Source organism: Leptospiraceae bacterium, assembly GCA_024233835.1.
Classification (GTDB): Bacteria; Spirochaetota; Leptospiria; order Leptospirales; family Leptospiraceae; genus JACKPC01.
Genome location: JACKPC010000003.1, coordinates 436,201 through 493,871, shown reverse-complemented (window position 1 = coordinate 493,871; position 57,671 = coordinate 436,201). Strand labels below are relative to the sequence as shown.

The following is a 57,671-nucleotide window of genomic DNA, read 5'->3' as shown; positions in this document are numbered from 1 at the left end:
CGTATTCGCTCTCAATGTTCCTGCGATATAAGAACCTTTTTTTGTAACTCTGCGAAACTCTTTAATTAACTTTTTTGCATCCTCTCGACTGTTATAATGCAAAACACCCCAGTTCAGAAGAAAGGAAAAAGCTTCCTCTTTAAAAGGTAATTCGAGGCCATCTGCCAGTATTGTTTCTATTTCTGGCTCTAATTCCTGAATCTGTCGCAAGGAATTACTTGCATAGTCCATTGCGCTTACTTTAAACCCATAATTCATCATTAAAAGGCTATGCCTTCCGGAACCCGCTCCGAAATCAAGGGCCCTGTCCCCTCTTTGGATATTAAGCCCTGATAATATCCTGACCAGATTTTCATCGGGATAAATTAGGCGGGACTTGTTTCTTGTATAATGCTCATTCCATATTTTCTTTGTATTATAGTTTTCGATACTCAAGTTTTGCTCTCTCCCTGATTGTTTTATCTAAGTCATCCGCATTTAGCTTCGCATTCGACTTCAAACCTATTACCCTAAATCTGGCCTGATTTCCATTTGAAGTTTCAATTATACTTCCTTTTTCCTGAAGTTCTGTATCTAAAAATAACTTTTCATCCTTCGTTACATCTATTTTCTCAGAAGAAATATATTCATACTTACCGGGTTTATCGGGAGCTAAAAAACATAGTTGGGTTTGTATGCTTGATAATTTATATAACTCAGCCAAATTACGGCTTTTGATTTTTTTTCCGAGCATCAAACGAACATAATCCTGAAAGTAATCATAATCTTCATGTTCTTTTAGTAAATACTCAGCTAAATATTCTCCTCCGACTTCAGGGACTATTTCTATCAAATAGGCTTCATTTCTCGAATTTATCCTGAATTCAGCTACCACCGGACAAAATTTCATCCCAAGACGTAGCGCCATAAGTGCTGTTTGGTATTTTAACTCTCCTATCATTAAGGGAAAACTACTCGGAAGTCTATGAGATATTTCTAAAAAAGGAGAATATGTTGTTGTATATTTATCAATTACTGCTATTAGATGAAATTGCTTTTCGGAACAAAAGCCCATTACAGTAACTTCTTTCCCTGAAATATAATCCTCAACGATAAACGAATCAATATCTGTCATAAAAACCTGAACGTATTCTTTTAGCTCTTTCTTATTCCTCACTATAACCACACCTTTTTTGCCGCTTCCAGCTCTGGGTTTTATAATGCAGGGAAAACGCACTGAATTTAAAGAAAAGCTTCCATCTCTTGATTTTAAAGAATAAGATCGAGGTAATTTTATACCAGTACCTTTTAATTTTTCCTTTATCTTTTTTTTATCTAAAAAATCTTTTGCCAATTTATAAGAAAGACCGGGTAAATTTAATTTCTCAGATATATAGGCAGCACTCAGGCTGGCCTTTCCGTAAGAACGGCAGCCCACAGCAATAATAGGTTCATGTAAGGGTATTCGGGATAGTAAGGAATAAATTTTTCTGTATTCATGAGTAGATTCTATAATTTTGAACTCGGAATACTTAAAGCCCGGAGCCTCCTGGTTCTTATCAATAGTTATAACTTTCAAACCCAGTTGCCGGCAAGCCTGAATGAGAGGTAATTGATTCTTCCCTCCTCCTATCGAAACAAAATAACCTTCCTCTATAGCCATCCCGTTTATAATTCTTCCTCTTATATTTCCGTCAATTAAAATCAGGAAGCTTATTTTTTCTTATAAAGTTTCAAAAGGATAATTTCAGGGTAACAATTAAACCTTAGAGGTAAAATCGACCAGCCCAGACCCTTAGAAATTAAAATGGGAGTGGACTTTGGATTGTATTTCAAGCCAAAATTATATTTTTTATTTTTAACCGGAACCATCGGAGAATATTCAGTAAAAGGAAGAACTACCTGCCCTCCATGGGTGTGTCCGGATAAAAAGAGATCAACCCTTTCATGATACGGTAGATCTGCTGTATCCGGACTATGAGCCAGAACTATTCGAAAACTATCAGACTCCAAATTGTGAATCGGTTTTTCAAAGCCCGGCTCATCCTCCCAGTAGTCACCGGCTCCGATAAAACAAATACTATCTTCTCCCCTTTTTATACAGCTATGCTTATGCCGTACAGACATCCCACTATTTTCAAGCTTCTTCAAAGAGTCTTCGGCAGAAGCCCAATGATCGTGATTTCCTAAAATAAGAAACACTCCATCCCTGGCTTTTAATGTTTGTAAATGAGGCCATATTTTTTTGATTTCCTCCGTCGTATTTCTTTTCTTTACATAATCTCCGAGTCCCAGAATCACATCTGCATTCAATTGATTCAGTTTGTTTATAATCCTCAGTACAAACCATTCGGGCATCAAAGAACCATAGTGTAGATCAGAAAAAATAGCCAGACTATAGCCTTCGAAATTTTCAGGTAAATTCCGAAACTCAAGATTATATTCTTTTACAACTACAATGTAGCGCTCTATAAAAAAAGAATACACAAATAGGCCTGCTATCAAAGTGGGAATAGCTATCATAAATTTATGCAACATTCTATTACTTTAGAATACCCCTATATTCTAAACCTGTTCCAATATATTTGCGAAATTATTGGTTGCAAGACCTCCTATAGAATGAGTAAGTCCTAATGCTTTTCCCTGCTGCTGCATGAAATTACTCAATTCTACCAACTGGGCTATGCCGGAAGCAGCTATGGGATGTCCCCTGCTTTTCAAACCGCCTGAAGGATTAATCGGCCACTTAGCTGCCGGATGTGTATTTCCCTCTTTTACCTGCCGCAAAGCCTCTCCTCTTTTAAATATCCCCGCATCCTCCGCGCCGATTACTTCAAAAGTAGTAAAAGCATCATGAAGCTCCGCTACCTGTATTTCAGACGGCGAAATACCTGCTTCCTCAAAAGCTCTAGAAAAAGCTTTCACGGAAGCAGGAAAACTGGTCCCCAATGAATCATCATAAAAAGTAGAAGTTCCATGCCCCATTCCTTTTATTCGAATATTCGATTTTAGTTCAGAAGATAAGACTAAGGCTGCCGCTCCATCGGAAAGTGGAGAAATATCATACAGACCGAGAGGTGTGCAAATCTTTGGTGCTTTATTATATATTTCTAAATTAATTTCTTTTTGAATATGGGCATTTTTATTCTTAAGTCCATTATCATGTACCTTCTTGGCGATATAATACAGATCTCCTTCTTCATAGCCATACTCATATAAATAGCGCCGGGTTATCATGGCTCCTCCATGAGACATAAACATACAAAGTTGTTTTTGTCTGTCAGACAGCACAGAACCTAAAACCATATTACTTTCTTCTCTTCCGAGACGACTCATAATTTCAGCTCCAACAACAAGTCCCGTTTTAAATCGTCCTGAGTCTATGAGACTCACCGCTAATTGAAAAGCAGAAGCACCACTCGAAGATGCTGTCTCAGCTCGAATAGCAAATATATGATCCAGACGAAGACTCGAAGCTAATTTAGCAGCCAAATGAAACTCTGAAGTATAAGATTCGGGAGCAAAGGAGGCAAAAACAAGAAAGTCGATCCTATCCCTATCAAAGCCCTGCAAAGCTTCCGAAGCTGTTTTATACGCCAGACTCAAAACCGTTTCTTCAAGTCGACCGAATTTACTTAAAACGGGATTATGTATATATATATTAGAGTTCATAATTAAACCTCGTAAATCTTATCCATGTACATTTCCAATAGTTCTGAAACCATTGTCCTATCCGGAATACTCGCTGCCATACCATAAACTGGAGCCATATCTCCTTTGTCATCGGGATGAGCTTTCACTTCTTCCACCGCCTCTTTCATGTCATCTACAAAACGTTCTGCTACTCCCTCCTGTGCCTGTCTTAAAGTCAAGCAAATATGAATAGCCGCAGGTTTATGTAAACCATTTAAACTCCAACCTTTTTTAGAAAGCTCATCCATCACGCGATAGATGTTCAAGGTCTTAGAAGCAAAGGCCAGATTCCAGAGAGGTTCACCGATAATGTGTATATCTTGAATATCTTGCACTCCCTGCTTAATAGTATCGGCAGCTTTGAGAATTTTTGAAGAGGCTTCTAAATAACCATTTTCTCCCATGCTCAGCATAGTCGCCCAGGCAGCAGCACTCAAAGCACCCGGTCGACTGCCGGCAAAAGTCGGAGAAAAATACATTCCTCCCGGCCATTCCGTTGTCGTAAAATACTGATAACGCCTGAGCTCTTTTCCCCTGTAAAGAACCACAGAAGTTCCTTTAGCTGCATAACCGTACTTATGGGTATCGGCTGAGATAGATGTAACACCCGGTAGTTTGAAATCAAATTCGGGTACAGGATAAGCCAACTTTTTAGCCCAGGGAAGTAAAAATCCACCCAGACAGGCATCTGTATGAAAACCGATTCCTCTTTTTCTTGCATATTCAGAAAGCTCTTCAATAGGATCAATAATACCGTGGGGAAATGTGGGAGCAGAACCCACAATCACAATCGTATTGGAATTACAGCTTCTTTTAACAGTCTCTACATCGACTCTGCCATCTTCTGCTATAGGAATCCGAACCGGCTTTATCCCGAAATACAGACAGGCTTTTAAGAAAGCTGCATGGGCTGTCACGGGCAGTACCAACTCCGGCTCAGTAATCCCTTTCTTATCCCGATAATAATCTCTGTAAGTTTTCATAGCTAAAAGAATGCTCTCAGTTCCACCGGAAGAAATAGAACCGCAGATTTCCTCATTCTCATTTTTTACATATGTACTACCTAACATTTTTGCTGTCATGGAAATAATTTCAGCCTCATATTTAGTAACAGCCGGCCATAAGTCGGCATGTAAAGGATTGGCCTGGGAATGTAGAGCATAGACCTCATTTAGAAAAGCAATGTGCTCGGCTTCTCCGTGATAAACTGCACCGGAAACATAACCCTCTTTCCACCTGAGTTCTTCCTTTTCTGTCATTGCTTTCATTTTATCTAATATACTGTTTTTCTCAAGTCCTTCTTTCGGTAAAGCCTTATAGGTCTCCACCATATTTCTGTAGGGCTTTAGGGATGGTTCCATACCGGAAAGAATTCCGGCATATTCTTTTCGAATGGCTTCGTTCACTCCGGGTATTCTCTTTACAAGCTTCATGGCTTCGGAGATAAAATAATTCCTTGTCTCTTCAAATTTCAATTCTAATTGTCTTAGCAAATCCTGCATATATTTTCCTTTCAGTGAGTATTTATTCTCCGGTAAATTTTCTTATTGCTATGATATATCTGCAAAAACTCATGAAACATTCTATTATAAAGTTCCCGGTTTTTTTTATCCGGTATATATTCGGCTTGAATTTGAATTGCTTTTGATACATCTTCATAACTCATTTTTCCCAGAGCAACAAAAGCTATGAAGGCCGCCCCTCTAATGTTGGCCAGTATGGGTTGTTTCACCTGCCTTATTTTTCTTCCTAAAATATCTGCATAAATCTGGCACCAGATAGAAGAAGCCGCTCCACCACCTATAAAATTGATATACTCCATCTCCCTTCCGGCAAATTTTTCCAGGTATTGTAAAAGCCAGCGGGAATTATAGGCAACTCCTTCATAAACAGCACGCAACATGTGCTCTCTTGTTGTATCAAGAGAAATGTTGTAAAAGGCTGCTCGAACGCTATGGTCTTCAACCGGTGTTCTCTCCCCGTAAAGCCAGGGTGTAAAAATAATACCCTTGCTACCTTGTGGTGTTCTTTCTACTATCTTATCGAAAAGTTTGTATATATCCGGAACTTCTTCCTGTTGCAGTAGCTCATCTTTATGATATAAAACATTTTGCTTGAGAAACTTCAAACAGGCACCGGCGGTTTCTTGCTCATTCATGGCCAGGTAACGTCCCGGGATAGCAGAAGGAAGTGAAGCAATATTATGGAAGATATCGGTCTTCTTAAAAGGAACGTGGCAGGTAAGCCAGGAAGAAGTTCCGACATAAAGATGAGCTTCAAAATCGTTTACCGCTCCCGAACCAATAGCGGCTGCGTGAATATCCGGAGCCCCGGATACAATCAAGGTCTCTTCTGAAAGACCGAGTTCAAGAGCTACATCTTGCTTAACTTTTCCTAAAATAGAACCCGGCTTTACAAGTTGCGGAAGTTTCTCTTTATCAATTCCTGTATAAGATATGAGTGTATCACTATATTTTATATTATGAATGTTTCGATTATCAGTAAGCCAGTAGAGGGTAATTGCTTCATCTGAAGAACAAAATTTTCCGCTGAAACATAGATTAATAAAATCTCTCGGTTCTAAAAACTTATACGTAGCAGAGTAAATTTCGGGTAATTCATTTTTTATATAGAGAATATGTGAGATCGGGTCTTTTCCGGAAGCAGTAGGAATTCCTCCTGTCAAGCGAATCCAGCGATAGAGTTTCAGAGCAGCGTATCCTTCAATCGAAGGGAATCCGGAAGTTACTTTTTGTATATACTTCTTCCCCCTCGAATCCAACCAGATAAGAGAATTCATGAGAGCTTTTCCTTCTTTAGAAACAGCAACCGTACCCGACCACTGACAACTACAGGAAACTGCCAGTATCTGCTCCTTTGTTATCTCAGCTCTTTTTAAAAGTTTCTTAATACAATCCCGAATAGCAGTCCACCATTCCTCAGGATCCTGCTCGGCTCCTCCACCGGGTAGGAGTTGCAGGTCAATTTCTATAAACTCATCGACCAGAACATTGCCTCTGCTATCAACCAGGGCACACTTAGGACCGGAAGTGCCCAGGTCAACCGATAATACATATTCAGGTATTTTCATTTGCCTTCCTTGTGGAAAAATAGCGGTATAAGCTATAAAAGAATAAGTGAATCATTAGATAAATGATAAAAAGGAAAACATTATAATACACCATTGCAAGCAAGGATACAATCGCAATAGAAAGTGCAATGAAAGGAAAATATGGATAAAAAGGAACCTGAAAGGGACGTTCCAGTTCAGGTTTTTGTTTACGCAATTGCAATAAAGACAAGCATGATGTAATATATAGGCTAAGAGCACCAAAACAGGCCAGGGTGATGATTTCTGCGGTTTTGCCTGTAAACAAAGCGAGAATTCCAAAAATCATATTCACAAGCAAGGCCCTGGCAGGTGTATGAAAACGGGAGTGAATTAGTCCAAGAAAAGGTGGTGCAAAATTTTCCTTGCCAAGTTCATAGGTTGCACGTCCGGCTGCCAGAATAATTCCATGAAAAGAAGCTAAAAGTCCGAACAAGCCGATAGATACCAGCATATGATAAAGAAAATGTGACTTTCCTACCACCTTTCCTAAAGCGAGGGGTAAGGGCGAATCAGAAGGTAAAGAGCCTGGTTTTTCAAATACAATATCTTCCCAACCGGAAACCCCAACGGCAGCAATAAAAGTTAAGATAGCTAAAAATACAAGGCTTGCAATGGCAGAACCAAACCCGATCAAAATATTCTTTTGAGGATTTATGGTTTCTTCCGCCACATTGGCCACTCCTTCGATTGCCAAAAAAAACCAGATCGCAAAAGGAAGGGCAGCAAAAACTCCCGAATAACCATGCGGCAAAGGGTTCTTCTGTAAATTAGACATTTCAAATTCAGGCAGGCAGACAAAAGCAAAGACCAGAAGTTCAATCACAGCAAATATAGTTATAACTAATTCAAAAGAAGCGGCTGTTTTAACGCCATATATGTTTAAAGCAGTAAAAAGAAAATACACAACAATGGCTATACTCAGAACGGAAACAGAGGGAAGAAAAGTGTGGATATAGGCACCGATTGCATAGGCAATGGCAGGTGGTGCAAATACAAACTCTATTGCCTGTGAAAATCCTGCCACAAAACCCAGCCTCTCACCAAAAGCAAGTCTTGCATAATCAAAAGCCCCACCGGCCTTAGGAATGGAAACAGCAAGCTCCGCATAGCTGAATGTAAAAGTAATATACATAATAATTACAAAAAATGTGGCAATTGCCATTCCATAGGTTCCACCCTTTTCAAGACCGAGGTTCCAACCGAAGTACATCCCGGAAATCACATAGCCTACTCCAAGTCCCCAGAGCATCCAGGGACCCAGTTTCTTTTCTAAGTTCGCATTTTCTTCCGCCATTACACTCTCTTTTCTGCAAGATTTTTATGCCATTATAATTTTCTGCTTTGTATTTTGTAAACGATGATAAAAAATGGAAAGAGAAAAACTTATAGGAGTTGGAATGAGTCCCGAAGAAATCCAGAAAATCATCAAAGAATCAAAAGCCAATAAAGTCAAAGTTGCGGTAACCGACATAGACGGCATTCTCAGAGGGAAATATATACATCTTGATAAGTTTCTTTCAGCATTGGAGAGTGGTTTCGGCTTTTGTAATGTAATTTTTGGTTGGGACTGTAACGACCTGACTTATGATAATGTCGAATATACAGGTTGGCATACCGGCTATCCCGATGCTCTGGCGAGAATCGATCCAGACACCTATCGAAACATTCCCTGGGATAAACAAACTCCTTTTTTCCTGGCTGATTTCTATACGGAAGATGGGGAGCCGCTATATGTTTGTCCGAGACAGGTTTTAAAAAAAGTAATCCGGAAAGCAAAGTCTATGGGCTTTGAGCCTCTTTTCGGTCTTGAGTTTGAATTTTTTAATTTTCGAGAAACTTCTCAAAGCCTTCAAGAAAAAAGTTTTACAGATCTATCATCTCTCACGCCCGGTATGTTCGGTTACTCCCTCATTCGCTCTACCTTATCTCAGCCGTATTTTTCTTCTATTATAGATGAGTTGAATGAATTTAAAGTACCGGTAGAAGGTTTACACACAGAAACAGGACCCGGGGTTTATGAAGCCGGCATCCTCTATTCTGAGGCACTCGAAGCAGCTGACCGTGCTGTTTTATTCAAAACCGGAGTCAAAGAAATTGCTTCCCGCTTCGGAATCATTCCCACATTTATGGCGCGTTGGAATCAGTCCTTACCCGGTTCCAGCGGGCATATCCATCAGAGTTTGAAAAGCTTAGATAGCGGTGTAAATGTGTTTTATGATTCTGATAAGGAAAACAGGATGAGTGCAACTTTTCAGAATTATTTAGCAGGACAAATTCATTGTCTACCCGATCTTCTGCCATTCTTCGCTCCAACGGTTAATAGTTATAAGCGATTAGTCGAGGGTTTCTGGGCACCTACACGTGTAAACTGGGGAATTGACAATCGCACCACGGCTCTCAGGGTAGTACCCGGCTCAGCCAAATCAACCCGGCTTGAAACCAGGGTGGGAGGTGCTGATATAAATCCTTACCTTGCAGTAGCGGCTGCCTTAGCTGCCGGTTTATACGGAATAGAAAAGGGTTTAAAACCCGACAAAAAACCCGTACAGGGAAATGGATATGCGGATAAAGACTCCGTTCAACTTTCTCCCAACCTCTATGAATCAGCCATCAAAATGAATAATTCAGAATTAGCACGAGAATTATTTGGCAATGACTTTATTGAACATTTTGCTAATACAAGAATCTGGGAATGGAGAGAGTCTCAGAAAGCCGTAACTTCTTATGAATTAGAACGTTATTTTGAAATAATATAAAGGTTATATACAATGACAGAAATCCAACAATTTAACTTTCCGACTGTTATTCGCTATGGAATGGGCTCTGCTAATGAACTGGCAAATTTTGCAAAAGAAAAGGGTTTTAAAAGACCTCTTTTTGTTACTGATAAGGATCTGGTATCTATGAGCTTTACACAAAAATACATAGAATCTTTAAGTAACGAAGCCCTGCTTATAGATGTTTATTCCGAGATAGCCGGCAATCCAACCAAATCTCAGGTAGAACTTGGTGCCAGGCGTTACCGTGAGCACTACTCCGACTGCATCATTGCTTTTGGTGGAGGTGCCGCTATTGATGTGGCGAAATGTATTGCTGTTCTATCAGCACACCCGGAAGACCTTTTTGCCTATGAAGATGTAGAAGGTGCACGTCCGATTCATACTAACCTCCTACCCTTCATCTTCGCAATTCCTACTACAGCCGGAACCGGCTCTGAGGTAGGAAGAAGTGCGGTAATATCAGATGATCTCACAAAAGTAAAAAAAATTATCTTTTCTCCGGGCTTACTACCGGGTCGGGTTTATCTGGATCCATATTTTTGTTTAAATCTTCCTGCTTCCCTTACAGCCACTACAGGCTTTGATGCTCTTACCCACTTAGTAGAAGCCTATCTATCTAAACCTTTCCATCCGCTCTGCGATGGAATTGCTCTTGAGGGTATCAAGCTAATCGGTAAAAATTTAAGTTCGGCTACCAAATTTTCCAAGAAGAATGAAGGCGCAAGCGATACACATATAAAAGCAAGGGCCGAAATGCTTCTGGCTTCCAGTATGGGTGCTATAGCCTTTCAAAAAGGTCTGGGTGTAAATCATTCCTGTGCCCATGCTTTATCAACTGTATGCGACATGCACCACGGACTGGCCAATGCTATTATGCTTCCCTACTGCCTCGCTTTTAATTATACAGTCATCCCGGAAAAATTTGGTATCATAGCCAGAGCAGCCGGTCTTGAAGAAGGGAAGAACTTTATAGATTGGGTAAAGGAGCTAAAAAAAGAGCTGGGTATACCCGAATTTCTTTCCGATGCCGGAGTTAAAGAAGAACATCTTGATAAACTGGTGGAGATTGCATACAAGGATGTTTGTCATAGCTTAAATCCGAGAGTAGTTCGAGAAAGTGATTTCCGCCGTATTTTTACCGATGCTTTAAAACTAACATGAAAATCGGATTTTCCTCCTGCTTCTTTCATCCGGATCCGGAAAGGCCCATCTTCAAGGGCAAAAGGCTATTATACACTGAAGAATCCATGCTACAATGGTTCCTGGAAGCTTCCTGTTTTCCGATCCTACTCCCTTCGAAATTTGGAGCTTTTTCTGTTGAAAAAATTGTAAAAGAAATAGATGGGCTTCTTTTGCAGGGAGGTTCCGATGTATGCCCTGAATCCTATGGAGAAGAAGCCTTACAACCGGAATGGAGTGGAGATAGGTATAGAGATCTATATGAGATAGAACTAATACAGGAGTGTATCGCTAAGAATAAACCAATACTCGGAATATGCAGGGGACATCAGATTCTAAATGTGGCCCTTGGAGGGAGTCTTTATCAGGACATTCAGACACAATGTAAAGGAGCCCTAATTCATAGAAATTGGGAAATATACGATTCTTTAGAACATGAAATACACTTTACGAGAGGCTCTATTTTAACGAAAATCTTTCCGGGATATACGGGAGGAAAAATCATTTCCATCCACCACCAGGCTATTAAAGTTCCGGCAGCATCTTTATCCGTAGATGCACTCAGCACAGAAGATGGTATCATCGAAGCCGTACATTACAAAACCGAAAGACAACAGGAAGCAAATTCTTCTTTCGCCCTAGGATTACAATGGCACCCGGAATTTCAAACCCATTATAGAACTCATCTTTTATCCAGAAATAGCTTATTAGAATATTATATAAAACAAGTAGAACTCAGAAGGTAAAATATGTTACAGGTAATAAACCCCGCAACAGAAGAAGTTATAAGTGAATTAAAAACTGATACTGAAGAAAGTATACAGGAAAAATTTAAGAAGGCTAAAAAAGCTCAGATTCTTTGGGAACAAAAACCCTATAAAGAAAGAAAGAAAACGATTGAGCAGTTTAAGCAACTTTTAGAAACACAGATAGAGGAACTATCAAAAACCTTAAGTGAGGAAGTGGGAAAACCCCTGAGGCAGGCTCGTAATGAAATATTGGCAACGAGAGGAAGAATTGACTTCTTCTTAGAACATACAGAAAAACTTATGAATGAAGAGTCGGTATATAGAGACGAAAATATAGAAGAGAGAATCACTTATGAAGCCCTCGGAGTTATCGCAAATATTTCCGCCTGGAATTATCCCTACTTTGTAGGTTCCAACGTCTTTATTCCTGCACTACTCACCGGCAATGCAGTATTATATAAACCTTCCGAATATGCAAGCATGAGCGGCCTGAAAATTGCAGAGCTTCTTTTAGAATCCGGAGTACCGGATGATATTTTTACTCCGATTATAGGAGCAAAAAACGTGGGAGCCACTCTCTTGCAAAAAAAATTAGACGGAGTCTTTTTTACCGGTTCCTATGCCACCGGTTTAAAAATAGCCGAATCGTCTCCGGTTTTTGCTCGTCTTCAAATGGAACTTGGTGGGAAAGATCCTGTTTATGTTACAGATGATGTAGATGTAAAGAATTCGGCTATTTCCCTGGCAGATGGAGCTTTTTATAATACCGGGCAAAGTTGTTGTTCGGTTGAAAGAATTTATGTACACGAATCTATTTTTGAAGAGTTTATTGTAAACTTTGTCTCTGAAGTTAAATCATTCAAAGTGGGAAACCCGCTCGAAGAAGATACATATATCGGTCCGTTGGCCCGAAAAGAACAACTGGACTTTTTAGACAAACAGATAAAAGATGCCAGGTCAAAAGGCGCCAAACTACTACTCGGTGGAAAAAAAATAGAAGGAATCGGCTATTACTACGAACCTACTATTTTTGTCGAAGTAACCCACGAAATGCTTCTCATGAAAGAAGAATCTTTCGGACCTATCATCGGAATTCAAAAAGTACAGGATGACGAAAAAGCAATAAATCTAATGAATGATACCGAATACGGATTGACAGCAGGAGTCTACTGTCGAAACGAAGCGCGGGCGAAGTCTATCTTAAAAGGTATTAAAACAGGAACAGCCTACTGGAACTGTTGCGATAGAGTAAGTCCGCGTTTGCCCTGGTCAGGTAGAAAAAATTCGGGTGTTGGGATGACTCTATCTCATTTAGGTATTCGAGCCTTTTTAAATGCTCGAGGCTGGCATTTGCGAAAATCTTAATCTCTACAGGAGAAATTATGACAAGAATTATCTTCCTTCTTTTTTTCATCTTTTCCTTTTCCGGTCTGGGTGCAGAGAGTCTTATTGATTCTCTCAACCATTTTGTAGAAAAAGAACTATCCGCAGAAAGCAATAGCTTTTATTCGTTTCTTCTTCTATTCCTCGGAGGCTTTGCAGCAAGCCTTCTACCCTGTACCTATCCACTCTACCCGATTACTCTCGGTATCATTCGACAAAGAGCAGAAGGAAACTCGAACTATACCCATCCGAGCCTCTACTACATCGGTCTTGCGTTTATTTACATGATTTTCGGATTTATTGCCGGGATAAGTGGTGGTGCGTTCAATACCATTCTTCGATACCCACAAACGAATCTCCTCATTGCATTTTTAATTTTTTTAATGGGACTCAGTTCATTAGAACTATTATATATTCCATTTTTCACCCAGAGACAGGTCAATGCAGGAAACAAAGGCCTCGGAGGAACTTTCCTCTTAGGCATGGCAGCCGGACTACTTTCATCTCCCTGCGTAGGTCCTGTTGTAGTTACCGTATTACTGGCCATAACCACTTCCATAAAAACCTTCAGCATCGGTCTTATATTCCTCACTGCTTTTAAAATGCTCATCTTTGGTGCCGGTGTAGGTTTCATTTTCTTGCTGATTGGAATCTTCGGACTATCCCTTCCCCGTTCCGGAAACTGGCTAAAGTATATACAGATAATCTTAGGTCTGGTCGTAATTTTATTTTCTTATAGCTATTACGAAAAAGCCATAAAAGGTTTTGGCTTAGATGAAAAAACAGGAATACAGGTTTTGCTATCTTTTCTTATTATTTTGCTTTCAGCTTACAGTCTTCAATCAGAAGAAAAGCAAAAACATGAGAAAATGAGAGGAGCCCTGGCAGTTTCTACTTTAATTACAGCCAGTCTTATTCTATTTATAAGTTTTTTGCCGAGACAGTTAGTCAAAACAACCGAGAACTCCGGAATAAGTAAAACCCGGACCGAAACCGAAAAAGAAAATGTAGAGATGCACGGTAACTTAAAATGGTACCGGGATAAAGAACAGGCATACAGAGAAGCAAAACGCAGTGGAAAAAAACTCTTTATAGATTTCTATGCCGATTGGTGTACAAACTGTAAGGCCTTTCAAAAACTAAGCCTGTCTGATGAAACTTTGAATAAAGCTCTACAAACCGCTGTTCTCTATAAAGTGATGGATACAGATAAAATCTTTGACACTTATGCAGAAGATCCAAAGTTTCCGGAACTCCAAATAGGTCTTCCATTTTTTCTTATTTTTGACTCAGAAGGTAAAGAGCTGATTTATAAAACCACGAACTATCTCAATACAAAAGAGATGATTGAATCACTTCGCTAAGTTCCTGCTTCGGGTAATCCGTCAAAGGATGCCCGACTGTTTTATGCAAAATAAATAAACGGGCTCCGAGAGGAGTCCAATCACGAATAAACCTCGAACCCGCATCGCTCGTGCGAAGACAACCCAGACTGGCCGGCCTTCCAAGCTTTACTCTATCAGAAGGATAAGGATAACGATGTATACCATTCTGCGTTTCACCCAGCATTCCTTTAAGGGGAACAAAATGAAGAAAATTTGGCATAGGTATTTTGTTATTATACTTGAGGAGTCTCTCTCCAGAATTCCCGGGAGCTTTACCATTAAAGAATAAGTCTCTTAAATAATTACGATTTCTACCATCTCCGTTACGATGACGAATTTCCATAATCGGAGCATAATAGTCTCTATACGTCTCCTGAACTACTCCGGAAGAAGTTATAAATGTGGCGATTAACTTTGTTTTATTATCACTTAATTCACAGAGATTTAAACTTTGCCCCCTGCAATCTTCTTTAGAGGGTTCTATTTCTATAGGTTTATAACCGGAGTCCAACAATTCCTTCGGAAGTAATTCCGATACCCCTTTACATTTTCCTTCACTGTCCTGTAAGTCTAAATCTGCAACAATATAACGCCCTCTCAAATTATAATATTCACCTGCGAAAAAACCATTCGATACATAAGGATTTTCTAACTTATCAGGAGAAATATTATATTGAAGCAGAGGCTGTAAACAAATCTTATCGCCGGTATAAATCCCCCTATAACTAAAAGGAAAGTCCGTATCCTCCGGCAAAAAAAACTTATAGGTATCCAGTTTTGACTTTTCCAAATTCAGATGATTCCACAAACTTCTTCCGGCTAACTGAATAGAAAAAAGAAATAAAGATAAGCTAAATATCGAAATAATTTTTTTTACAAGAGGAGCATTTTTAAAAAATTGAAAAATAGACTTTTGCTTCCATATTTTTCTTGGAACTGTATACGCAGCATTGTTCTGAGCCTGTATATATATAACAAGTTCAGAATGACTTACACCAAATTCTTTTAAGAGTAGAGAAAAGAAATGTTTTTCTGCTTTTTTGGGATCAGTAAGAAGAATAGCCCTATATACCGTATATAAAAGAATCAGTTTTTCAGGCTCTGATAGCTCATCTTTTAAAGAAGCTACAGCTTCTTTCCATTTCATGCGAAGAATGTCTAACTGCTTTTCCGAAAACTGCTCGGAGTAATACTTTTCAAGACAATCAAAATCAAGAGGCAGTTTTTTTTCGGGAAATAAGGAAAGAAAATCACTGTCTTCTAACAGGGACCTTATAAAAATCGAATTATACTTCTTTTTAACACCCAGCCCGATGTAAAAAAGGCCTAAAATCGCATCTTCCCGGTTCAACATAAGCGGGAAGTAGTATATAATTTATTTCCAAGATAGCAAGCTCTTTTTTTTATTTATATGAGAAACAGAGAAATTTTATTATATGCCCTGTTATACGGGATAATCGAAAGAAGGAAGCTAAAGGCGAATAACCGGGATTTTCACCCCGGTTTAATTGAATCTTTTTAGATTTCGTATCCGCTGGGAATTGTAGAACGGCGTTTTACGACAATGATCCCATCTGTAATTTTTACATAGTTGTCTTCATAATTCTTATGGCCGGCTTTGTTGACCAGAACCACGTTATCACTGATATAGCAGTCCTTGTCAATAATGGCATTCTTGATAGTACAGTTCTTACCGATACCTACCGGAATACCCTTTCCATCTTTATCAAAACTTCCATAAGAGTCAGCTCCCATAACTACGGCATTTTCAATCGTGGTTCCGGAATCTACTACCTGCCGTACACCAATGATACTTCTGGTAATCTTGGAATCATTGATGATACAACCTTCCGATAAAAGAACCTTGGTCATGTCGGAACGGTTCACCTTGATCGGAGGTAAAAACCTTGGCCTGGTATAGAATGGGTTATCTTCGATGTATAAGTCAAACTTGGGAACATCGTCTGTTAACATCAAGTTGGCCTCAAAAAAGCTTTGTATAGTCCCTATATCTTCCCAGTATCCATCATAAATATAAGAGCGAACGTTATGGGTTTTTAAGGAATCCGGAATAATCTCTTTACCAAAATCAGTATGTGTAGGATCTTCCAAAAGTTCAATTAAGGTCTTTGTGTTGAATATGTAAATCCCCATCGATGCAAGATAATTACCATCCGGCATTTTAAAGGACTCCACATGACTCAAATCATCCGGCTTTTCATAAAAGTCCCTGATTTTACCATTTTCATCAGCAGAAAGAATACCGAGTGCATGAACCTGATCTGCCGGAACGGGTTTCGTAGCGATAGAAATCTGGGTTCCTTTATGCTCCAGGTGTTCTTCCAGGAACTGGTTCAGATCCATGTTGTATAACTGATCACCGGAAAGAATGATGATGTATTCGGGCCGCATATCTTCCAACCTCGGTAATACTTTCCTTACGGCATCGGCTGTTCCTTCAAACCATCGAACAGATGACATAGTTTGCTCAGCAGCAATGATCTCCACAAAACCCTGACGATATACGGAATTGAAATTATAAGTTCTGGATATATGTCGGTTCAGAGAATAAGAGTTATACTGGGTAAGAACGTAAATTTGTGTAAAGGCACTATTTAAGGCATTTGAAATAGGAATATCAATCAATCGATATTTACCCGCAAAACTTACTGCCGGCTTAGAACGCTTTTCTGTAAGAGGTAAAAGACGTGTTCCTTTTCCTCCTCCTAAAATAACTACTACTACTTTTTTTCTGAGTGCATTGGTCAATAACATAGGTTAGTCTCTCTTGTCCTGTCTTTAAACAATAAGAAAAAGCTAAAAGGCCCTCACCTTTCAACTCTCTTTACCCTATCTTTCAAGAAAGAAAGGGGTCAAGGATAAATTTTCCATCCGTGTTATGGATTATATCATCCATAGCTCTCTCCGGATGTGGCATTAATCCCGCGATAAGAAAATCTTTAGATGTAATTCCGGCAATATTTCTCACCGAACCATTCGGATTCTCTCCTGAATATTTCACAAAAATTCGATTCTCATCTTCAAGTGAATTCAATGTGTCTTCATCAGCAAAATAACGACCCTCTCCATGAGCAATCGGTATCTCAATTTCTTTATCGGCATTTATCCCTTTTGTCAGAGGATTATTTGCAGAACCTTTTTTCAATTTGACGGGTTTACAGATATACTTCATATTTAAGTTAATTGTAAGTGCTCCGGGAAGCAAACCACTCTCAGCTAAGATTTGAAAACCATTGCAGATTCCCAGTACTTTGCGACCGGTAGCGTGATGCCTCTTTAATGCCTGAACCGCCGGAGAAAAATGTGCCAGAGCGCCGGAACGTAGATAATCTCCATAGGAAAAACCGCCCGGCAAAACAACAAGGTCGTATATCGGTTCAAAACTATCCTTATGCCAGATATAATCAAGCTTTGCATGATATTTATTTTTTACTACAGCTCCAATATCATGATCGCAGTTAGAACCCGGAAAGGTAATGATGGCTACTTTCATCCCTGAACCTTTTCTATCTGAACTTTGTAGGTTTCAATCACCGGATTTACTAAAAGATTTTTGCAAAGTCTGTCTATGTCTTTTCTGGCTGTCTCTTCATCCGGAGTGTTCAGTTTTATTTCAATATACTTTCCAACTCGAAGGTCTTCCACTTCGTTTTCTCCAATCGATTGAAGAACTTTAATGGTCGCAGCACCCTGTGGATCGAGAACCGATTCTTTGAGCGTGATACTTATTTTTCCGATAAACATATTCTGATTTTCTCCTCAAGATTCAGGTATTGTTTTTGTAAGGTTTGAATGAGTTCTTCCGGTAAGGGAGGTGGGGGTGGATTTTTATCCCAGCTTAAAGTTTCGAGATAGTTTCTTAAAATTTGTTTATCATAACTCGGAGGTGAGATACCGGTTCTGTAACTGGAAACTTCCCAGTAGCGTGATGAATCGGGTGTCAGGGCCTCATCGATCAAAAGAACCTTATCTTCTAAAATTCCGAATTCAAATTTTGTATCACAGAGAATGAGCCCTGCCGTTTCGACTTTTTTAGCTGCTTCCGTATAAAGATAAATAGATTTCTGTTTCAATTCTTCGAATAACTTCTTACCCACAAGCTTTTCCATTTCCAATTCAGAAATGTTTTCATCGTGTCCGCTATCATTTTTAGTTGCAGGGGTAAAAATGGCTTCAGGAAGCTTTTCTGACTCCAGCATCCCCGCCGGGTATGACAGGCCGGCAATGGTTCCGGTCTTTTTGTATTCTTTGTAAGCGGAGCCGGAAACATAACCCCTCACCACGCACTCAAAATCGATTCTCTTACACTTATGGACTAAAACAGAACGTCCTTTAAAATAGGAATCGGAAGAAAAAGGTGCCGGAAAATTATTTTCATCGCCGGAAATAATATGCGAGGGAATCTGATTAAAAAAATCAAACCAGAGAAGAGAAATGGAATTTAAAACCCTTCCCTTACCCGGAACCTCTTCCCGAAAAACAACATCAAAAGCAGAGACTCTATCTGTAGAACAGAGGAGCAGCTTATCTCCAAGCTCGTACACATCCCGCACTTTACCTCTGTAAGAGGGATTCAAATTCATAATTGCACCCTAATCATAGCAATGTCATCGTGAGGCGCGTAAAGTCCACAGAATTTTTTTACTTCGAGCATGATATTATCTATGATGTCTCCTTCTTTAACACATTTCGGAATCAGCTTTTTTAGGCCTCCGGTACCCAGCATTTTCATATCCGGAGAAGTAGCCTCGCTGACTCCATCTGTATACAGAAAAAGAATAGAATCTTTTTGTAGCTGTATTTCTTTCACTTCCGTTTTCTGGGGAATATCCAGATCTATAATTAGAGGACTTTTACCCGGAAGTTCACTAACACTCCCATTTGCATATAATAAAGGAGGAGGATTGCCTCCATTTATATAGGAAAATTTCAGGTCATCGGAAAGGATTCCATAGAAAAACGTAATAGAATAATTCTCAGGAATAGCTTTTATGAGATTTTTTCTTAAAAGCTCAACTCTCTCCTTCAAAGGGAGTTCTTTTCCGAGCGAATATAACTGCATTTTAAACATAGCTCCCAGAAGGGCTCCGGAAGGACCATGGCCGATAGAATCAGCGATTACGATATGTAGTTTTCCACCGGTTTCCCAGACATCCACATAATCTCCGCCAATCTCAATCACAGGTTTGAAAAAAGTACGAATATTGCAACCATGCCATTGAAACTCCTTTTCGGGAATCATCTGAACCTGAACTTTTCTGGCTGTGGCCAGCTCCCTTTCATAATCCTGTTTTTGCTTTAAGAACAAATCCTGAAGAGCCTTAATTCTACAATAGGAACGAACTTTTGCCAGTAATTCCCTTGTATTCACCGGTTTAGAAATATAATCATCTCCTCCATAAGAAACAGCTTCTTCAAGGCCGGAAGTTTTATCTACAGTTGTAATAAAAATGATAGGTAATAACTCAAATTCGGGGTTGGTTCGTAAGGATTGGCAAAGACTATACCCGGATTCTCCCGGAATATTTACATCCAATAATAGAATATCGATTTTTTCTGAACTTAGAAGAATACGTGCTTCATTGGCATTAGAAGTAGTAAAAACCCTGTAACCCCTTTTTTCGAGGGTTCGCTTTAAAAAAAGAGTCATATTAATATCATCATCTACTACCAGGATAGTAAAATCCCGGTAGAGAACTTCCTGCCTAACGTTCATTTAAGTCAGACATCCTCGGTTTGCTTAATATATAGAAGTGCATTTTTTAAAACGTCATGACGGTGCATCACCCGAAATAATAAAATAAATAAAATATGGTAAGCAAAAACGCTTAACCAGAAAGCCAGTTTCATGTCCGAATCCATGCTACTTTTTCCGAGTACAGAACCCGGATGGTTACCCGGATTCTCAATCCAGCGAATTGCCCCCCAGGTTAATAAGGAGTTAAAGGCACAGAGAATACTCATAAAAGCGGATACCATAGCTTTTTGTTTCAAGTTCTGGATCATATTTCTGAGCACGAAATAGGAAACCAGGCTAATGACTAATACCAAGAAAGATTGTAAACGGGCATCCGTCCAATCCCAAGGAGTTCCCCAGGCACTATTGGCCCAAATCGGCCCTGAAAATAAGACAGAAATGGAAAATACAAAAGCTATTTTATTCATACTGTAGCCCAGTATATCCCAGTCCATTTGCTTTCGTATGAGATACATCAGACCAAAAAAAGAAGATAACACCGGGGCGTATAGGGCCACCCAGGCCACAGAAACATGCAAATAAAAAATTCTATGCGACAATCCCTGTTGGAGGATTACACTCGGATAATATAAACCGGTTATTACTGAAGCCGGGAAAACGAGAACAAAAGCTGCAAACAAAATATAATCCAGGAAGACATTGCTGAGTTTAAGTTTCATGTAGATTCCGTAGGTACAGGCTAAATCTATAGCCATTCATGAAAAGCTTTTTTAAGAAAAAACCAGAAAGACCCAACTATTTACACGGGAGATGAAAAAACTTCTTGACTATATTTACAAATAGTATACTATACCCTATATAGTATATAAAGGATTCATAAACATGAAACAAACTCTACCGACTTCATTTGAAGAGCTTCTTGCTACTCACGATAAACCCATTCTGGTTGATTTCTGGGCCGAATGGTGTCCTCCCTGCAAAATGCTTTCACCTGTTGTTGAAGAACTTTCTAAGGAATGGAAAGATAAACTGACTGTTATTAAAATTAATACAGATAATAAGCCGGCAATTGCCGGTAAATATGGAATCAGAAGTATCCCTACTTTAATATTATTTAAAGACGGAAAAGAAGTAAAAAGAGTTTCCGGAGCAATGCCCTTGCAGAAACTTAAAGCTACTTTTGGTTCCTTTGTTTAATATTTTATCTCACTACCCCTGCCAGCCCCTATTCCGGCCCGTTTAGCTGGCAGGCTTTTTTTTAAGAAACAAGTATCATACCCCGCTTTCAGGAACCCATTACCTCCGCTTCCTGACCCGTATTTGATTTTCGCCTTGAAATCGAGTCGGTAGTAGACCGTGAAGGAATATGCAGAACCGGTCTTTTCCTTTAGCTTCTCGGCTATGGATTCGGAGGTAAATTCGTTATAGTAAAAGTCTAAATCTTCGATATCTTCTCCGATGATGGAAGAGATGAGTAGCCTGGCTATCTTTTTATCTTCCAAAAGATAGCGAAACACTACATAATAGGTAGGATTGGCGATCTACATAATGGTCAATTTTACCATTCTATAGAGAAAAGAAAAGCAGAAAATCTTCTGATTGATTTTCTCTCTTATATCCTGTACCGGCTTTTCTTATTTCTCCCGGCTTTTTTGAGCGGATATGGTATATGCCTCCTTACATCATGAATGTATTATTCTCAAAGGCTAAGCAAGAAGATTTCATTTGAAAATTGGATTAAATACTTACATTCGGTAAGGAAAATTTAAAATTACTACCTTTTCCTAGTTCACTTTCTACCCAAATTTTTCCACCATGCTTTTCAATAAATTCCTTGCAAATTAACAATCCCAGCCCTGTTCCTTTCTCTTTGTTAGTACCTAATGTCGTATAGGGACTTGAAACGTCCCAAAGGTTTGTTATATTTTCTTTACTTATACCGATACCATTATCAGTTACCGTAATAACTATAAAGTTATCTTCTCGCTCAGCATAAATTTTTATATTTCCATTTGGATGTGAAAATTTTAATGCATTTGATACCAAATTTCTAAAGATTGTTTTTAACATATTCGTATCGGCAAATAAGACTATAGGCTCTGATTCGAAATAAGTCATGCTAATTTTTTTTTCAGATGCTTTGTACTCAAAATCCTTTACTATAGCACTTATCAATTGGATATAGTTTACAGGTTCCGGATTAAATGGTAATTTACCTACCTGTGCTTTTGACCATGTTAATAAATCTTCTAAAAGCTTGAAGGTAATTTTAGCCAATTCATCCATTATTTTTAATCTTCTCTTAGTCTGTTCTAAATTATCCTCCTCTAATAATAGCTCTATTAAACTTAATAATCCACTTAGAGGATTTTTTAAATCATGGGCTAAGATTGACATAAACCTATCTTTATCTGCATTTAATTTTACAAGTTCATGTTCCGCATTTTTCTGTTCAGTAATATCGGTAATAACAGCCAGATAACCATTTACCTTGTTTTGTGAATTTCTAAATTCAGAAATATTTACCAAACAATCGATTATATCACCTGATTTATGTATAAATTTTAGTTCGAAACCGTTTTCGGGTGCCTTACCTTCAAGAGTCATCTTAAATGCAGCTGTAATATTTTCTAAATCTTCTTCGTACCAGTAAATAAAGGGTGGATACTTTCCCAAAATTTCATTTTCAGAAAATCCAAACATCTTATAAAAGTAATGATTAGAGTAAATTTGCTTTCCTGAAAGGTCTGCAATAGCAACTCCGGAGTGCATGGAGTTTTCTATTGCATTTCTAAAATTATATTCTTCAGTAAGTTTGGCTTCAATCTGCTTCTTTTCAATTTTTGTCTGATGAATTTTATAAATTTTTTTAATTTTTTCATGAAGCTCATTTTCTAAATTACTTGATTTTACTATAAAATCTAATGCTCCGGCTTTCATTGCTTTCACAACAGTATCAATTGAACTATCTACACTCATGAATATTACACTATAAGTATTTTCAAATTCATTTAACTTTTCGAGAATTTGAAGGCCATTCATTTGTGGTAACTTATAATCGAGCAATATAATGTCCGGTTCGATTTTTGGTTTTAGTAAGTAATTGTATGCTTCTAAACCCGATTTTATTACTTCCAGATTATAACCCTGATTTGATAAAATATTTTCTATGAAAAATATAAAATCAGAATTATCTTCCACCAGTAGTATATTAATATTATTTAATGTTTTCATACTTGGTAATTTTCAAATCCAGTTTTATGAAAAAATCTTATTTACATCGCTTATTACACTCCAGTAAAAAGCGAGTTTGGAAACTTTTTCAGTAAAATCTGCAAATTTAAGTGGTTTTATGATATAATCATTAGCCCCCATACGCATTGCTTTTGATATGTCTTCAGTATTAGATGTTGTAGTAAACATAACAACCGGAATCTCACGCAACTTTTCATCAAATTTTATTTCTTCTAATACCTGAAAACCATTTTTAAGCGGTAGTTTAACATCTAAAAGAATGAGCATAGGTTTCTGAGTTATATCATCTTTATATTTTCCTTCTTTTTTTAAAAACTGGGTAGCATCTCTGCCATTTTTCATATGAATAATTTCATTCATAAAATTTCTGTTTTCTTTCAGAGAATTAATAATGATTAATGCATGGTCTGAATTATCTTCGACCACCAAAATCGGAGCAAATATATTTTTTATATTATCCATAAAACAGTGCCTTCAAATAATTTTTCAACTTATAGAAATTTTAAATGTTGTTCCCTTACCTTCACCTTCACTTTCAGCCCAAATTTTCCAATTGTGTTGTTCGATTACTTTTTTACAGAAGGTTAAGCCCATTCCAACTCCTACCGCTTCATTTAATTGTAAACGTTCCCCCGCTTTAAATATAGTTTCCAACTGATCAAGCGGAATACCAATACCATTGTCTTTTACAAAGATAATATTGTTATTGTAAGCAATTGTAATTTTTTTCCCTTCATAATTTATTGCATTACTTATCAAATTTCTAAAAACTATTTCAATCCTTTGTTTGTCAGCAAAAAGTTCGGGTAGCTTTTCTAATGTAATTTGAGCATTGTTTTTTTCAATAACAAGGGATAAATCAGTAAGAATTTTTTCTATCACTGAATTCAAATCAAATTTTTCATAGGGATTTTTCTTCGTATTTAATCTTGAAATATCTAAAAGGCTCAAAATTAATTTATGCATATTTTCCGCATTTGCAAGTAATCGAGTAAGGGCAAATTTTCCCTTTTCATCTAAATTATCACTATAATCTTTAAGCAGAATGGATGCGAAACTCTCCATAGAAATAATAGGTACCTGCAAGTCATGTGATGCAATATAAACCATTTCCTCTAAATTTTGATTCGTTTCACGTAGCTGGCTTTCCATTTTCTTGCGTGAAGTTAAATCAAAGAAAGTGGAAAGAAAAAAATCACCTATTGATATACCAGAAACTTCAAAAATCATTTTTCTTCCAGATTTTGTAGTTATATTATATTCTTGAGGCTCTACCGCCACATTGTTTTTTATTGCATCTATTACTAATTTTTTCCAGGTTTCAGAAACTTCTTCTCTATACTTTTCATCGGGATATGCTTTTAAAAACCAATCATCCAAATTAGGAATATCAGAATAATTATATTCAAGTATTTTAGTAAATGCTTTATTTACTAATTCAATTTTCATGGTTTTATTATTTGAATATCCCAAAGGAATAGGTATAAACTCAAATAACTGTCTGAATTTTTGCTCACTTTCTTTTAATTCAGTTTCCGCTTTTTTTATATCCGTAACATCCCTAACAATAGAAGTTGTTTCATCTTCACCGCTTTTTACCATTCGAGCTTCAAATTCACGCAAACCCTTACCCTGAATAAACATTTGAAAATCAAAAGTTTGTAATATGCCCGTTGTCAAAGTTAAAGAAATTTTTTCATCTATTAAATCAGCAAACTCAGGTGGTGTTATATCCCTATTTAAAACTCCAATAATCGAAGGTGCTGATTGTGCATACAAATCTTTAGTATCAGCTTTATAATCAAGATAGCGTCCATCTTTATCTAAGCGAAATACCAAATCAGGAATTGCATTAATCATAGTCTTTGCACGAAGCTCGCTTTCTTTCAACGCTTCTTCTATTTCAACCCTTTCTGTAATGTCGCGACTAATTCCGAAAATTCCAACTACTTCACTCTTATCATCGTTCCATACCGGCCACTTACTTGTGCTTACATAGCCTTTACTGCCGTCAGATTTATAATAAGGGTCAATCTTGTTTATTAAGGATTTACCATATTCAAATATAGGGAGTTCTTCTTCATAATAAATCTTAGCAGCATCGGGTGGAAATACTTCCAAATCGTGTTTCCCTATCATATCACGCCAACTTTTATGAAAAGTTATATTTGCTAAGGTTTGACTACAAAAACGAAAACGGCTTTCTTTATCTTTATAATAGATAAAATCTTGAGTATTTTCAAGAAACGTTACAAAATCTTTATTCAGCAATTGCAACTCTCTTTCATAATTAATTTTCTCGGTAACATCTTCAAAAATTGTTGCAAAATAACCAATTTCAGGACAATATGCTGTCACACTAAAATGCTTATTGAGTGCGGAAGCATAATTTTGAAATTTAATACTTTCGCCTGTTAATGCAACTTTTCCATAGATTTCAACCCAGTATTTATCATTCTCCGGTATAATTTCGTATATAGATTTTCCAATAATATCTTTGGCTTTTAATCCCGTAAGTCTTTCGAATGCAGGGTTAGCACTTAAAAAGATATAATTACAGGGGCTTCCCTGTTCATCACAAATAATTTTATGATAGGCAAAACCATTAATCATTTCGTTAAATAATGAGGTATAGCGTTTCTCGTTTTCCAAAATTTTATTTTCATTTTTTTTTCTCTTGGTTATATCTTGTATTACACCAATCATACCAACCAATTTACCCTGTTTATTATAACGAATTTTTCCAAATCCTTTCACCCAACGTTCCCGTCTGTCATTTATTCGGATAATTCTATATTCTTTTTCAAAGTTCTCACCTTTAGCAATAACATTATCATTTAAATAATTTTTCATTATTTCTCGGTCCGCCGGATGAACAATTTTTAACCAACCTTCAATTGATTTATCATAGTCATTGTCTATCCCAAATAATTCATTAAGTGTTTCTGATGATGTCCATGTTCCAGTGTTTATATCCAACACATACGAACCTACTCTCGCAATTTTTTGCGATTCCAGTAATAAAAATTCTCTCTCTTCGGCTCTTTCTTTGGCAATAAATAGGGTATCATTTATTTTTTTCTTTTCAATGATTTCCATAGCCAAATATGCCAATAGAGAAATATTTTCAATATCGTTTTCAGTATAATCAGTTTCTTTATTACCTACTCCAAAGATAGCTTTTACATTATCATTATAAATAATTGGAATAGTTAATTCTCTGATTAGTGAAGGGTGTTCGGGTAAGCCTTTTTTGTGAGTTAATGCATTATAATTATTATTTATGACCGGTTTACGCTCATAAAAACAATCTACCCAAGCACCGGTTTTATCAATTGGATAATGAGAACTCTTACCCTGTGCATTACAATAATTCTTTTTTGTAGCTGTTGACCAGTTTTGTAACTCTATATTCATCTGGCCTTCTTCTATAAAATGAAAAAAGCCTACTTTACTCTCACTAATAATTTCTGCAATATTAAGTGTTTCTTCGAGGATTTCATCGATTGTGTGGTTTTCCGAGAATTGAATTAGATTTAATCTTGCTTCATTGATTCTATTATTTATTTCTGTTGTTTCTTTAGTTTTTTCTAATTCTCCGGCTTTTTCTAGAATCTGAATATTTTTTATTCCTATATTTCCAATTGTTTCTACTAATTTCACTAAAAAAGTAATTGATTTTTTTATTTGCACTTCAGTGAAAATAGGTACATTATTAATTGCTTCGAGATATGTCTTCTCATCAAATCCAAACTCGTTTGCTTGCTTCCTGAAATATTCAATATCAGGTTCTTCAGTTAAGAATTGTCCTGTAAAGAAATTACCAACATGCCTGTCTCCAACAATTATAGGCATGGCAATATCATTTAATCCATTTTTACATTTATAAAAGTTATATTTATTTCCTTCTTTAATTTGTCCAGCAAGGTTGGTATCGCTTTCTTTGCATCTTATACTCGTATTTTGATTGATACGGTGAAACTGAGTACATGAAGGTTGCCAGCCGCATGCAACATATATATTCCCTTCTAAATCAAGAATAGCTGTTGTTGTTCCATTAATTTCCGTATAACTTTCGCAAAGTTCTCTTAACTCTTCTATATCAAATAATTCTGTTAAATGGTAATTCATTTATATTGTTAATAATAGGTCCAGCAAATAAAGCATACAAGTACTGTCGAGCTCTTCATGGTTAATATCCTTTATCTCAGGATATACTGGCCAATAAGATGTCTAAGATTTCCTTAATTTTCTTACGGGCTTTTTGATTATATAACTCTCTACTCTTATTCTTTTCCCCCTGAAGGGAAAGTTGCAAAGACTCTTCGCAATGCATCAGAAATGCTTTCCAGTATTGTAAGAACTTCTCAAGATCCAGTTGCTCTTTTTTAATCAAGTCTATGTTTTCCGGAACCTCAAGGTAGTTTTGCATATCCATTTCAAGTTCTTTTAATTTATTATAAGAAACTTTTGTAAATAAAGCATCATCAGAAAAAACAGCCATTACAACCAGACCTCTTGCATTTAATGCTTTCTCCAAAACTGTCTCGAAAAAGATCTGCTTCTGGCTAGAATTTTTAAAATTTGGAATATTAAACTGGGAAACCAATGAATTTAAAATCCTACTCACATCAAAAGTAGAAGAAACAACAGAGTTGATATTTTGAATACATTCTTCCTGGGAATCAAGAGAAGAGAAAACATCCTTGGAGCGATTAATAAAACGTTGTATCATCTCTTTTGTATCTTTCACCAGTTCATTCATCATGGTTATACTAATTTCCAGGTTCTTTAAAGAAATGGAAAATTCACTTGAGTCATTAATCACATTTCCAATGGCTGCATCTATCTCCTTATAATTTTTATTAGCGATATTAATTTCATTTTCAGCTCCTAAGGCAAACTCTACCGAAGACTCCACGTTTAACTCTGATAGCTTGGCCTGTTCTTTCATCCCCTTAGCTGATTTGGCGATAATCCTGGCTACTTCCATATTTCTTCTGGAAAGATTCCCCATCTCTCTCGCAACTATTGCAAAGCCGCTCCCCTCTTCTCCGGCGTGGGAAGATTCGATTTCTGCATTCAAAGCAATTAATTCGGTGCGTTGGGCAAGTTTCACTAATTCTTCAGCTACTTTGCTGATAGAACCATAATTATCCCAGAGTTCTTTAATGGTTTTTTGGAGTTCTCGATTCTGCTCGGTTAGTTCCCCCATGAGATAAACACCGTTTGACATTACCTCAACTCCATTTTTCACCTTTTCGTGTATTTCTTTTGAGGATTGCATGATCCCGGTATTATTATGCACCATATTTTTAGTCTGATAATGGATTTCTCCTATTTCAGAAGCCAAATTTTGAAATTCCAAATGTAGATTCTCGATACTCTTTTTAAAATCATCCGTTATTTTATGGATACTATCCGCTTCTTCCTTCAAGGAACTGGAAAATTGAAGAATTTCTTTCATATTCTGATTAATAGAAGTTGAAGAACGTCCTATTAACCTGAGAATAGCAGTAAAATCCGTAATAAAACGGCTGAAGGAATTAAATAAGGAAAATTTCTTAAATCGTTTTCTGGCCTCTTCCAGATCAATAGAAAAATCTCTCTTTTCCATCTTCAGAAGCCATTTTTCAAAATTTCTTTTTAATTCCAGATCTTTAAAGATATTTCTCAAATGTATTCCTTCACTTTATAACTTATTTTCATACAGGTTTTGTCATTTCCCGACTTTTTTAGGGGATTGCCCTTTCCTTAAATTAAAAAGTTTATACTATTCCTTCGTAAAACTTGAAAGCAAAAAATTAAAAATTATTTATTTATCTTATTTATAAATTTAAAAAACAGTTTACTTTTTCAAAAACTACTATGAACTTATTATCCAAAAGGATTCTAATTACAAGGAAAATATTGTGATTTATGAGCATAACGGCCTCGAAGGGGATTTAGAAGCTACAGAAGATACCATTTTATTTTTGGAGGAATTGGATAAAATTCTCGAATCCTACGAAAATCGTACTAAGGATACCGAAGAAGACTAGATTTTCCATTTACGAAAAAACCTTTTCTCATATAATGAACCAAATGAAGCTATTACTGAATGTTTTTTTTCTTTTCATCATTTCAATTTCTCTTTTTGATTGTTCCTCGGCCTCCAAAAAAAAGAAAACCACGCTCATAACAGCCAATGCCGAAGGGGAGAACAACCAACAACGTGCAGAAAGTCTGGATAAAATCCGTGTGCAGGTGGTGCAAAAACAGGCGAACATTCAAGCTTTGCAGCAGCAAAAAGAAGAAATAGACAAGGTGATTGATACCGAACAGAAAGAGTTGGAGAAAGTAAGCCTGCTCTACAAAGAAATGCTGGAATTGGAACTACAAAGCATCCAACCGGAAGAGAATCAACCGGAAGGAAAGCCGGAATCAAAAGAACCCGAAAAAAAAGAGACAGAAGAAAAACCTACCGAGAAGAAAAAAGAAGAAACCGTTCAAAAGGTCGTACCGGAAAAACCCCAGATCCAAGAAAAACCGGCTATACCGGAGAAGAAGGAAGAAAAACCTCAAAGTCAGGAAACCAAAACCACGGAAAAAACTTCCGATCCGTTTGACCTGGACCTTCCTGAATCCGGAATGAAAGGAAAAAAGATTATTTTTAAACCTATTGAACCAAAAACTGAATTACCTAAAAAGGAAGAAAGGCAAATAAAAGTTGTCCCGGCAGATAAGGTAAACCCGAGGAAATTCTGTATAGATGCCTGCCAGTCCCGCTTTACCGCCTGTGAAGCTACCTGTGAGGATACCGATGTTTCCTGCCTTCAGGACTGTGGAAAACAGGCAAAAGATTGTGTAAAAGCCTGTAATTTTTAGTTAAACCCTCTTTTCTTCCAGTTGTTGAGCGAACCATCGGTGGTTCGCGTACGACATTTCACGACTTTTTATTTTTGTAAAAATCATCAGAAACCAATCAGGCGCTTTACAATTAAACCGTAGAAGCTCACTCCTGAAAGATAAAACCAGCCCAAATGAATCTGGCAGGAAGCACAGTGGCAGTACTGCCAGCTAAATCCGGGAAACCAGCTATATTGAAATTCCCTGTCTCCCTGGATGGTTGTTCCTGGAGCATCTTTGAAACAGGTGATTTCAAACGTTATATTCATAGGATTTTGAAACTGAAGATAATATTGTCCATTAATAGTGATTTGCAGGGAAAGACTTGTAATAATATGTCCGCAATTCCGACAGAGAATCGGAATTTCTTCTAAAGCCTGAACTTCTTCTGCTACCTCTGCTTTTTCTTCTCCTTTTCCCTTTACATCGAGGGGAAGAAAAGGTTCATCTGATAGGCTAAAGTCAGCTAGAATTAACTGTCTTTGCTGCGACACCTCTATTTTACTTCTTTCGAAATAGTATTAAAAGATTATTCGGGTCATTAAATCCAAATTTCTCAGGTCTTTTTTTTGCAACTCCCTTGCTATATATCAGGAGTCGATTTGGGTCGATTAGCTTGACAATAGCCCTGACCATTGACTTTTTCTTGCCCTTTTTTAATTCCATGTCCATGGTGTTTGGCTTCTCATCAAAATTAAAACTATACCGAATAGAAGACCTTTCCCCACTACTTACAAAATTCTGACCGCCAGCAATGTATTCTCCGGATATAATGGTTAAATAGCCATTCTCTTCAAATAGGAAAGCTACCTTTTTACCATTCTTGTCCATTCCTTCCCACATGCCCGCAACAGGCTGTAAGGGCAATGCTTCGATCCCGGACAGCAGCATTATAAAAAATAAAATTCCAAAGAAAAACTTATTCATACATTCCTCCAAGTATAAATTCCAGTATAGCTTTTACTGCTTCAAGTGTTAAAATTTTTTCTTTTATAAATCGATTCAATTATTTTAAAAATTTCTATGTTATCAGAAAGAGGACCACTTATCTCCTTAGACTTTCCTTTACAAACTTCGTAGATTTCTCTGTACAGGTTTATCCAGGGATTTTGATACCCTTCTTCTATCGAGGGTAAAGCCTCCTCTTTCAAACTACTCATTCCGGTATATAAGGTAGAAGGTGCAGAACGAAAAATTTTGTGACCATCATTACTCAGAATAATCCTTCCCTTTCGAGTCTGAATATCTAATTCAAACTGAAAATAGGAACGGTATCCTCCTGCTTCCAAAAAAACATGTACATTATCCGGATATTGTAAAATAGCCAGGGCCTGATCTTCCGGAAAAACATTCTCTCCATGAGGTAAATAAATATGAGAAAATACCTTTTTCGGTTTCCCCAAAAGCCATTGAATAAAGTCAATAGCATGGGTTCCATCATGCAGTAGAGGTCCGTATTCTCGGTTTTTCTTTGTTTTCCTGTATGCCTGACCCGGATTTTGTCTGCCGGTTAAAACGGAGGCACGAATCGTTATCACTTCACCCAGTTCCCCTTTCTCCAAAAGTCTCTTTGCGTAAATATATACAGGATGATATCTTCGTTCATGATTAACCCAGATTCTAACTTTAAATTTTTCCTGTAATGCTTTCAATTTTTTAATCTCTTTGCGACTTACACAAACCGGTTTCTCAATGAGCAAATTTTGAATGCCATTTCTGATAGCCCATTCGGCATTTTCAAAATGAGCCTCTGAAGAGCTGGCAATAACGCAGAGTTCGGGTTTCTCTTTTTTAATTTTTCCTAATGTAGTTTTTACCTGTGATTCCTTCAAGTTCCAATCTTCAAGAAATTGTTCCTGTTTACTTGTAGAGGGATCGTATATACCCAGAACTTCGAATTTTTCTCTTCCAAATTGACTAAATAAAGTTCCCGCATGGGTGCAGGGATGATAGCGTAATTTGTCTTTTTCCAAAATACTCGCGATTCGTCCCAGACCTAAAATAGCTACTTTTATCATATTTATCCAGAATGAAAAGGTTTGAAAAAGAGAAAATGAATAATTAACTATCTAATAAATTATCTTTTTTATCCAATTTATTAGATAATTTCTTGACGTATTCCAGATAATATTCAATATAGGAGAAAAGAACTTAATTTTTTGGAGCAAATCAACTATGAAAGCAGATAACATTTTACAGACTATCGGGAATACACCTCATGTAAGACTCAACCGGCTTTATAATACAAAAGCTGAAGTTTATGCTAAACTGGAAAAAGCAAATCCAGGTGGTAGTATCAAAGATAGAATAGCCCTCGCCATGATTGAAGATGCAGAAAAAAAAGGGATATTAAAGAAAGACAGCATCATTATTGAACCCACCTCAGGTAATACAGGTGTAGGTCTTGCTATGGTCTGTGCTGTAAAAGGCTATTCTCTCACACTGGTTATGCCGGAATCAATGAGTATAGAGAGAAGAAGATTAATGTCTGCATATGGAGCCAAATTTGAGCTAACTCCCAAGGAAAAGGGAATGAAAGGTGCTATCAGTCGTGCAGAAGAAATGGTAGCAGAAAATCCAAATGCCTGGATGCCGCAACAATTCAACAACCCGGCCAACGTTCAAATTCATATTCAAACAACTGCAGAAGAAATTCTAAAAGATTTCCCGGATGGAATTGATTATCTGATTACAGGAGTTGGAACCGGAGGACACATCACCGGTGTTTCCAAAGTCCTAAAAAGTAAATTTCCCAAATTGAAAGTTTTCGCTGTAGAACCGGAAGCCTCTCCTGTGTTAAGTGGTGGCAATGCAGGTCCTCATCCAATTCAGGGTATTGGAGCCGGATTTATCCCACAAATTATGGATACCTCTCTATTAGATGGAATCATACAGATATCCAAAGAAGAAGCCTTCGATTTTGCAACCCGCATAGCCAGAGAAGAAGCCATCTTTGTTGGACTTTCTTCCGGTGCTTCCCTGGCTGCTGTAAACAAGAAGTTAAGCGATATTCCTGATGGAGCCAAAGTACTTACGTTTTGCTATGACACAGGTGAGCGTTACCTCTCTGTTGATGGCCTTTTTACCTGACCAAAGTTCTGCTTTCGCGGGGAGTTCCCCGCTTTTTTTCGCAAGGAGACACCATGAAAATGGATACTAAATTTGTTCACGGGGCTAAAAGTTTTGAATCGGTAACCGGTTCCATCAGCACTCCCATTTATCAGAGTGCAACTTTTAAACACCCTGCCCTTTACGAATCAACCGGATACGATTATTCCAGGACTTTAAACCCAACCAGGGAAAAGTTAGAAGAAACGTATGCACTTTTAGAATCCGGAACTCATGGTTCTGCTTTTTCCTGTGGTATGGCCGCTATAACAGCTATATTTGAATTATTTCAATTCGGAGACCATATCCTTGTTGGTGATGATATCTACGGAGGAACTTATAGGTTTTTTCAAGATATTTCATCTAAAAGAAATTTAGAATTTTCCTATATTAACACTACAAGTTTAAAGGAAATTGAGAAAAACATCAAACCCAATACCAAAGCAATCTTTTTAGAAACTCCCACAAACCCTATGATGAAAGTTTCTGATATTCAATCCATTCAAAAACTTGTTAAACCCAAAAACATTCTTCTTATAGTTGATAATACCTTTCTAAGCCCGTATTTTCAAAGACCTATAGAACTAGGAGCAGATATCGTTGTTAGCAGTGGTACCAAATATTTAGCCGGTCATAACGATACGCTCAGCGGATTAGTTGCGAGTGCCAACTCTGAATTAGGAGAAAAAATTCAGTTTATTCAAAATAACACGGGTGCTGTACTCTCTCCTTTTGATAGCTGGCTTACGCTCAGAGGTATTAAAACTCTAGGAATCCGCATGAGAAAACAAGAAGAAAATTCAATTGAACTTGCAAACTTTTTAAAAGAGCATCCAGCTATAGCGAAAGTATACTACATTGGTTTACCGGAACACCCTTCCTATGAACTTTCCAGGAGACAGGCAAGTGGTTTTGGTGCAATGTTGTCTTTTGAGGTTAAAGATCCAAATTTAGTTCCGAATCTTCTAAAACGAATTATGATCATCAGTTTCGCGGAAAGTTTAGGAGGTGTTGAAAGTTTATTAACCTATCCTATAGTTCAAACTCATAATGCACTTCCGGAAGCAACATTACATAAACTCGGCATCAACGATAGACTACTCCGATTTTCAGTAGGAATTGAAGATGTAGAAGACTTAAAAAAAGATTTAGAGCAGGCTTTGTCGGATAAGGTTTTGAGTGTATGAGAAGTTTCCACAGCATCATAATTTGGCGGAAATTTTTCATACGCTCATGTTGGAATGTGTTGCCAGCGTGTATTACTCAAAAATCTTACTTTACTAACAAGCTATAAGTTTTCGATTTCTTCTATACTTAGCCCTGTAGCAGTAGAAATGGTTTTATTATCTATACCAGCTAATTTAAAATTTTTAGCTATTTCTAATGTATTCGTTTTTTTTGCTTTTTCTTCAGCAAGTTTTTCTGCTCGCTGAACAGCCAACTCCACCCTTCCTCTTTCATCCTGTTCTCGCATCAGAAAATAGTCATAGCTATTCAGTTCTTCTTTCGTCCAATTGTGCCTGTCTGAAAGAATATAAGCTTCTTTTAAACCTTCATCTTCAACATTATCCGGAATTACTTCTAAGTTCTCGGCATTCTTTATGAAGTAAATCCATTTATCAGTCAGGCTTTTACAGTCTTCTAATTCTTTTTTGAACTTGGGCAACTCTATAAAATTAAAGTTAATATCTTTTAATTCATTCTTCCTGGTTTTCGTATTGATAATCAAATGCTCGGTGAGATAATTATCTCCTTCAAAATACTCAAACTCTAAGATGCCAACAAAAACAACCGCTGTGAGTTTGGAATAGTCATCACCTTTTTCTATCTGGGAGGCATATTCTTTAGATACATAATACTGCACCCGTTTATCAAAACCGGAAACTTCGCTAAGTTGCATTTCAACAATATAAGTAGTCCCGGATTGGTCTTTGACATTTACATCAATGATAGAAGATTTCAGTCCGACAATTCTCGGAAGCTGAAATGTATTGCGAAATTCGAGATCTATGATCTTTCTATCCCCTTTTAGGCTCAAAATTGAGTTTAGGAAGGAGATAAGGATTACTTTTTTGCCTTCATTTCCAAAAATTTTCCGAAAAGCAACATCATTTTTAGGATCAGCGAATTTCATAAGAAAATATTGAAACCCGAATAGAAAAAGTCAATGAAAAGACCGGAAAATTATAAGGAATCACAAAATTTTCTGTCTAATTTCCTGGCCCGGATTCTCTTTCGTTTCATAACAGCTATCTGCCGAACTCTGCCTGTTCTTTCGCCTGCAACTCTGGCTCTTCTGTGGCTTTGAGTAGTTCATGGATAGTATTGTGTCTCCATAATAAGCAGGTGTTTAGTCTGGAAGGTTCGATAAAGTTTGTAAGGGAAAATTTAAATTATTTGTAGATGAAATATTTTTATTTGATTTACAAAAGCACTTGACAGCCATATAGTTTTAAACTTTTCTTGAAGTTTGCGGTAATCAGTATGGACGAAGAACCAGAAAAAAGAGCTATTTCATTACATAGCTTAATAAAACATTTATTTACACGAAACAAAAATACAACTGCTGTTTTGAATACAAAAGAAAAAATTTCGATTGTTGGCTCAAGTGAAAAGAGGTTGAGACCGGAAGTCAGAGCAGGATTAAAAGAAAATGAAATAGAAGCAACCGGCCCCGGACATGCAGAAGAAAAGGTTATCAAAAAAGCAGAAATCGAAAAACTGCATCCAACAGAAATAGGAGTCAGTAGGCCAATCTGTCTGGATTGCAAAAGCTTAATTTTGCAAAAAGATATTCAGACGAAAACAAATTTTTCAGGTAAAAAGTCTAAAAACAGAGAAAATGAGAATGACTGAAGTTATAGAAAAAAGATTAGAATCACTGTCTTACTACCAAATTTTGGCTTTTTACGTTTTAGTCATCAAAAGACAAATACCAAACTATTATTCTTTTTTTCAAAAAGAAAACTGGGGAAATCCTGAAATCTTAGAGCTGGGAATCCGACTTTTAGAAAACATTGCATTAGAAAGAAGTGTTTTGGAATATGATGAAAGTCTTATCGATGATATTTCAAATATAACGCCTGATTCTGAAGAGTTTGATTCTATCCTGGCGACCTCCGCACAGGATGTATGTGTCATGCTTATAGAAGCATTAGAGTCCGTAAGCTCACAGGATACAGAAAGATTAACTGGCCTTACTTCTCTTGCTTTCAATTCTATTCAGATGTATATCGAAGAAAAACATAGCCTTGATTATAATCAAAAGAATCACGATGAATTTGTGAATAACCATCCTCTAATCAAGCAACAAACAGTTTATTTTGAAAAATTAGTCCACGATATTGAGGTTGAGAAGAATGTTCATCCGGAATTGTTTCAAAATGTAGAAGCGTTTCACCTGCCAACGGATTTGTAAGAAATCCTTTTGTATTCCAGTGCTTACGCCAGCATACTCATAACCCTACTCCACATAGCTGCTGGTGCTCAGGCTGTACCAGCAGAGTTTATGAGCTTCGCTCTACTCAGTGTCCACAAACTAACACTTCGGTTGGTGAGTAAAGTTTATGAAGTTCATAAATTTTGTATCGAACCACCGAAGTTAGGTTATTGTTGTAAATTTATCGCATTAATAAAAGCGGACTTTCTATATAGTCCCTAAATACAGAAAGGAACTTTGCACCCAAAGCCCCATCCACTACACGATGATCACAGGATAGAGTGACCGTCATTGTCTTTCCGGCAATAATACTTCCATTTTTCACTACCGGTTTTTCAATAACTCCTCCCACCGCTAAAATCGCTGCTTCCGGTTCATTGATTACAGCCGTAAAATGAGAAATGCCGAACATTCCCAAATTAGATACCGTAAATGTTCCATCGGTATATTCATCCGGTTTTAGTTTCTTTTCACGAGCCAGGTTAGAGAGCTTCTTAACCTCGGTTCCTATATCATAGACAGTCTTTCTATCAGCATTTCGAATATAAGGAGTAATTAAACCTCCCTCCAAAGCCACTGCCACACCTATATCAATTCTTCCATGTTGTAGAATATAATTTCCTCTCCAGGAAGCATTCACAGAAGGAACTTCTCGCAAAGAAAATGCACAGGCTTTCAAAATGAAATCATTCAGACTCAATTTATCTGCATTTTCAATATTCCTTTTCTGAGCAAATGATACAAGAGAAGAATTTAGCTCTGTTCGTAGTTTCACCAGGGGTTCTGCATCAAATTCCAGGTTTAAATAAAAATGTGGGAGTTCCTGTTTGGAATGAGTTAACCTTTTTGCAATTACTTCTCTCATGGAATTTATCGGAATTTCTTCATCTTTTCGAATACTACTTCTTCCGCTGGATAGCGAAGAAGATTTAGCTCCCTGCATATAAGCTTCAATATCTTTCTTAACGATTCTGCCTTCCGGTCCACTTCCCTCCACATTTCTCAGGTCAATACCGTATTGCAGAGCCATCGATTTAGCCAGGGGAGAAGCTAAAAGCCTTCCATCGGTACGCTTTCTATCTACAAATACCGGAGCTTTATGGGCAATCGCAGGAATAACTTTGGGAACCTGGGGTTCCTCTTTTACTTCCACAGGTTTTTCAACTTTTTTGGATTCCGAAACTTCCATTTTTACAGGTGTCGGTAGGGTTTCTTCTTTTTTAGTTTCAGAAGTGGAAGGAGAATGTAGTCTGGATTTCGCAGTCTCAATAAGAACTGCTACATCTTCTCCTTCTTTTCCGACAATAGCTACAGGAAGTCCTACACGAACTTTAGAATTTTCCTCTGCAATGATAGCGAGTAGCTTCCCTCTTTCAAAAGATTCCATTTCCATTACAGCTTTATCAGTTTCCACCTCAGCAATAATTTCACCGGGACCCACTTCATCTCCGATCTTTTTTGTCCATTTTACAATAGTCCCTTCACTCATAGTAGGAGATAATTGCGTCATTTCAATAATTTTGGCCATCCTCTTCTCCTTTAATTTAAAAGTCGTAAAGCTGCCTGAACTATCTTTTCAGGACTCGGTAAACTTGCTTTTTCCAGATTCGCCGCATAAGGCATCGGCACATCTTCCTGACAAACTCTTTCTACAGGAGCATCCAGATAATCAAAAGCATTTTTTTGAATCAAATAAGCCACATAAGAACCGACTCCTGCCTGCGGCCATCCTTCTTCTACAATAAGCGCACGATTGGTTTTCTTCACGGTCTTATAAATGGCTTCCTCATCCAGTGGTCGCAAAGTTCTTAAATCTAAAACTTCCGGATATATTCCTTCTTTTTCTAATAGAGAAACCGCTTCTGTTACTGTATGATAGGCCCTTGACCAGGTTATAATACTTAGATCCGTTCCCTCTTTTTTTATCTCCGCTTTCCCTATGGGAATATAAAACTCTTCTTCCGGAACTTCTCCCTGGACTCCGTATAAAACTTCACTTTCTATAAATACAACAGGATTATTATCTAATATAGAAGTTTTTAATAGACCGCAGGCATCTTTAGGTGTAGCCGGTGCTACGACTTTTAAACCCGGAATATGAGTATAATAACTTTCTAATGCCTGTGAATGCTGGGCTGCTAAGCGACCGCCGGCACCTCCTGCACCTCGAAACACAATCGGCATGGGAAATTGTCCACCACTCATATATAACATTTTTGCTGCTGAATTTACAACCTGATCAATTGCAACCAGAGAAAAGTTCCAGGTCATGAATTCAATAATCGGTCTCATCCCTCTCATGGCGGCTCCGACTCCGATACCGGCAAATCCATTTTCAGATATAGGTGTATCAATTACTCGTTTATCACCATATTTATCCAGCATTCCCTGTGTAACCTTGTAGGCTCCCTGGTAGGCGGCAACTTCTTCACCCATTATGAATATATTCGGATCCTTATCCATTTCCTCGCACATGGCACGATTTAAGGCTTCCCTGTATGACATCATTTTTAAACCCATTGTCTCTCCTCCTCAATCCACATAAACATGTTGATGCAACCAGGAAAGAGGTGGTTCCTCACTGGTTTGTGCAAACTCTACAGATTCATCCACAATTGAATTTACTCTCTCTTCAATTGCCTCTAAATCTTTTTTATCCAGACCATAAGCGAGTAGCTCGTTTTCGGCTCGAACCAAAGGATCCCTGCGTTTATACTCATCCACTTCTTCCTTGGTTCGATACTTTGCCGGGTCTGACATAGAATGACCTCGGAACCTGTAAGTTGAAATTTCAATTAATGTAGGCCCTTCCCCTCTTCTTGCCCTATCGACTGCAACTTTCACATGATTTCGTATTTTACGAACTTCATCGGCTTCGATGTGGTCTCTGGCTATGTTATAGGCTGTTGCACGAATAGACACATCTTTAACCGAAATAGCACGGTATTCGTGAGTTCCCATCGCATAATGGTTGTTCTCGCAAATAAAAACCACCGGTAACTTCCAGATAGCAGCAAGATTTAAACCTTCATGAAACGAACCAATATTGGCAGCTCCATCACCAAAAAAACAGAGGGTTACCGCCTGGTTTCCCTGGTATTTATCAGCAAAAGCGACACCGGCTGCAAGAGAAATATGACCTCCTACAATTCCATGTCCACCCAGAAAGTTTTTTTCTTTATCAAAAAAATGCATAGAACCTCCGTAACCTTTTGAGATCCCTGTCTTTTTTCCAAACAATTCTGCCATCAGGGCCTTAGCCGAAAGTCCTCTGGCCAGAGCATGCCCGTGATCCCTATACGTAGAAACTACGGAGTCTTTCTCTTCCAGGGTTGCTATAGAACCCACGGCTACCGCTTCTTGCCCTATATAAAGATGACAGAAACCGCCAATTTTCCCGGATGCATAGGCTTTTGCCGCTGCTTCTTCAAACCTGCGAATTAAAAGCATGTCTTCATAGAATTTTTTTAATTCGAGAGCCTGTTCTTGAGCTTTAATCTTTTCAGGCACGCAATCCTCCCTAAAAATCTTTTTTTTATAAAATAGAGTTCTTTGGAAAGTTTGACAAGAAAATAATTAAATGAGAATTAGAATCATAATATTTTTTTAATCCGGATTATCTTTCCAGGAACGTTTGAGATTTATTTTTTCTTTTTCGATAAAAGCTTTTTGGAGATCGATCCCAAAGGTATTGGAGAGTTGTAGAAGATAGGATAATACATCAGCAAATTCTGATTCTAAATCAAAGCTTTGATCTTTTCCTTCTTCTACATAGATTTTTTCTTTGTAACGTATAGCTTTTGCCAGTTCTCCAACTTCTTCCATCCACAGTAAAAAAGTTTCTTGATAGGAGCTTTTGTCCCAGCCATTAAGTGCACAGCTTTCTTTCATGTATTTCTGAACTTCGCTGAGAGTTGATTTTTCTGAAATAGTATTTAGTAAATCTTTTTGTTCCTGGTTCATGAGTTTTCCTTATCTTTCCTCGTCTGTGCTATGTTTGTCTTCAGATAATACTTTGTCAGCATTTATCTGGCTTATTAAAGTAAACCCTCATTCCCTTGGTTTAATATTCCAGGTTAAGCCTAATAAAATAATTCCTAATATAGTGGCAAATAAGATAGAATACAAGACATACGGCCAGCCATATTCCGAGTGAGAAGCCAGCCAGCCAAGACCTTTTGCCTGAACTGTCCTACCAATGTAACCAAATAGCCCTACGAAACCCGCAGCCGTTCCCACCGCTTTCTTAGAAGTTACATCTAAAGAAGCTACTCCCAGTAACATAACAGGTGGATACACAAAAAAACCAATGACCGCGAGCATTGTCATATCGAGCCAGAGCCGTCCGGGTGGATTTAAAAGAATCATGAGAAAGGCAAAGAAAATGGGAATCATACAAAGAAGACTTACCATCCCCCTTCTACCACCTAATTTATCTGAGAGCCAACCCATAAGAATAGTACTTCCGATTCCACCAAATTCAATGATTAAAACACTAAAGCCCCCGCTTTCCAGGCTTGCCCCCTTTGTCTCCTTCAAATAGGTAGGTCCCCAATCCAGCATACTATAGCGAACGATATAAACAAAAAAATTAGCAAAAGCAAATAACCACAGAGTTTTGTTATTTAGAATATACTTAACTAATAACTCTTTTGTTTCGAGTTCCCTTTCTGGATCTTCTGTATTCACCTTGCTTACATCTTTTTTAGAATCTTTATATTCTTCAATAGGAGGTAAACCAAGCGACTGAGGTGTATCTTCCAGACGGAAGTAAAGATAGACAGAACCTATGAGGGCTAAAACACCCGGCACATAAAAAGCAGACTTCCAACCAAGCTGGCTCGCCGAATAGGCAGCAATTACTCCGATTAGACCTCCGCCTATATTATGAGCAATATTCCAGACTGCAAATACACTACCCCTTTCTTTCAAACTAAACCAGTGACCGATAGACCTACCGCATGGAGGCCAGCCCATGCCCTGGAAAAAGCCATTCAAACCCCAGATAAGGATATGCAAGTAAAAGTTTTCAACTCCGATAAAAGCAAAATTCATAAGAGCTGTTAAAAACAAACCCACCGACATAAACTTTTTCGGATTACTTCTATCGGAAAGAGAACCCATAACAAATTTACCCAGACCGTAAGTAATGGCGGTTACAGCCAGAATATCTCCTATCTGGGACTTGTCGTACTGAAGGGCATTGCCCATTTCCTTGGAAACAACCGACATGTTGTTTCTGACAAAATAAAAAACAGCATACCCGATAAAGGTAGATTCAAGGATGCTTCGCCTGTAAACAGGATAATTCCTTTGAACTTCAGCTTCGGCTAATCTCGGAATTGCAGGAGCGGGTTTAAACCAGTTTATTACTGCTTGTATCATCACTTACTCGTTTGTTTTATTTACTCGAATATTATATTCTGTTTTAGATATATTAGGAAAATCAGCCGAAGGAACATCTCTCTGTTTTACAATTAACCAACCGCTTTTCTTTGCATAAGAAGCAATACTTTCTTTCTGATCCGCTGCCACATGCTCATCCGGGTTTACGATAAGTTTTAGCTTTGCACTATATTCAATCATTTCCTTATCGCCCCGACTATTACCTCCAACCAGAAGAGGTTTACCCTGCACAAAGGTTTCAATGGCTTCCATCTTTCCATTATCCTGGGGAATAGGTTGAACCATTTCTGATGTAATCTTCCCTTCCCGTATCACCGACTTTACTCCAATAATGTGGGTTATAGGAATATGCAGTTCTTCGCTTAGAAACTTTTGGTACATTGCTTCCGGGCTGGCTGTAACTATCCAAACTTCAAAATTATGTTTCTTTAAATTATCAATTAAAGAAACCATAGAGGAAAAAACTTTTCCCTTATAATACTTATGGTAACAGGTTCTACCTAATTCTCTTAAATACTCCAAAGAATCTCCCTCAAAGAAATGAACCCGAAGTTGAACATAGTCCATAGAAACATTGGAGAGTTTTACCATTTTCTTAATGACTTCCGGCTTCTTTTCCGGTTTTTGTTTGGCAACTTCATAGAGACATTCATCGGCAAGATAATGTGGTGCCTGTCCCAGAACCGTTCCATCCCCATCAAAGACGGCAATCTTTCTATCCGGATGATTTTTTGTATCTTCAAAAAAAGACCTTAGCTGATTATTAACTTCCTCTGAGAATCCCTGTATCGGACTGAAACTCACAGGTGGTTTTGCCGGTTCACAGGTTTGAAATATTAGAAATAAACTGAATACTAAATAAGGGATTTTTTTATAATTCATTACAGCTCCAAAAAAATTATTATATGCTTATTATGAGTGTGAAACTATTTCTTTCTCGAAAGCGAACCACCGATGGTTCGCTTGCTTCCCTGAAAAATAAGTGGATACTTCACAATTAGAAAATTTACTCAAAACAAAGGTTCTCGTCAAAACCGGTTAGAATGAATACAACCGGGGTACAGGTTCCTTTGGTAATTTCAGTTCGAAGAGCCTTATGCTTACTGCCTACAGTAATTTTTTGTTTTTTTAAGCAATCCAGAGGAGGAGCAAGTCCACCGGCTATGGTCAGTTTTAAACCGGTATCTTTCCAGGTTGGAAATTTATACTCAGTTCCTTTATCCTCCGGTTCGAAGTGATAAATTACTTCTCTGGGTTCCTTCATCATGCCCTTAACTGCTTCCGCAGGTTTTTTAATGGAATCAATAACTGCGAACCCCTTTATTTCTCTATATTCGCACATACCACCTGCTTTTGTTTCTTTAACGGCTTCCTTTGTACTATCAGCCGAACAGGAAAATGTAATAAAAGCTGAAATTATAGCTATCAGGCTAAAGCTTTTTAATGAAACTATTTTCATAATCCCCCCTAAGGTAATATAAATTTTCTATTTACAGAACTAAAGCTTACATTCCATGCTTTAGGAATACAAGAATTTATTGTCTAAGAAATGAGACAAGAGTAATTACAGGAAGGAAAAATATGAGAATAGTAATTCTAATCACCCTTTTAAGCTTTGGATTTATCTCCTGCGAAAGCCTTTTAACCAAGGAAAACATCGATAAAATGATGGAATTAGCCAAAGAAGCAGAAAATAAGAAAAAGGCCGCCGAAACCACGGATGATTCCAGAAAGGTAAATCCACCCACAACTGATGATTCCAGGAAAGTAAACCCACCGACAACCGATGATAGCCAGAGAAAAGTAAATCCTCCTACGGTTGATGATGGAGGCGGGAGAAAGGTAAATCCACCTACTGTAAATTAATTATATATTCCACAATGAAGGCGACCCACCGGTGGGTCGCCTTCATTGTGTGGGTCACCTTCAAGCAAGAGGTAAAATTATTGAGTCGGAGGATTAATAATCCTTCCGGAACCACCACCTTCTACACTGGAACGTAAAGAAGCAGCCGGTAGAGTATTCAGCAATTCTCTTGTATTAGTCAAAAGAAAACGAAATTCTTCAGGAGTATAAGTATTAAAGTTTTCTTCTTTAATGTTAGTTACACCCATACTCTTTGTATCCAGTCTGGCAAAACGAATAGAAGCAGTCGTATTATTGCTGGTAATTCCCGCTTTACTCGAACTTGCCACCGTGCCACCGGAGAAAGTTATCGGCTGAGTGGTTGACCAGGCGTAGTTATTGGCTTCATCCAACTCAACGATTGTATCATCCAGATCCACAACTAAAAGAAGGAAATAATCCCCACTTAAAGTAGAAGGAATGGTAACCGGAACGGTTGTAGTGGAACTCAAACTGGTGCTATAAGTTCTTTTTAAACTTTTTCCCAGAGGAAAGTCTATTTCCCATTCACAGTATTTAGCTCCTAATTTGGAATCTGTAGCCGGAGTACAGGCTGAAGTAGGAAGGGTTCCTCCTTTTTTAAACTTATCATAGTACAGAACTCCAAAATCATTGGCGTCTGTTGCATTATAATAAAGCAGGGCAGCCGACCAGGTAGTAGCACCGGCACTAACGGTTATAGCTGTTTTCCCTTCGTTAAAAATTTGATATTCCAGCTCGTATTCATTCGCTTTCTTTTCCAGAGAGTCATAAAACTTTATTTTGTAAGCTAATAAATCGGCGTCGGTATCTTTGGCTTTGGTATCATCCGTATTGTCCGGTGTTACAGTGGTGTCGGATTTTATATTCTTAGCTACGAAAGCTGCTATAGAAAATTTAGTCTTAAAGTAGTTATAATCTACCCAGATAGTTCCGGCATTCCCCCAGCTCGTTCCCCAGCTATTAATAACGAGGTAAGCACTCTTAGAATCATCGTATCCCCCGATAATCATAGCATGGTAGGCGTGTTGTCCTACATTGTTATAGCTCGGAGAACCGGTTGCACCATATACATCTGCACTATTCCAGCTCATGAAACGGTCATCCAGCTTGGCACCGATAACCACCGGACGGTTATTGGCAATGGCCTCTTTAATTTCGGCTTGCCCGGCATCGGTAGTATGGTCAATCCGGCGGTAGTTCTCAATTTTAAACGGAGTTGCATCATTTTTATACTGCTCGATAAAACTGGAACTATATGTACAGGAGCCCAGATTTGTATAGGGAACCACTGACATTTTCGGAATACCATTTTTTACAATCGAATCGAGAGCGGACTCAAAACCGGTTCCACCGCAACCGGAGCCTTTTTCTGCATCCGGAATGGAAGTGAAAAGGTATTTCGGACTGAATTGCTTCGAATTATCTGAACCCGGTGCTGCATTCTGGTCGATTCCTTCGAGGTAAGACTTCATGTTATATCCCACCGCCCAGGCCACGCAGGTTCCATACTGCCCCTGATCCCCAATAGCCGGAAAAAATTTACCGGCACTGGCAGTTCCATTTGTACCATCGTTATATAGATCCACTTTGCTCGGAAGAGCTGCCCTGCCACCGGGACCGCGGTAGGAACCGGAAGTAGAAGAAAATTTACTGGCAATAGTCGAAAAGCTGATACTTTTAGGCTTTTGAGCCCAGCTATTGGCCTGGGTAGTACAGTGGTTCAAACTCACACGAGCATCCGAAGCCGGTGGGCAGGATTCGGTTTGGATACCGAATAGTTGGTTAAAAACATCCGGTGCAAATACTTTCAATAATAACAGGTTTTCAACTGTTTTATCCTCTTTCTTCTTTGAACAGTCCGTCATAAAAACAAAACTGAGTAAAAGAAGCGTAAAAAAAAGAAATCGCTTCATCATAATAGAGTTCTCCTTTCGGAATAAAATACGGGCTTATGCCTCATTATTCAATCAAGTCTAAGCAAAGGCACTTCCTTTGAGAATCAAAAAATTTTTTCCGAACAGAATTTTTTTCTATAGCATTTGTGCAAAAATATGTACCCATTCAAAAAGCTGGGAGTTTCTTTAAACCTAAGCGAATGACCGATGGTTCGTCTGCTTCCCGGAAAGTGAACATTTTTAGGATATAATTTTAGTTTTTCATAATATTCTTAAATATCGTATAACTTACAAATGATTTTTATAACTTGACTTTTATCGAAACAGGTTTAATAATTAGAGAAATCCAATGTTTTTGCTAATAAAACTCTTTTTTATAAGTATTTTCCTATTCCTTTTCCATCCTCTATTTGCCCGTACTGTTTCTGTTGGTATTTATAACAATCCACCCAAAGTAAGTTGGGAAAAATCAAAAAAACCGGAAGGCATATTTGTAGATATCCTCATCGATATAGCAGAAAAAGAAAACTGGCAATTGAAATATGTTTTCTGTACCTGGCAAAATTGTTTAGAAATGCTGGAAAATGGGGAAATTGATCTGATGTTAGATGTGGCATATTCAAAATCGAGAAATAAGCAATTTGATTTTAATAGACTTCCGGTTCTTTCCTCCTGGCTACAATTACATTCTAACAAGGACAGTAATATACAAAATATTCGGGATATGAACGGCAAGAAAATAGCGATTCTTGAAGGTTCCATTCAACAAAATATACTTATGAAAAAGAAAAAAGATTGGAACCTAAGCTATAAACTTATAAAAAAACCCGATTACAATAGCAGCATTCAAGCTGTTGAATCTGGAGAGGCAGATGCAGTTATAGTAGGAAGGTTCTATTCGTATAATAAAAATAAATCTCATTTTTTAAAACCCGCATCGATCATATTATCCCCTTCTACTCTACACTTTGCCACAAAAAAGAATAGGAATTTAGATTTACTTTCTGCCATTGATTCAAATTTAACAAAGATTCTGAATAACGGTAATTCAATTTATTATAAATCTCTTGTTTACTGGCTTCATGAGAAACCACCTACACTGATACCTGCTTACCTTATCTGGACTCTCACCGGTATAGCCCTCTCCTCAGCTTTTTTAGTTATCGTAAGTTTAGTTTTCAAAAAGCAGGTTCAAGTAAGAACTAAAGAACTAAGCAATAAAAATATAGAACTCCAAAAAATCATTTCAGAGAAAGATGCACTTCATCGCGAGCTTTTCCATAGAACCAAGAATAATATGCAGGTTATTATTTCTATATTAATGATTCAAGAGTTATTTTCGAAATCAGATGAAGATATTAAACGTTTAAAAGATTCTATTGATAAAATAAAAGTAATGGCGCTTGCTCAACAAAAACTTTTTCAGTCAAAGGACTTATCCTACATCTCATTAAAAGAATATATATCAGATCATATTAATTTAATTTGCAATAGTATGAATGTCGATAGAACCCAAATTCATATTCGGAGTAGAATAGCTCCTGTCCGGGTACTTATAGATATTGCAAATCCACTGGGTTTACTGCTCCATGAACTTCTTTCCAATTCCATCAAATATGCTTTTCCCGACGGAGAAGGACTTATATCTATTCGTGTAAAAGAATCTGGAGATATTCTCTTTCTCAAATTTCAGGATAATGGTATCGGTTTACCTGAAGATTATAATTTTGATAATACTGAAGCATACGGCATGCAAAGCATAATCGGTATCGTTAAAAACCAGTTGCAAGGAAAAATTAAATTCAAACAAAGAAAGGGATTTACCTGCTCTATATGTTTTAGTAAAACAGTATATAAGAATAGAATTTAATAACTAATGTATAATTCTTGTATTTAACGGGAATATTGTTCTCCAACTAAAGCAATCAAATGTTCTATAGATAATGGTTTTGTTAAAAAAGCAATGGGTTCTGTCGATAGAGCTTTTGTTTTGGTTCCTTCATCATCATAAGCCGTTATATAAATAATGGGAAGATTCGGATTCTCTCTTTTGATTTCTATAGCAGCTTCAATCCCGCTGGAACTATTCGCCAGATGAATATCCATAAGGATAAGGTCAGGTTTCAAGTCTCGATACATAGAAATTGCCTTATCTTTCGTACTTGCATTCCCTAAAACCGTGAAACCTTTCTGCTTTAATTTCCTCTGCAACATCATGAAAAATAAAGCCTCATCTTCCACTATTAGTATTTTAAAATTTGATCTCATCTTTATATTCAAACCTAAAAACTTTCATTCATTTATTCTCAAGGTCCTTACTGTATTTGCTTATGTTCTCCCCCTGTCAAATACCCATCAAATAAAATTAGGCCCAATGGGGAACATACTTTAACTGCTTTTTTGCTGCGTCTTCATCGTAAGGTTTAATTAATTTTTTCGCCAGGGTATTTACTGCTTGACAGAATCTCATAAGTGAAAGTGTATATTTGATTTATGCCTTGCTTATAATAACAATGAACTGTATATTTGATTTAACTTTTCTTTTAAATCAGAAAGTTCTTCATTTATAATATTCCAGATAATCTGATAATCAATACCAAAATAAACATGAACTACTTTTATTCTTAATCCTATCCAACCAGTCCAATCTATATCATTATTTTCATCTTTGATTCTCCTTGATAAATTGGCAAAAGCATCTCCAATCACGGCTAACTGATGCATACATGCACTTTTTAGCATGGAATCAGAATTAAATTCCTTAAACGTTTTGCCGAAAACATAAGATTCAATTTCCTCGGCAGCTTGAATAGCATGTTCGATTCTGAGCTTATCACTAATTCCTTCTTTCATAAACTAAAACTCTTTCCCGGAATATGTTTTCTTTTATTTTTTCATTTATAGCTTTATCGGATAGAAGATCGATTTTTTTTCCGGTTAGTTCTTTAAGTTCTTCTGCCATTTTAAAAAACAATGTACCTATTTTTTGTGAATCATCTAACTCTAACAGAATATCAATATCACTATCCGGAGAAGCTTCTCCTCTACTGTAAGAACCGAATAAATAAGCTTTTAAAACAGGTTTTTCAGAAAAATAATCATTTAGAATTTGCACTATCCTTGTTTGAGTAAAAGCTTCTTTTGGTTTTAAAGGAATAATTTCCACTTCATTTTTAACTATCGATTTCAATAGCTTTATTATATCTTCAGAAGAATGATATACTTCCTCAATATCAGGGTCATCGATCTTTAATTCAATCATAATTATTATCCTAAAATTTGAGTGTGCTGATTATCCCGATTTACTTCAACATAAATATTTTTCTGATATACTACATAGCTCTCGATTTCCTCTACGCTACCAGGTATCCTCTCAATAAATATCTTAAAGCTCTAGGTTTTTTTCCGGTATTTACTTGCAGAACGAGTCCCATAATTATACCCCTATCAAATACCCGTCAAATAAAATATTGCACTCTAAGGCCTGTTTCCGCGCATTTTAATAGTTTTTCAGCTCTTTCTGTCAAATACCCATCAAATAAAATTAGGCCCAATGGGGAACATACTTTAACTGCTTTTTTGCTGCGTCTTCATCGTAAGGTTTAATTAATTTTTTCGCCAGGGTATCGCGAATAATTCTTGAAGCTACGGCACTATTCTTTTCTTGAATAGAAAACCTTTGCCGCAGACTATAATTGGTCATAAATTCTCTTTGCACATATTTCAGGCAGGTATGCATATAGCAGGCTCGAATCCTCTCATCTTTATCCATATCTGCAAAACTTTTATGGGCGAAAAGAACTACCCTGGTATTATCACCCGGCACTTCAAATAAGGGAGCCGGTAATTGAAACATTTCTGTGCTTGAAATTACCTTATCGATTCCGGTACCTCTTTCCTCACAAATTCCAATTCGCCGAAGTAGAGAAGCAATCCTTTCATTTCTTGAGCGGGGTGGAGAATCCAAAAATCTATCGGGATCAACAAGTGGTTTACCCGGATTCGTAATTTCTATACGATTGGAAAAAATTTCCACCATAGGAGAAGTTCCGGTCAAACTAAAATCCTGATGAATAATAGCATTGGCAATCAATTCTCTTATAGCCAATTCAGGAAACATACGAGCCGTATGCCTTAGAGCTTCTCCCAATACTTCATTTGCAGGCAATTTAGAATTGATAAAAGAAATCAAATTCTGGAAACCTGAAGCATAGCCTTTATTATCAGTATTCTCTTGTATTGTTTCCATTCGGTTGATACCATTATAAAAAATAACACGAATAGCTTTACGTTTTAAAGATGGAAATTTATCCAGATTGTTCGCAAAAAGAATTGCACCCATATTGGTAATATTCCAATTTCCTGATGTGTTCTTTTGAAGAATTTTTTCTTTTTCTAAATATTCTAAAATTCTTTCCCTATTTTCCGGTAAATGAAAATTCAACAAAGTAAAATAGGAAGGATAATCAATTAAATTCAAAACATCACCAGGAGAAAGATTTTCAGCAGCAATCTGCATTTCAAATGGAGTCCTGTCAAAGATCTTCCAAAGCTCTCTTTCTTTTTCAGGAAAATCTTTCAATTTTTTCTTATAACTTCCAACGCGAATAAAAGTTTGATTTTTAAATTGCACCGGAGTATTTACAGCTAAAGGAATTTCTAATATGATAATGGGTTTTTCATTATATACAAAACTATGAAATATAAAATGGACTCTGGGAGATAAGTGTTGAATTAACCAACTTTCCAACTCTTGATTTCCAATTTTTTGAGTTTTAGGATTAAAATCTGTGCCGAGTATTTCTTTTGACTCGTCATCCACCACTCCCCAGACCATATAGGAACTAGTTTTTTCCCAAAGAGCCGCAGAGTTAGCTAATGCGGATATATATTCACCTATCTCATCCGGATTGGAATTGTTAACTTTAAATTCTAACCATTCTACTTCGATTCGGATTCCCCTGAGTTCATCCAATAAACTTTGCAGGTAAGATGCTTCTCGTTCAAGGGTCATCGATCTTTATTTCCATCATAATTATTATCCTAAAATTTGAGTATACTTCGTTTTCTTCCAATATGTCAAGACAGAAAAGATAGCCCCCTGACAAAATAGACCCTATTTATTTCGCCTCAATCTTTAAATAGTTCAGCATTGTATACTCATCAAAAATACCCATCTCCATTGTAAGTTTCCTATCTGCAACTATTACATCCAGAGTCTTTTCTATATACGGTGCTGAAGCCTCATCATTGATAAAGCTAATTCCTTCTATTAGAATTTTGTTATGACTGTAGGTTTTTCCCTGCCAACCTACAGAAACCGTCACCGAATAAGTTCCGTTCGGCAGATCAAATTCAAAGGTCTTCTGCCTTCCCCAGTCATCGTATATAATGCTTTTCTGTAATTCATTCGATCCGGAACTTAGATACTGGTATTTTACATGCGTTAAATCTCCGTACCAACCGTATCCATCCGTTTTATTATACTGTGACCAACCTATTTTCATATATTCTTTTCCATCCACTACAAGCGGAGAGGATTCAGGAGAAGAATTTGGATCTTGAAAATTGATATAATAGTTTCCGGGACTCCCTTCTGCTCTTGTATGATCAGCAGAAGGAATAAGCTCCGGTATTGTGCTGATTTCTCCACCCAATTTTTGTCCGATCACTTTTCGTAGAGTATACAGATATTCAGAATTTCGAGAATAAGCCGTCAAACCGGAAATGATTTTATTCACCTGTGCATCAGCTTCATTTGTAGTACCTGGAACAGGATGTGAAGAAGCATTCAGTAAGTAAAAATACTCATAGTCCTCCAAACTATCTCTCATAAGTTCCAAACGTATAGACGAAACCAACCTGTGCTGATTTGAGCCATAAGATATATTAGAATTATCTTCGGAAGGTGGATACAACATAAATGTATCTCCATTATGATTACTCGTAGCCGGTTCTGTATAGGGATTCTTAGACCAATCGTTCATAGAATAATAAGCAATTCCCCGAATCCTGTATTTCCATAAAAACCAGCCCGTCAACTTACTTTCAATCCCGGGATGGTCAAGGGTAATAGGGTTAAAGAAAGGAGGTCTTGTTCCATATAAAAAATAGATCCAGGTTTCTTCTGCATTATTTATCTGACGGGAATGAGAAACATCCGGATTATAATTATGTAAAACCGGAAGCCAGATATCTATTTTTCCACTATTATAAATTTCGGGCCTGGGCTCTTCTGAAACCATAAGCTTTAAGTCCGGTGCTACTTTCTTCAGTTCCTTCGAATACCAGACAATGGCATCGTAGTCTGCCTGATCCTGCGGCTCATTAGCCATATAATAATAGGCTTTTTGAATAAATCCTTTAGTTTTTAAATAGTTTTGTAATACTGTTATGTATTGAAACCACTTTTGATTATAAGCAGAAGAAGGATTATTTGCTGCATACCAGTCTGTAGAAGCTCTTGTAATTCCGCAGAATGTATCCGGTCTCTGATCTAAAGAAGAATCATTATTCCGAAACGTAGCAGCCATAAAGGTAGGAAAACCCACTCCTGAATGGAATCCATTTCCGTTTACATACTTATCGGAAGGAGAGTCAAAACCCCAGATCCCATCCGTATCGCTTAAAGTTGCTGTATTACAGTCATAATTTATAAAGGGACCGGCCCCGGTTCCCGTTATGCCTCCCGGCCAATTAACTGATTTGGGTGTAAGCCGATGTTGTATGAAGAATAACTTCATCATATCCACATACTTCCAGTAATCTTCTCCTGTGCCGCTAACCCCATATTTACTCAGTACTGTATTATAATTAAAATTCATCTGCGAATGAACCTGCGGCTCATCAGGAAGCGCAAAGTTAAACACATGAAGCTTCACAGGTACAGACAAAGAACCAATATGAACATTGGCTGTATAATCCCCCGCATTTACCGTCTTTGCCACATAGAGTGTTATCCAGAAAGAAGTATTCTGAAGAGCAGGCAGAGAAACCGTAGCCGAGCTGGAAAGTGGCCAGAGCGGATCCGGGTAAGCTCCCGTTTTTCCCAGATTATCACTCACTGTCGTAATATTTACATATTTAACCTGCGAAAGCTCCGCACTGATGCCTTCTCCGAAGGAATCGATACTCACATTTACAGAAGTAGCAACAGAAGGATTTACTACGAGTTGAAAGGGTTCATATTCATTCTTCGCTGCAAACACATTTATTTCGGAAATGGTTTTATCCGGGACAATACCCTTTTGAAAAACCCTTTCCGAAGGTGGAGTAGTCCAGAGAGTAAAACCCTCAGTAGATTGGCTGAGTTTATAGGAGAAATCCTGTATACTCGGTGTATTTACAGTAGAAGATACTCCTCCCAACAATAAGAGACGTTCTTTTTTAGAGCTCGATTGAATCTCTCCTCCTAAAAACCTATCCAGATAGGAACAGGAAGAGAATAAATATATAAGGATGATGAATGTAGAAAACAGTTTCATAATCCTATTAGAGTTTTACTAACTAATTATAGCAAGGTTTTTCTTTTTTCTATCGACAAATTCCTGCTTTTTAAGAAAACTGTTAGCCTACCTTATCATCACATAAAAAAAGAAAGCCTGCAAAACTTCTACAGGCTTTCTTAATTAAGTTCTCGAATTACTATCTATAAAGATTCTCTATTTCTTCAGTATATTTCTCAGTAATCACATGCCTTTTCAGTGATAACTTTGCTGTTAACTCTTCTCCTACTTCAAATTTTTTAGGAAGTAAATAAATATCTATTACTTTTTCAAAAGATTTAAACCCATTTTCTGTACTGATTATTTTTTTTATATCATTTAGTATTCTCTTTTTTATTTCTCCATTTCCATAATTTATCCTGGCTATTTCTGATGGATACACAAGTGCCGCTAAGAATTTTTTATCCTGTCCTACAACCATACATTGTTCAACCAGTTCTGAATGCAGTATGTTATTCTCAATAGGAACGGGTTCCACATTTTCTCCACCCAAAAGAACAATAGTTTCTTTTACCCTTCCGATTATTTTTAAACAATGGTTGTAGGTCATGATTCCTATATCACCGGTTTTAAACCATCCATTCTCCATGGCATTTTCTGTAGCTTCGGTATTGTTATAATAACCTTTCATAACCTGCTTACCCTTTACCAATATTTCCCCTCTTTTTCCAAGTCCATTTTCCCCGGGATAAATTTGAGAACGATTATTCAGGTCTACAATCTTCACTTCAGTCTCTGGGTAAATAGGGCCTACAGTACCCGGCACAAGATTTTCGAAAGTTCTTACTGAAATCACGGGTGATGTTTCTGTTAATCCGTATCCCTCTAAAACAGGAATTCCAATGTTATTAAAAAATTCATCTATATGAAGAGGTAAAGCACCTCCCCCTGAACATGTCCCTTTGAAATTTCCCCCAAGTATTTTCCGTATTTTAGTAAATATGAGTAAATCGAATAGCTTATAGAATGGCCAGAGTATTATAATTTGTAATATTAAAAAAAGTTTAGTTAATACATCCATAAGTATAGGCGTTTCATCTAACTTTAAATTCTTGTTTACCATACCTCTAATTGAATGATTCATATTAGAAGAAAAAAAATATCCGATATGAAATAACACTTTAGCAAATTTAGAACCGGCATTTATTTTATTCATTAAACCGGAATAGATACTTTCCCAAAGCCTGGGAGCAGATGCCATAAAAGTAGGTTTCACAAGAAGCATATCCTGTTTCAAGTTACGAACATCTGTATAATAAGTACAAGAACCTGAAGATATCGCAACCATTTCAAATATTCTTTCAAAAATATGCCAGACAGGGAGAATGGAGAGAATCCTTTCTTCCGATGATATAGGAATCGGTAAATTCTCAATTTGAGATATCAGATTATTATGACTTAACATAACCCCCTTGGGATTTCCTGTAGTACCGGATGTATAAATAATAGTAAACAAATCTTCAGAACAAATCCTTGATAATGAATTTTTCACAAGATCCGGTTCTTTTCGTAAGTAGTTTTCTCCCTCCTGAATAAGTTTATTCAAGCTCAGATAATCTTTATTGTCCGCATCGTTTTCCATTAGAATAACAGTTTTTAAGCAGGGAATAAAAGAATAATTTGTTTGAATTTTTTTTAAAACAGTTTTATTTTCCACAAACAATACTTCAATTTCTGCATGGGATATAATATATTTAATATCTCCATCAGTTACATCAGAACCGCGGGGCACATCACAGGCTCCGGCAAGAATAACAGCCATATCTGCCAGAATCCACTCAATTCTGTTATCGGAAAAAATTCCAACTCGATCCTGATATTTTACACCCAACTTAATAAGTGATGCTGAAAGACAGGTAGCTCGGAATAATACCTCAGAATAAGAAACCTCAGTGAACTTATTTTCCTTTTCTCGATAAGCAAATGCAGATTTATCTGCATAAGTTCTTGAAGCGAATTGAAATAATTGGCCTAAATTTGAATATTCGTTTTTCATTTACGTCTCCTTTAATTAATAGTTTAGGAGACTTTTTAGATCAAATCGACCTGAGTTATAACTCAATACGAAAAAAATTAATTTTTTTTCATTGAGTTCTTTCTATACGAGTTAGGCGTTTCACCAATATACGCTTTAAATGCTTTATTGAATGCGGACTTAGAATTAAAACCTACTGCATAAGCAATAGAAAGGATTGTATCCTCAGGATTAAGAGTTAACAATTTTTTAGCTTCCATGATTCTGTATTCATTTATATAATCATAAAATTTTTTATTCATTCTTTCGTTTAGTATTTCAGAAAGTTGATGAGAAGAAATCTTTAACTCTCTGGCAAGTTCAGGAAGAGTAATTTTCTCTTCTAAGAAAATTTTATCTTTCTCCATAAGCTCTTTTAGTTCTGAAAGAATTCTATTAACATCTAATTTTTGAATTTTGGATTGCTCATATTTTTTTTTAATTTCCTTTTGAAAACCTGATAACATATCCGGATAGGCATAAGAAAACAAAAAGAAAATATATAGATTAGCCGGTAATAATAAGGCACTAAATTTTACCAATTCAGAAATACCTGATAACATACCTATAAGTCCAAAAAGTAAATCTATATAAATAAAAAAAATCATTAGAATCGTAAGCTTATATCCTTGATTTTCAGAAAAATAATATTTTAGAATAATGCTCCAATTGGAATATATAAAATATTGAATATAGGAAAGAAGAGATATCTTTGTACCAATATGTAAAAGGATAATTAGGTAATGATAGTAACTTAATTTCTTCCTTTCAAAATCTAAAATAAATTGAATCTTCTCTTCGTAAGAAGATAAATAAATTGGAATACAAAGGATAAAAACAAGAGTCGGTATGAAAAAATGATATAAGATAAATCTCTTGATATTGACTTGTTTCTCTATTAAAGTCTGACAATAATAAAGATAAAAGGTCGGTCCACAGGTAAAAATAAGAGGTAAATGAAGTAAATATCCTTCCGGATACTTTTTATGAAATTCACCAAAATAATAAAAACCTGATAAGAGCCATATAGAGGCAATCCATAGAAGATAACTCAGAGTTTTATGACTTTTCCTGCGATTTGCAGAAATGAAAATACCGAAAGCCCAGATAAATGCAAAGATACTTCCGGAAAATAGAATATAAAGACTCATGAGTAAATAGTTTTATAAAGTTTTTTTTTGAAAATATAAAAATATTTCGCTAATCACCATTTCTATAAAAAATAGAAATAGTAGATTGAGCCTTTTTAGTATTTTTCTATCGACAAATTCCTGCTTTTTAAGAAAACTGTTAGCCTATATGGAAGAGAACCTGTTTGTCTATTGTATTTACTGTAATAAAGAGAAGTTCTTTTATAAAAAAGAAGACTTTCAAAGAAATACGGATTTACTTCGTGTAGAATGCCCCAGGTGCAAAAACCGCGTTATCCTGCGGGGAGAATTCGGTCCAAGAGGGGAATTCATAGGTGTAATTGCCCATTAAAAACGATTTTTTAATTTAACAGTAGAAATAATCACAAAAGCTAATAGAGTCATAAATCCTATAATGATACTGGAAGTAGGTAAGAATATTTCGTTTCCCTGATACTTTAAAGGAATAAGAGAAATTGAAAATCCGCTAAATGTAGAGATAAAGCTAAATATTACTCCAAATATAAAAATAAAACGCATACTACGGGCAAAAAATAAGGCCGTATAGACCGGAATCAGTAAGTGGGCAACCGTATAAAAAGATCCTAATAGATTAACACTGACCGAAAGGATAATAATAGCAGAGAAATAGAATATAAGTTCGGTAAGAATCGGAGAAAAACCCTTAACTCGAAACTCATCTTCATCAAAAGATAAAAATAATACTCTCTTATACATTATGACAAATAGCAAAAGAGCCAATACCAATATAACTATAGAAGAAGGATTAAAAACAGCACTTGAAGTTAAAATATCTCCGAAGTAAGCACTAAGTAAATGGTTCTGAACATTTCCACCAAAACTCATTAAAATCTGGGAAAGGGCAGCAAAGCATACAAAGAGTATACCTAAAAGAGTATCTTTTCCCGTGTCACGGTTTCTGTACAGAACAAGAACCGGGATAAATAAAATAGAAGAAAATAAAACAATACTTATATTCCCCTGCCAGTTAAAAAACATGGATACAGCTACAGACAGAGAAACCGCCTGCGAAAGTGTCAGACCCAAAAAAGCCATTCTGCGCAGTACAATAATTACGCCGATACAACTTAATAAAATTCCTACAAAAGAACCCAGAAGAATTTGCGGATAAAACAGCTTTATA

Annotated in this window: 53 protein-coding genes (2 of these 53 only partly in view); 14 read left to right on the top strand and 39 right to left on the bottom strand. The window is 36.9% G+C overall.

Annotated elements, in window-relative coordinates; translation table 11 throughout:
• The 7 genes in view from H7A25_16515 to eat are tightly spaced (at most 50 nt apart) and all read right to left on the bottom strand, a layout consistent with a single transcriptional unit that may run on beyond the window.
• On the bottom strand, positions 1-435 hold the 5' portion of the coding sequence (locus H7A25_16515) for a class I SAM-dependent methyltransferase (GenBank protein MCP5501507.1). The gene continues 198 nt to the left of window position 1, outside the view; 435 of the gene's 633 nt are visible here — the first part of the coding sequence; the start codon lies at positions 433-435; its stop codon lies off the left edge, out of view.
• A complete protein-coding gene (locus H7A25_16510; GenBank protein MCP5501506.1) occupies positions 416-1,642 on the bottom strand; it encodes an ATP-grasp domain-containing protein in 1,227 nt (408 codons plus the stop codon). The genes H7A25_16515 and H7A25_16510 overlap by 20 nt, the downstream gene beginning before the upstream one ends.
• Positions 1,643-1,692: 50 nt before the next feature.
• A complete protein-coding gene (locus H7A25_16505) occupies positions 1,693-2,517 on the bottom strand; it encodes a metallophosphoesterase (GenBank protein MCP5501505.1) in 825 nt (274 codons plus the stop codon).
• 27 nt (positions 2,518-2,544) lie between these two features.
• A complete protein-coding gene (locus H7A25_16500) occupies positions 2,545-3,651 on the bottom strand; it encodes a thiolase family protein (protein ID MCP5501504.1) in 1,107 nt (368 codons plus the stop codon).
• A gap of 2 nt (positions 3,652-3,653) precedes the next feature.
• A complete protein-coding gene (locus H7A25_16495) occupies positions 3,654-5,174 on the bottom strand; it encodes an aminotransferase class V-fold PLP-dependent enzyme (protein ID MCP5501503.1) in 1,521 nt (506 codons plus the stop codon).
• Between the two features lie 11 nt (positions 5,175-5,185).
• Entirely contained in the window at positions 5,186-6,763 is a 1,578-nt protein-coding gene (locus tag H7A25_16490) for a xylulose kinase (protein ID MCP5501502.1), read from the bottom strand.
• The gene (gene eat / locus H7A25_16485; GenBank protein ID MCP5501501.1) at positions 6,750-8,078 is read right to left on the bottom strand and encodes an ethanolamine permease; all 1,329 of its coding nucleotides are present in this window, start codon (positions 8,076-8,078) and stop codon (positions 6,750-6,752) included. The genes H7A25_16490 and eat overlap by 14 nt, the downstream gene beginning before the upstream one ends.
• Before the next feature lie 103 nt (positions 8,079-8,181).
• Here eat and H7A25_16480 point away from each other — a divergent pair, with 103 nt between their 5' ends.
• The 5 genes from H7A25_16480 to H7A25_16460 are packed head-to-tail and all read left to right on the top strand — an operon-like array spanning position 8,182 to position 14,239.
• Positions 8,182-9,540, top strand: coding sequence for a glutamine synthetase (locus H7A25_16480; GenBank protein MCP5501500.1), 1,359 nt, complete (start codon positions 8,182-8,184; stop codon positions 9,538-9,540).
• A 12-nt stretch (positions 9,541-9,552) separates the two neighbouring features.
• The gene (locus H7A25_16475; GenBank protein ID MCP5501499.1) at positions 9,553-10,725 is read left to right on the top strand and encodes an iron-containing alcohol dehydrogenase; all 1,173 of its coding nucleotides are present in this window, start codon (positions 9,553-9,555) and stop codon (positions 10,723-10,725) included.
• A complete protein-coding gene (locus H7A25_16470; protein ID MCP5501498.1) occupies positions 10,722-11,489 on the top strand; it encodes a gamma-glutamyl-gamma-aminobutyrate hydrolase family protein in 768 nt (255 codons plus the stop codon). Before H7A25_16475 ends, H7A25_16470 begins: the two co-directional genes overlap by 4 nt.
• A gap of 3 nt (positions 11,490-11,492) precedes the next feature.
• Positions 11,493-12,857, top strand: a complete 1,365-nt coding sequence (locus H7A25_16465; protein ID MCP5501497.1) for an aldehyde dehydrogenase family protein — start codon at positions 11,493-11,495, stop codon at positions 12,855-12,857.
• 17 nt (positions 12,858-12,874) lie between these two features.
• Positions 12,875-14,239 (top strand): thioredoxin family protein, encoded by a 1,365-nt coding sequence (locus H7A25_16460; protein ID MCP5501496.1) that lies wholly within the window; start codon positions 12,875-12,877, stop codon positions 14,237-14,239.
• Here H7A25_16460 and H7A25_16455 read toward each other — a convergent pair.
• From H7A25_16455 to ccsA, 7 genes are all read right to left on the bottom strand, one after another.
• The gene (locus H7A25_16455; protein MCP5501495.1) at positions 14,205-15,614 is read right to left on the bottom strand and encodes a L,D-transpeptidase; all 1,410 of its coding nucleotides are present in this window, start codon (positions 15,612-15,614) and stop codon (positions 14,205-14,207) included. The two genes, H7A25_16460 and H7A25_16455, sit on opposite strands and share 35 nt — an antisense overlap.
• Positions 15,615-15,778: 164 nt before the next feature.
• Positions 15,779-17,035 carry a glucose-1-phosphate adenylyltransferase gene (locus H7A25_16450; protein ID MCP5501494.1) on the bottom strand — a complete coding sequence of 419 codons (1,257 nt, stop codon included), beginning with the start codon at positions 17,033-17,035 and terminating at the stop codon, positions 15,779-15,781.
• A gap of 82 nt (positions 17,036-17,117) precedes the next feature.
• Complete coding sequence (gene purQ / locus H7A25_16445) at positions 17,118-17,774, bottom strand: phosphoribosylformylglycinamidine synthase subunit PurQ (protein ID MCP5501493.1); 657 nt, start codon at positions 17,772-17,774, stop codon at positions 17,118-17,120.
• Positions 17,771-18,025 carry a phosphoribosylformylglycinamidine synthase subunit PurS gene (gene purS / locus H7A25_16440; GenBank protein ID MCP5501492.1) on the bottom strand — a complete coding sequence of 85 codons (255 nt, stop codon included), beginning with the start codon at positions 18,023-18,025 and terminating at the stop codon, positions 17,771-17,773. The genes purQ and purS overlap by 4 nt, the downstream gene beginning before the upstream one ends.
• Positions 18,007-18,858: a phosphoribosylaminoimidazolesuccinocarboxamide synthase gene (locus H7A25_16435; GenBank protein ID MCP5501491.1), complete on the bottom strand. Its 852-nt coding sequence runs from the start codon at positions 18,856-18,858 to the stop codon at positions 18,007-18,009. Before H7A25_16435 ends, purS begins: the two co-directional genes overlap by 19 nt.
• Positions 18,859-18,860: 2 nt before the next feature.
• Positions 18,861-19,997 (bottom strand): SpoIIE family protein phosphatase, encoded by a 1,137-nt coding sequence (locus H7A25_16430; GenBank protein ID MCP5501490.1) that lies wholly within the window; start codon positions 19,995-19,997, stop codon positions 18,861-18,863.
• A gap of 5 nt (positions 19,998-20,002) precedes the next feature.
• Positions 20,003-20,698, bottom strand: a complete 696-nt coding sequence (gene ccsA, locus H7A25_16425) for a cytochrome c biogenesis protein CcsA (protein ID MCP5501489.1) — start codon at positions 20,696-20,698, stop codon at positions 20,003-20,005.
• A 163-nt stretch (positions 20,699-20,861) separates the two neighbouring features.
• Between ccsA and trxA the strand changes: the two genes are divergently transcribed.
• Entirely contained in the window at positions 20,862-21,176 is a 315-nt protein-coding gene (trxA, locus tag H7A25_16420; protein ID MCP5501488.1) for a thioredoxin, read from the top strand.
• On the opposite strand, the gene H7A25_16415 is transcribed toward trxA, so the two are convergent.
• The 5 genes from H7A25_16415 to H7A25_16395 form a co-directional block, all read right to left on the bottom strand.
• Complete coding sequence (locus tag H7A25_16415; protein ID MCP5501487.1) at positions 21,173-21,481, bottom strand: hypothetical protein; 309 nt, start codon at positions 21,479-21,481, stop codon at positions 21,173-21,175. The genes trxA and H7A25_16415 overlap by 4 nt on opposite strands.
• 235 nt (positions 21,482-21,716) lie before the next feature.
• Positions 21,717-23,213, bottom strand: a complete 1,497-nt coding sequence (locus H7A25_16410) for a response regulator (protein MCP5501486.1) — start codon at positions 23,211-23,213, stop codon at positions 21,717-21,719.
• A gap of 24 nt (positions 23,214-23,237) precedes the next feature.
• Complete coding sequence (locus H7A25_16405) at positions 23,238-23,696, bottom strand: response regulator (GenBank protein ID MCP5501485.1); 459 nt, start codon at positions 23,694-23,696, stop codon at positions 23,238-23,240.
• A gap of 24 nt (positions 23,697-23,720) precedes the next feature.
• Complete coding sequence (locus H7A25_16400) at positions 23,721-27,365, bottom strand: PocR ligand-binding domain-containing protein (protein ID MCP5501484.1); 3,645 nt, start codon at positions 27,363-27,365, stop codon at positions 23,721-23,723.
• A 76-nt stretch (positions 27,366-27,441) separates the two neighbouring features.
• Entirely contained in the window at positions 27,442-28,911 is a 1,470-nt protein-coding gene (locus H7A25_16395) for a hypothetical protein (GenBank protein ID MCP5501483.1), read from the bottom strand.
• 407 nt (positions 28,912-29,318) lie between these two features.
• Here H7A25_16395 and H7A25_16390 point away from each other — a divergent pair, with 407 nt between their 5' ends.
• Positions 29,319-30,101: a hypothetical protein gene (locus H7A25_16390; GenBank protein MCP5501482.1), complete on the top strand. Its 783-nt coding sequence runs from the start codon at positions 29,319-29,321 to the stop codon at positions 30,099-30,101.
• A gap of 86 nt (positions 30,102-30,187) precedes the next feature.
• Here H7A25_16390 and H7A25_16385 read toward each other — a convergent pair whose 3' ends face one another.
• From H7A25_16385 to H7A25_16375, 3 genes are read right to left on the bottom strand one after another with little or no spacing between them, the layout of a single operon-like run.
• Positions 30,188-30,616, bottom strand: a complete 429-nt coding sequence (locus H7A25_16385) for a hypothetical protein (protein ID MCP5501481.1) — start codon at positions 30,614-30,616, stop codon at positions 30,188-30,190.
• A gap of 7 nt (positions 30,617-30,623) precedes the next feature.
• A complete protein-coding gene (locus H7A25_16380; protein ID MCP5501480.1) occupies positions 30,624-31,049 on the bottom strand; it encodes a hypothetical protein in 426 nt (141 codons plus the stop codon).
• A 41-nt stretch (positions 31,050-31,090) separates the two neighbouring features.
• Positions 31,091-32,140, bottom strand: coding sequence for a Gfo/Idh/MocA family oxidoreductase (locus H7A25_16375; protein MCP5501479.1), 1,050 nt, complete (start codon positions 32,138-32,140; stop codon positions 31,091-31,093).
• 157 nt (positions 32,141-32,297) lie between these two features.
• Here H7A25_16375 and cysK point away from each other — a divergent pair, with 157 nt between their 5' ends.
• Together cysK and H7A25_16365 are read left to right on the top strand one after the other, a co-directional pair.
• Complete coding sequence (gene cysK / locus H7A25_16370) at positions 32,298-33,212, top strand: cysteine synthase A (GenBank protein ID MCP5501478.1); 915 nt, start codon at positions 32,298-32,300, stop codon at positions 33,210-33,212.
• Between the two features lie 53 nt (positions 33,213-33,265).
• A complete protein-coding gene (locus tag H7A25_16365; GenBank protein ID MCP5501477.1) occupies positions 33,266-34,417 on the top strand; it encodes a PLP-dependent transferase in 1,152 nt (383 codons plus the stop codon).
• Between the two features lie 101 nt (positions 34,418-34,518).
• On the opposite strand, the gene H7A25_16360 is transcribed toward H7A25_16365, so the two are convergent.
• Positions 34,519-35,364 carry an Rpn family recombination-promoting nuclease/putative transposase gene (locus H7A25_16360; GenBank protein ID MCP5501476.1) on the bottom strand — a complete coding sequence of 282 codons (846 nt, stop codon included), beginning with the start codon at positions 35,362-35,364 and terminating at the stop codon, positions 34,519-34,521.
• Positions 35,365-35,714: 350 nt separating this feature from the next.
• On the opposite strand from H7A25_16360, the gene H7A25_16355 reads away from it, so the two are divergent.
• Positions 35,715-36,086 carry a hypothetical protein gene (locus H7A25_16355; GenBank protein MCP5501475.1) on the top strand — a complete coding sequence of 124 codons (372 nt, stop codon included), beginning with the start codon at positions 35,715-35,717 and terminating at the stop codon, positions 36,084-36,086.
• Positions 36,079-36,648: a DUF416 family protein gene (locus H7A25_16350; GenBank protein ID MCP5501474.1), complete on the top strand. Its 570-nt coding sequence runs from the start codon at positions 36,079-36,081 to the stop codon at positions 36,646-36,648. The genes H7A25_16355 and H7A25_16350 overlap by 8 nt, the downstream gene beginning before the upstream one ends.
• 202 nt (positions 36,649-36,850) lie before the next feature.
• On the opposite strand, the gene H7A25_16345 is transcribed toward H7A25_16350, so the two are convergent.
• The 7 genes from H7A25_16345 to H7A25_16315 form a co-directional block, all read right to left on the bottom strand.
• On the bottom strand, positions 36,851-38,197 hold the full coding sequence (locus tag H7A25_16345; GenBank protein ID MCP5501473.1) for a pyruvate dehydrogenase complex dihydrolipoamide acetyltransferase: 1,347 nt from the start codon (positions 38,195-38,197) through the stop codon (positions 36,851-36,853).
• Positions 38,198-38,208: 11 nt separating this feature from the next.
• On the bottom strand, positions 38,209-39,189 hold the full coding sequence (locus tag H7A25_16340; protein ID MCP5501472.1) for a pyruvate dehydrogenase complex E1 component subunit beta: 981 nt from the start codon (positions 39,187-39,189) through the stop codon (positions 38,209-38,211).
• A 12-nt stretch (positions 39,190-39,201) separates the two neighbouring features.
• The gene (pdhA, locus tag H7A25_16335) at positions 39,202-40,119 is read right to left on the bottom strand and encodes a pyruvate dehydrogenase (acetyl-transferring) E1 component subunit alpha (GenBank protein ID MCP5501471.1); all 918 of its coding nucleotides are present in this window, start codon (positions 40,117-40,119) and stop codon (positions 39,202-39,204) included.
• Positions 40,120-40,275: 156 nt separating this feature from the next.
• Positions 40,276-40,632 carry an RS21-C6 protein gene (locus H7A25_16330; protein ID MCP5501470.1) on the bottom strand — a complete coding sequence of 119 codons (357 nt, stop codon included), beginning with the start codon at positions 40,630-40,632 and terminating at the stop codon, positions 40,276-40,278.
• An 87-nt stretch (positions 40,633-40,719) separates the two neighbouring features.
• Positions 40,720-42,054: an MFS transporter gene (locus H7A25_16325; protein MCP5501469.1), complete on the bottom strand. Its 1,335-nt coding sequence runs from the start codon at positions 42,052-42,054 to the stop codon at positions 40,720-40,722.
• Between the two features lie 3 nt (positions 42,055-42,057).
• Entirely contained in the window at positions 42,058-42,957 is a 900-nt protein-coding gene (locus tag H7A25_16320; protein ID MCP5501468.1) for a haloacid dehalogenase-like hydrolase, read from the bottom strand.
• Positions 42,958-43,081: 124 nt separating this feature from the next.
• Complete coding sequence (locus H7A25_16315) at positions 43,082-43,534, bottom strand: hypothetical protein (protein MCP5501467.1); 453 nt, start codon at positions 43,532-43,534, stop codon at positions 43,082-43,084.
• 122 nt (positions 43,535-43,656) lie between these two features.
• Between H7A25_16315 and H7A25_16310 the strand changes: the two genes are divergently transcribed.
• Entirely contained in the window at positions 43,657-43,941 is a 285-nt protein-coding gene (locus H7A25_16310) for a hypothetical protein (GenBank protein MCP5501466.1), read from the top strand.
• A 77-nt stretch (positions 43,942-44,018) separates the two neighbouring features.
• Here the strand turns inward: H7A25_16310 and H7A25_16305 are convergent, their stop codons facing one another.
• Positions 44,019-45,878, bottom strand: coding sequence for a hypothetical protein (locus H7A25_16305; protein ID MCP5501465.1), 1,860 nt, complete (start codon positions 45,876-45,878; stop codon positions 44,019-44,021).
• Positions 45,879-46,206: 328 nt separating this feature from the next.
• Here H7A25_16305 and H7A25_16300 point away from each other — a divergent pair, with 328 nt between their 5' ends.
• Positions 46,207-47,727, top strand: a complete 1,521-nt coding sequence (locus H7A25_16300; GenBank protein MCP5501464.1) for a transporter substrate-binding domain-containing protein — start codon at positions 46,207-46,209, stop codon at positions 47,725-47,727.
• Positions 47,728-47,750: 23 nt separating this feature from the next.
• On the opposite strand, the gene H7A25_16295 is transcribed toward H7A25_16300, so the two are convergent.
• The 7 genes from H7A25_16295 to H7A25_16265 form a co-directional block, all read right to left on the bottom strand.
• On the bottom strand, positions 47,751-48,125 hold the full coding sequence (locus tag H7A25_16295) for a response regulator (GenBank protein ID MCP5501463.1): 375 nt from the start codon (positions 48,123-48,125) through the stop codon (positions 47,751-47,753).
• 234 nt (positions 48,126-48,359) lie between these two features.
• On the bottom strand, positions 48,360-48,710 hold the full coding sequence (locus H7A25_16290) for a DUF86 domain-containing protein (GenBank protein MCP5501462.1): 351 nt from the start codon (positions 48,708-48,710) through the stop codon (positions 48,360-48,362).
• Positions 48,694-49,119 (bottom strand): nucleotidyltransferase domain-containing protein, encoded by a 426-nt coding sequence (locus H7A25_16285; GenBank protein ID MCP5501461.1) that lies wholly within the window; start codon positions 49,117-49,119, stop codon positions 48,694-48,696. Before H7A25_16285 ends, H7A25_16290 begins: the two co-directional genes overlap by 17 nt.
• A gap of 282 nt (positions 49,120-49,401) precedes the next feature.
• Complete coding sequence (locus H7A25_16280) at positions 49,402-50,871, bottom strand: putative DNA binding domain-containing protein (GenBank protein MCP5501460.1); 1,470 nt, start codon at positions 50,869-50,871, stop codon at positions 49,402-49,404.
• A gap of 106 nt (positions 50,872-50,977) precedes the next feature.
• A complete protein-coding gene (locus tag H7A25_16275; protein MCP5501459.1) occupies positions 50,978-53,341 on the bottom strand; it encodes a DUF4091 domain-containing protein in 2,364 nt (787 codons plus the stop codon).
• 160 nt (positions 53,342-53,501) lie between these two features.
• The gene (locus tag H7A25_16270) at positions 53,502-55,358 is read right to left on the bottom strand and encodes a long-chain fatty acid--CoA ligase (GenBank protein MCP5501458.1); all 1,857 of its coding nucleotides are present in this window, start codon (positions 55,356-55,358) and stop codon (positions 53,502-53,504) included.
• Between the two features lie 77 nt (positions 55,359-55,435).
• A complete protein-coding gene (locus H7A25_16265) occupies positions 55,436-56,527 on the bottom strand; it encodes an AraC family transcriptional regulator (GenBank protein MCP5501457.1) in 1,092 nt (363 codons plus the stop codon).
• Positions 56,528-56,675: 148 nt separating this feature from the next.
• On the opposite strand from H7A25_16265, the gene H7A25_16260 reads away from it, so the two are divergent.
• Positions 56,676-56,858 carry a hypothetical protein gene (locus tag H7A25_16260; protein ID MCP5501456.1) on the top strand — a complete coding sequence of 61 codons (183 nt, stop codon included), beginning with the start codon at positions 56,676-56,678 and terminating at the stop codon, positions 56,856-56,858.
• Here H7A25_16260 and H7A25_16255 read toward each other — a convergent pair.
• Positions 56,855-57,671, bottom strand: partial view of a metal ABC transporter permease gene (locus H7A25_16255; GenBank protein MCP5501455.1) — the 3' portion only. The gene runs 17 nt beyond the window's last position; the window shows 817 of its 834 coding nt (coding positions 18-834); the start codon falls outside the window, past its right edge; it ends in the stop codon at positions 56,855-56,857. The genes H7A25_16260 and H7A25_16255 overlap by 4 nt on opposite strands.

What these genes read in the sequence shown, in the direction of transcription:
- H7A25_16405 (MCP5501485.1), bottom strand. Translation starts at nt 23,696, where the DNA reads ATGGATAATATAAAAAATATATTTGCTCCGATTTTGGTGGTCGAAGAT.
- H7A25_16480 (MCP5501500.1), top strand. Translation starts at nt 8,182, where the DNA reads ATGAGTCCCGAAGAAATCCAGAAAATCATCAAAGAATCAAAAGCCAAT.
- H7A25_16290 (MCP5501462.1), bottom strand. Translation starts at nt 48,710, where the DNA reads ATGAAAGAAGGAATTAGTGATAAGCTCAGAATCGAACATGCTATTCAA.
- H7A25_16265 (MCP5501457.1), bottom strand. Translation starts at nt 56,527, where the DNA reads ATGAGTCTTTATATTCTATTTTCCGGAAGTATCTTTGCATTTATCTGG.
- cysK (MCP5501478.1), top strand. Translation starts at nt 32,298, where the DNA reads ATGAAAGCAGATAACATTTTACAGACTATCGGGAATACACCTCATGTA.
- H7A25_16300 (MCP5501464.1), top strand. Translation starts at nt 46,207, where the DNA reads ATGTTTTTGCTAATAAAACTCTTTTTTATAAGTATTTTCCTATTCCTT.
- H7A25_16280 (MCP5501460.1), bottom strand. Translation starts at nt 50,871, where the DNA reads ATGACCCTTGAACGAGAAGCATCTTACCTGCAAAGTTTATTGGATGAA.
- ccsA (MCP5501489.1), bottom strand. Translation starts at nt 20,698, where the DNA reads ATGAAACTTAAACTCAGCAATGTCTTCCTGGATTATATTTTGTTTGCA.
- H7A25_16350 (MCP5501474.1), top strand. Translation starts at nt 36,079, where the DNA reads ATGACTGAAGTTATAGAAAAAAGATTAGAATCACTGTCTTACTACCAA.
- H7A25_16340 (MCP5501472.1), bottom strand. Translation starts at nt 39,189, where the DNA reads ATGGGTTTAAAAATGATGTCATACAGGGAAGCCTTAAATCGTGCCATG.
- H7A25_16345 (MCP5501473.1), bottom strand. Translation starts at nt 38,197, where the DNA reads ATGGCCAAAATTATTGAAATGACGCAATTATCTCCTACTATGAGTGAA.
- H7A25_16330 (MCP5501470.1), bottom strand. Translation starts at nt 40,632, where the DNA reads ATGAACCAGGAACAAAAAGATTTACTAAATACTATTTCAGAAAAATCA.
- H7A25_16465 (MCP5501497.1), top strand. Translation starts at nt 11,493, where the DNA reads ATGTTACAGGTAATAAACCCCGCAACAGAAGAAGTTATAAGTGAATTA.
- H7A25_16285 (MCP5501461.1), bottom strand. Translation starts at nt 49,119, where the DNA reads ATGATTGAATTAAAGATCGATGACCCTGATATTGAGGAAGTATATCAT.
- H7A25_16325 (MCP5501469.1), bottom strand. Translation starts at nt 42,054, where the DNA reads ATGATACAAGCAGTAATAAACTGGTTTAAACCCGCTCCTGCAATTCCG.
- H7A25_16310 (MCP5501466.1), top strand. Translation starts at nt 43,657, where the DNA reads ATGAGAATAGTAATTCTAATCACCCTTTTAAGCTTTGGATTTATCTCC.
- H7A25_16295 (MCP5501463.1), bottom strand. Translation starts at nt 48,125, where the DNA reads ATGAGATCAAATTTTAAAATACTAATAGTGGAAGATGAGGCTTTATTT.
- H7A25_16305 (MCP5501465.1), bottom strand. Translation starts at nt 45,878, where the DNA reads ATGATGAAGCGATTTCTTTTTTTTACGCTTCTTTTACTCAGTTTTGTT.
- H7A25_16320 (MCP5501468.1), bottom strand. Translation starts at nt 42,957, where the DNA reads ATGAATTATAAAAAAATCCCTTATTTAGTATTCAGTTTATTTCTAATA.
- H7A25_16410 (MCP5501486.1), bottom strand. Translation starts at nt 23,213, where the DNA reads ATGAAAACATTAAATAATATTAATATACTACTGGTGGAAGATAATTCT.
- H7A25_16490 (MCP5501502.1), bottom strand. Translation starts at nt 6,763, where the DNA reads ATGAAAATACCTGAATATGTATTATCGGTTGACCTGGGCACTTCCGGT.
- H7A25_16455 (MCP5501495.1), bottom strand. Translation starts at nt 15,614, where the DNA reads ATGTTGAACCGGGAAGATGCGATTTTAGGCCTTTTTTACATCGGGCTG.
- pdhA (MCP5501471.1), bottom strand. Translation starts at nt 40,119, where the DNA reads ATGCTTTTAATTCGCAGGTTTGAAGAAGCAGCGGCAAAAGCCTATGCA.
- H7A25_16375 (MCP5501479.1), bottom strand. Translation starts at nt 32,140, where the DNA reads ATGATAAAAGTAGCTATTTTAGGTCTGGGACGAATCGCGAGTATTTTG.
- H7A25_16400 (MCP5501484.1), bottom strand. Translation starts at nt 27,365, where the DNA reads ATGAATTACCATTTAACAGAATTATTTGATATAGAAGAGTTAAGAGAA.
- H7A25_16315 (MCP5501467.1), bottom strand. Translation starts at nt 43,534, where the DNA reads ATGAAAATAGTTTCATTAAAAAGCTTTAGCCTGATAGCTATAATTTCA.
- H7A25_16275 (MCP5501459.1), bottom strand. Translation starts at nt 53,341, where the DNA reads ATGAAACTGTTTTCTACATTCATCATCCTTATATATTTATTCTCTTCC.
- H7A25_16430 (MCP5501490.1), bottom strand. Translation starts at nt 19,997, where the DNA reads ATGAACGTTAGGCAGGAAGTTCTCTACCGGGATTTTACTATCCTGGTA.
- H7A25_16505 (MCP5501505.1), bottom strand. Translation starts at nt 2,517, where the DNA reads ATGTTGCATAAATTTATGATAGCTATTCCCACTTTGATAGCAGGCCTA.
- eat (MCP5501501.1), bottom strand. Translation starts at nt 8,078, where the DNA reads ATGGCGGAAGAAAATGCGAACTTAGAAAAGAAACTGGGTCCCTGGATG.
- H7A25_16355 (MCP5501475.1), top strand. Translation starts at nt 35,715, where the DNA reads ATGGACGAAGAACCAGAAAAAAGAGCTATTTCATTACATAGCTTAATA.
- H7A25_16500 (MCP5501504.1), bottom strand. Translation starts at nt 3,651, where the DNA reads ATGAACTCTAATATATATATACATAATCCCGTTTTAAGTAAATTCGGT.
- trxA (MCP5501488.1), top strand. Translation starts at nt 20,862, where the DNA reads ATGAAACAAACTCTACCGACTTCATTTGAAGAGCTTCTTGCTACTCAC.
- H7A25_16460 (MCP5501496.1), top strand. Translation starts at nt 12,875, where the DNA reads ATGACAAGAATTATCTTCCTTCTTTTTTTCATCTTTTCCTTTTCCGGT.
- H7A25_16470 (MCP5501498.1), top strand. Translation starts at nt 10,722, where the DNA reads ATGAAAATCGGATTTTCCTCCTGCTTCTTTCATCCGGATCCGGAAAGG.
- H7A25_16360 (MCP5501476.1), bottom strand. Translation starts at nt 35,364, where the DNA reads ATGAAATTCGCTGATCCTAAAAATGATGTTGCTTTTCGGAAAATTTTT.
- H7A25_16450 (MCP5501494.1), bottom strand. Translation starts at nt 17,035, where the DNA reads ATGTTATTGACCAATGCACTCAGAAAAAAAGTAGTAGTAGTTATTTTA.
- H7A25_16475 (MCP5501499.1), top strand. Translation starts at nt 9,553, where the DNA reads ATGACAGAAATCCAACAATTTAACTTTCCGACTGTTATTCGCTATGGA.
- H7A25_16510 (MCP5501506.1), bottom strand. Translation starts at nt 1,642, where the DNA reads ATGGCTATAGAGGAAGGTTATTTTGTTTCGATAGGAGGAGGGAAGAAT.
- H7A25_16495 (MCP5501503.1), bottom strand. Translation starts at nt 5,174, where the DNA reads ATGCAGGATTTGCTAAGACAATTAGAATTGAAATTTGAAGAGACAAGG.
- H7A25_16365 (MCP5501477.1), top strand. Translation starts at nt 33,266, where the DNA reads ATGAAAATGGATACTAAATTTGTTCACGGGGCTAAAAGTTTTGAATCG.
- H7A25_16380 (MCP5501480.1), bottom strand. Translation starts at nt 31,049, where the DNA reads ATGAATAAGTTTTTCTTTGGAATTTTATTTTTTATAATGCTGCTGTCC.
- purQ (MCP5501493.1), bottom strand. Translation starts at nt 17,774, where the DNA reads ATGAAAGTAGCCATCATTACCTTTCCGGGTTCTAACTGCGATCATGAT.
- purS (MCP5501492.1), bottom strand. Translation starts at nt 18,025, where the DNA reads ATGTTTATCGGAAAAATAAGTATCACGCTCAAAGAATCGGTTCTCGAT.
- H7A25_16260 (MCP5501456.1), top strand. Translation starts at nt 56,676, where the DNA reads ATGGAAGAGAACCTGTTTGTCTATTGTATTTACTGTAATAAAGAGAAG.
- H7A25_16390 (MCP5501482.1), top strand. Translation starts at nt 29,319, where the DNA reads ATGAAGCTATTACTGAATGTTTTTTTTCTTTTCATCATTTCAATTTCT.
- H7A25_16270 (MCP5501458.1), bottom strand. Translation starts at nt 55,358, where the DNA reads ATGAAAAACGAATATTCAAATTTAGGCCAATTATTTCAATTCGCTTCA.